The sequence below is a fragment of the Nocardia uniformis NBRC 13702 genome (assembly GCF_001613345.1).
GTDB classification, from domain to species: domain Bacteria; phylum Actinomycetota; class Actinomycetes; order Mycobacteriales; family Mycobacteriaceae; genus Nocardia; species Nocardia uniformis.
The window spans coordinates 56712-113407 of sequence record NZ_BDCE01000073.1 but is presented as its reverse complement, the minus strand read 5'-3'; the positions used below and the strand labels follow the sequence as shown (position 1 = coordinate 113407).

The following is a 56696-nucleotide window of genomic DNA, read 5'->3' as shown; positions in this document are numbered from 1 at the left end:
GATCCACGCGGCAGCGAGGTCGAATGCCGGATCGCCAGAGCACAAGTCGCCGAAGTCGATCACGCCGCAGAGCCTTCCTTCCGTGGTGAGGACGTTCGCGGGGTGCAGGTCGCCGTGCAGCCACAGCGCAGGACCGTCCCAATCCGGCGCGGAGGCGGCGTCTTCCCAGACTGCGCGGACAGCATCGGGATCGGGAATCAGCCCCAACTCGGTGGCCTCGGAAAGCAGCCGCGTGAACCCCTCCGAAGAGACGGCCAACGGCCCTCCCCGGTCTCGGCCGACGGGTGCATGTTCCGAGGCGGGCTGATGAAGCGCGCTCACGAACGCGGCCAGCGCGATGGCCGACTCCGGGCCACGGGTGACGGGTGACGGGAGCACGGTCGGCGGGCTCGCCGGGCACCCAGGTTGTGACGATCCAGGGACGAGGGAACCGCTCCGATGGTTCGCCGAGGCGCTGCGGAACAGGAACTGGCAGTGGGAGGCGCGGCGCAAGGGCTGGTACCCATGCGTACTCCTTGCGCAGCAATCCGTCGGCGGATTCCGTCGCCCATGGCAACCGAACCGCGAGATCGTCGCCGAGCCGCCAGATCTGGTTGTCCCAGCCCCGCGCACCGAGCCGCACAGGATAGTCAGCCAAGTCGGGGTGCTGGTCACGCAGCAAATCCCGGACCAACTCCGCAGTGACCTCAATCTCGGTGTGCGTCATGCTGCTCAACCCTAACCGGATCGCAGCAGCGCAGCTGATCTTCGCAACGGGCTGGGCTGGACCCCAACTGATCTCGAGTCAGCGACCCGACGTTCTAGGGCGCCACAAGCCTGCTTTGGTCGCGCGCCCCCTCCCCCTCGATGAGCCTGGTCCCGCACCGGAGGCGCTGGAGCGGTTCCCAGAATTCTCACTCCGGTGCCGCGGTCGATCTCGGTCGATGATCATCACGGGGGCTGGAGCTGTGCGGCAGTCCGCAGTAGTTTGCCGGCTATACGCTGTTGGTATGAAGCCCCCCGAGGTCACCCTCGAGAACTATGACGCCGTGTACGACTACTACCGCGATCATCGGCAGAATCTGGTGAAGGCGAAGGCGGCGTACTGGTTGCTCGGGCGTCGCTTCCAGCCGCGGGTGGGCTTCGCGACGGGGGCGCGGAAGGGGTTGCGGGACTTCATCTCCGCAGGTCGGCCGTTGCTCATCTCCATAAATCACCTGTCGGAGCAGGACCCCTATACGGTGAGCGCGGCGGCGCGGCGCAGTCCATTGCGGCCCGTGATCGGGCACACCAGAGTGCTGGCCAAGCATGAAGTGTTCGCCAACCCCAAGATGCGGAACACCCTCGACATGATGGGCGGCTTGCCGGTATTCCGCAGCAAGGATCATGAGAGCAACTCGGTCAACGCCGCGTCGGAGCGGTTGATCGATACCTGCGCGGTAGTGATGGCGCGTGGCGACAGCATCGCATTGTTCCCCGAGGGGACCTGCAACGTTGTCGACCACACGCGGGTGCTCGATCTCGGCGGCGGTATCGGGCACATCGTCAATCGCGCTCGCGAACTCGGTGCGGACCCGGTGCTGGTCAGTCTCGGACTCAGCTATGGCCCGCGGCCGGATCCCGCCGCCGAACTGAGCAAGGCGGATGTCCACTCGGCCAGCTTCTACTTCGGGATGCCGGTCGCCGAACTGCCGTCACAACCCGCCGACATCATGCGCGTGGTGCGCGACGAGCTGCAGGCCGCGCTCGACGGAGCGGTCGCGGGCTACTGAACGACGGTCGGGAGGCGGTGCTGTGCCGTTGACAGCCGAAGAATCAGAGACTCATCTTCTGATTCGCGGCGTCCCGGCAATGTAGCTGAATCGGTCGGCTCGGCTGCCGCGATTCGCCAACGGCCGCCGATCGGCGACAGGTGCATTGGTTGGCCAGAGTCTTGTCGTACCGGGCTTTCGCGCGGCGATCACGCGGGTGCGCCGCTTCCCGGCGACGACCACGTGCTGGCCCTCCGGAAGGTGCGCGCTGTTGGGAGCGACGATCATCTCCACGCAGGGTGCATCGTCGCCCGGGCTAGCGCCACTACCGCCTGCGCATCGCGTGAGGGCTGATGGTTCGTGCGCCGGTCAGGGCTGTCATTGGAAGTGGCGAACGGCGATACCGTCGAACAGCAGGGTGAGGCCGTGGTCGAGCAGGCGATCGAAGTCCAAGCCCGATTCTTCGGCCGTATCGGCGAAGCGGCGTGACAGCGTGGGGTGGGTGTGCGGGGCGATCAGCGCCAAGGCCTCGGTGCGGAAGGTCTCGGCGGCCGGGGCGGCGGTTCGGACCGCGGCGGGCTCGGAGTTCGGCAGGAGGGCGAGACCCTGCACCAGGCCGGATAGGGCGAGGTAGATGGCCAGCAGAGTTTCGGTGGGGATGTGCGGGCGGTCGAGAGCGGTGAAGGAGCGCTCCAAGATGTCGAGCAGCGCCGGACCCACAGGTGGGCGAGTGTCGGCGAGGACCTGCAACATCCACGGATGTTGTTGATAGAGCTGCCATTCCGCACGGGCTTGGTCACCGAGCCGGTCCCGCCAGCCGGTGAATCGCGTGGGTGGTGACGGAAATTCGGCCAATACCAGTTCGGCCATCTCGGTGAGCAGGCTGTCGCGGTCGTCGAAATAGCGGTACAGCTGGGCGGTGGCCACCCCCAGTTCGGTGGCGAGGCGGCGCATGGACAACGCCTCCAGGCCCTCGTGATCAGCCAATTCGACGGCGGCCCGGGTGATTCCGACGGTGGTGAGCCGATGCACGCGCGTGGTGCGGCGCGGACGCGGCGGCACGGCATCACGGCGAGCCCGGTAGGCGCGGGCCTGACACGAGCGTGAGCAGTAGCGGCGGCGTCGCCCGCGTAGGGGCTGGACCAGCGCCGCACGGCAGATCGCACAGCACGGCTCGGTTTTCATCACACAGCAAGTGTGACGAAATTGTCGAATCTTCGCTACTGAGTCCATAGCTTGAGTGCTGAGGACACTGTTCACGAAGGGATGAGTATGAACATCGAAATGACGGTTCGCCGGGCGGACGCAGCCGATGCCTCGCGGGTGACGGAAGTCTTCGCCGAAGCGACCGCCGACGAAGCGGTCTTGACATGGGTGATGAAGGACCACCCCGAAATCGCACAGCGCTGGCGCACCGAACACGTACCGGAGCTGATCCGACACGCACTGCACGAGGACGAGGTGTGGGTCGCGGCTGTCGGAGACGACATCCGGGCGGTTTCCCTGTGGCGGACCGTGACCGACAGCGAGCAGGGCGAGCAGGAAGTCTCGTGGGCGCGAAAGCTGTTCGAGCACACGCCGGTTCCACCGTTTCGACGCCTCGCCACGGTGACCGGGGCACTCGCGGCGCGCCACCCCGAGGAGTTCCCGCACCGTTATCTCCAGTCCATCGCGACAGTGCCACGGCATCGCGGTTCGGGGGCCGGCGGGGCGATTCTGATTCATCGCCTGGCGGCCGCCGAGCGAGCCGGGGTTCCGGTCTATCTCGAGGCGAGCACCGAGCGCTCGGCAGCGCTGTACGAACGGTGTGGATTCATCCGTGTGGGCGAACCGATTCCACTGCCCGAGGACGGTCCGACCATGTTGCCGATGTGGTTTCGCGGGTAAGGTTCGCTACCGTTGAACCGGACGAACGTCGCCGCCCGGAGCCGGGTCGTTTTCGGGGCCGCACTGTGGATCTCGTCGCTGCAATTCTTCGTGACCAACTGGGTCGTGGCCGCCCGATAGGCCGACCCGGCATACGATCCCATCGCCCAGGCGATCAGCAGTCTGGGATCGACCGAGTGCGCCCCCGCTATGCCACCTTCGTGTGCTCCCCGTGGCATGCCGCAGCCAACATCTCCTGGACGATCGCCGGCGCCTGCATACTCCTCGGTACCGTCCTGACCGTGCCCGCGCTCCCCCGCGACCGTGTCGGCCGCGGAGCGGCGTGGTTGCGGGGCGGGGCAGGTGTAGGGCTGATGATCGTCGGCCTGTTCCCCGACGATGTCGCACTCGGACCGCATGTCCTGGGTGCGCTGCTGCTGTTGGTGGGCGGCAACGTGGGCCTGATCCTGCTCGGAGTCGCCCTGCGGCGCAATAACCAGTGGCCGCGACTGGGTTCGATCGCGGTGATTGTCGGAATCGTGGGCGTCGTCACCGCCCCACTCATGCCCGCCACCGACCATCTGGAGGTATCGGGCCTGTTCGAGCGGATCTCGGGCTACCCGATGATCGCATCCTTCGCAGTACTGGGCTGCCTGATGATCCGTCGAGCACCGAGCCGGTAACCGGGCATGATCATCACGACTAGGACCAAGGACTAAGGACTACGACAATGCCCAACCGTTCGGCGCTAGGCTCGTCGCGTGGACCGGGCCGCGATCCTGCTCCAGACCTCGATCTTCCGTGACCTCTCGATCCCGGATGTCGAGGAGCTCCTGCCCGACCTTCGTGAGCGCACCTACGATCGCGGACAAGTGGTGTGGGTGGAGGGCGCGCAGGCCGAGGAGCTCGTGGTCGTTGCGGAGGGGCAGCTGAAGGCCTACCGGGTGAGCGCCGATGGCCGCGAAGTCATTCTCGCCGTCTATCCCGCGGTCGCGGTGACGGGCGAGGTCGGGCTCTTCCATCCGCGCGGCACCCGCTGGCTCGGCCTCGACGCGATGACCCCGACGACGTGCCTGTTGTTGCGGCGGGCGCCGTTGCTCAGCTTCCTGTCTCGCCACCCCGCCGCGATGCAGCGGATGCTGGAGGAAATCAGTATCACAGCCGTCGCGGCGGCAAGCTCGCTCAGCCGTATCGCGTTCGACCCCATCGGTCGCCGGGTCGCGGGCGCGCTGGTCGCCCTGGCTGACGCATACGGGGAAGCGACCCCGGACGGGATCTCGATCACGTTGCGGCTGTCGCAGGGCGAGCTCGCCTCGCATGTCGCGGCCTCCCGGGAGAACGTCAACCGGGCACTAGTGGCGCTCACCGCGGCGGGGGCGATCAGCCACCGGGGCGGTCACTTCCACATCCACGACCGAGCAGCACTCGAGCAAGCCGCAGGCACCTGAATTTGTGACGTACGTCACTGCTCGCCGTCCATCGTGCGAGCACTGTCTTTGCATGACTCATACAACGCCTTCCCGGAGTCCTGACCAGGTCACCGACCTCCAGCAGCTCCGCGCCGGTTTCGCCGGCGAGATACTGACACCCGCCGACGGCGAGCGGTACGACGCGACTCGAGCCGTCTACAACGCCATGTTCGACCGCCGTCCGGCGGTGATCGCTCGGGCAACCTGCGACGGCGACGTGGTCGCGGCACTGCTCTACGCGCAATCCGCTCGGCTACCGATCGCGGTCCGCGCCGGCGGTCACTCGGTCGCCGGCTACTCCGCCATCGATGACGGCTTCCTGCTCGACCTGCGACCCATGAAGAAAATCGCCGTCGATCCCCACACTCGACGTGTGCGCGTGGGACCAGGCGTGACGTGGGGTGAACTCGACGAGGCCACCCAGGCGCACGGCCTCGCCACCACCGGCGGCCGGATGACGACGACCGGAGTCGCCGGCTTCGTGCTCGGGAGCGGCAGCGGATGGCTCGAGCGGATGCATGGGTTCGCCTGCGACAACCTGGTCTCGGCCCGAGTCGTCACGGCCAACGGCAGGATCCTGACCACCAGCGCGGGCGAGAATCCCGAGCTCTTCTGGGGCCTCCGGGGCGGTGGCGGCAACTTCGGTGTCGTTACCGAGTTCGAGCTCCAGCTGCACCCGGTCGGGCCGACGATCTACGGGGGCATGCTGATCTACCCCCGGGAACGAGCCCCGCAGGTCTGTCGCCACTTCCGCGACTTCATCGCCGACGCACCGCGAGAGGTCGCTGGAGGGCTCATCATGTTGACGGCTCCTCCCGCCCCGTTCGTACCGGCCGAACTGCAGGGCCGTCCGGCCGTCAGCCTGCTCGCGGCGTACTTCGGAGACCTCGAAGCGGGCCCGGAAGTCCTCGCACCGCTGCGCTCCTATGGCGAGCCGGCCGTCGACCTGGTCGGACCAATGCCGTATCTCGACCTTCAGGCCATTACCGACCCCGGCAACCCACCAGGACGTCGCAACTACTGGACCTCCAGCCTTTTCACCGGCCTGCCCGATGCGGCGATCGACACGCTCGTCGAGCGCGCCGACGCGGCCACGTCCCCGGCCAGCGTCACGATCCTCGCGCCGTACGGCGGCGCGGTCGCGGAAGTGGCAGAGGACGCCGTCCCGATCGGGGGTAGATCGGCGCCCTGGTTCTACCACTGCTATGGGATCTGGACCGACCAGGATGACGCGCGGCATATCGAATGGGTGAAGGGGACCTCCGCGGCGCTGCGGCCGTGGACCAGGTCGGGCATGGCACTCAACTTCTTCACCAACGTCGATGAGGACCGAGTGCGGGCCGCCTTCGGCGACGAGAAGTATCGCCGCCTGGTCGCCCTCAAGGACGAGTACGACCCCGAGAATATCTTCCGGCTGAACCAGAACGTGCGACCGTCCTCACCGCCCCGCTGAGCCCATGGCCACGAACCCGATCGACCAAACCGTCCGCACGGCAGCGGGATTCGCGCAGCAAAGCGCGAGCCTTGCTGCGAGACCGGTTCCTCCGCCGTACCGGCGGATTCCCGGGCGGCGAAATACCCGGTCAATCAGTCGTCATTTGCTGCCCGGCGCCCAGTTCAACCCCCACCCGTAGGTGCGGTCCAGGTCGGCCTGGTTGCCGGTGATGTACTGGACTTCCCGCTGTACGTCCAGCCCCTGCCCGGTGTTGCTCAGCAAGGCGATCGCGCAGATCCGCGCACCGCTGACCGCGGAATCCAGGCGCACCTCGAGTTGCGGGCCCGCGGTCGGGAACATCGTGACGACACCGTCGACCGCAGCCCAGTTCGCCGCGCCTTCGTAGATCATCGCGAAAATCAGCACCCGCCGAAACATCTCGGGGCGTGCGAGATTGATATGGAGGTTCTCGCCACCGACCGCGGAGCCGGTGCGGTCATCGGCATCCAACACGATAAACGGCGGTTCGTTCAAAGCCCCGAAGCTATTGCCCAGCGCCTGGATCACGCCCTTGGAGCCATCGGCCAGTTCGTAGAGACATCCCAGATCCAGGTCGATGCCGCCGGTCGCGCCGGTCAGTTTCGCCAGGAATCCGGTTTTGCGGGGGGCTCCGCTGGTCCAGTTCAGGTTCACGCGCATCGCGCCTTGCCGCTCACCGGATTTGGTGAGCGTGACGCTGCGCGCGGATTTGGTGAGCGTGACCTTGCTGAGGTTCACCCCCGGCTCATTCGACGGCTCGGGGTCCGGTTTCTTGTTGTAGTCGATCGCCATAGATGTTCGTGTTCCGATCTCTGGATTCGCCGGACTCAGATATTGACGCCGTAGTCGCGGGCGATACCGGCCAGCCCGGAGGCGTAGCCCTGCCCGATCGCACGGAACTTCCACTCGGCACCATTGCGGTAGAGCTCGCCGAAGACCATGGCGGTCTCGGTCGAGGAATCCTCGGTCAGGTCGTACCGTGCGAGCTCCGCACCGGAGGTGCGGTCGACGACGCGAATGAAGGCGTTGCGAACCTGGCCGAACGATTGCTGACGCGACCCGGCCTCATGGATCGACACCGGGAAGAAGATATTCGTGATGGACGGCGGCACCGAGGACAGGTCGACGTTGATGGACTCGTCATCGCCTTCACCCTCACCGGTCAGGTTGTCACCGGTGTGCTCGATCGAGCCTTCCGGCGAGCGCAGGTTGTTGTAGAACACGAAATGCTGATCCGACACCACCTTGTGGTCCGCGCCGGTCGCGATCGCGCTGGCATCGAGATCGAAATCGGCGCCGGTGGTCGACCGCACATCCCAGCCCAAACCCACCGACACAGCGGTCAGATTCGGCGCCTGCTTCGACAACGAGACATTGCCGCCCTTGGCCAGACTCACACCCATAGTGAAACTCCTCCTCTGTTGGTTGACGCAACCCGTCCGGGCTGCTGATCCCGAATCGTCAGCGCCGAAGGCTGACAGTTCGGATCGGTGGCCCGAGTATTCGGTGGGATGGAAATGAGATATCGACTCGATCAACCCCGCCCGCGGCGGAATCCTGCCGCGCACGTAGTGCAGCGCCCGGCACTATCCAGGCGCACGGTCTGTCGCCACCGACCTCAGGCATGCCACACAGTAGCACGTAGCACTGTATGGTTGACGTCTGCGGAAGGAGAACGCTGATGACCGAAACATTGCTCAGGATCGGCGAACTCGCCGCCCGCGCCGAGGTCAGTGCGCGCACCATCGACTACTACACCACCATGGAACTGCTGGTCCCCGCGCAACGGACCGCGGGCAACTATCGTCTGTACAACCCCGCCGATGTCGACCGAATCCATCTCATCCAACGCCTCGAAGCCCAGGGCATACCGCTGGAAGAGATCGCCACCGCCCTCAACGCCGCACCCGGCGACGTCGGCGAACTCCTCGCGCGCATCGATGACGATCTGAAACACCTGCACAACGCTGCCGAGACCGCCCCCACCGAGATCCACGGCCTACTCAGCGTCATCGCCGCCCGCGTGCACTCTCTGATCACCGTCGCGGTCCAGATCCCACCCGATCTCCCCATACTCTGAGCGCCGAAACTACTCTGAGCGCTGAACAGGGCGTCGGCCGCACCGGATGGGAACCATGGTTGCTCGAGCCAACCAACCCGAACTCGAGAACTCATCGACTTCGCGCCAAGGTGCGGGCCGAGTGTGCGATTCAGCGCGACACCAGCGACGGACAGCGATATCGATACCCTCCGGCATTCCGGAATGCCGAGCGGGGCAAAGCGTTCCACGCAGCCGACCACGAACGGACAGCTGCCCGTCTCGGCTTACTCAGCGGGAACCGAGCCCGAGTGGATCCGCCCTGTCAGGAATTCAGCGTTTGACAACCTGAGTGCCGCCCGCGACGTTGTCGTGCCAGCCTTGTTTCGTCGAGCTCGCACTCACCGTGACCGCGATCGCGATGGCCGAGAAGAACCAGAGGATCCCGCCGAACCATGGGATCAGGTTGAACAGCATGTACGCGTTGCGAAGCGCCGACTCCTTGATACTCGGCTTCTCCGCTCCCCCTTGCCCGTTGACATGCAGGCCGAGAACCTTCTTACCCGGTGTCGACCCGGTGATTACCTCGAAGAACACGAAGTACAGGAAACCGAATCCGGCACCGGGCAGGATCGACACCCAGCCCGGCAGATCCGATGCCCTGTCCAGCACCCAGAACAGGATTCCGCCGATGATGCCGGCGATGATCCAATCGATGAACCTGGCTGCTGCTCGGCTGCCGATCCCACCCGGCGTCAAGCCGACTGAGCGCCCCGGAATCTGTTCGTACCCACCTGCGGTCATCGTTGCTCCTCAGATCGATCCCCCCGCGTCTTCGCCCGGTGTGTGTACCGCCCGACACCGTGACAGGCCGAGCATCTCACAGATCACGGCGACCGGGGATGCGGACCACGACATATCACCGACAATTCACATTGCGTCTGGTTGCTCTGGGGCGCAATGGTTTCCGATCAACCACCGGCCTACCCGAGGTGTGAGGCCCTTGAAAGCCTGCCGCACCGAACGCCTTCTACCGAGTGGTGTCGCGATGGTGCTACTCGAGAGGTCGTTCGGTGCGGACTTCACTTCCGAGCGAGCTTCGGCATACCTACCGCACCGACGACTACGGCAACGAGCCTCGCGATCATTACCGACCTGAGAACCGCCGATTACGTGATAAGTAGTGCGGATTATTTGCAGGCCATTAGTGTGTCGCAGGACACCAAGCGCTTGCTTGTGTAGAAGGAGAGCTCGGACATGCACCATGGTGGACTTCGTCGCCGTAGGCGAACTATTTCGGCAGTCAGCGCCCTTGTGCTGATCACAGCGCTCGGTGCGACAGCGTGCGCCGGCGATGAGGGATCGGACGCGAACAACCCCGTCGCGGGCGCGGCGACCACGTCGCTGGCGAGCAACCCGGCCAGCGGTGACCCGGTGAAGATCGGATTCGTCTCGACCGAGGGCGGCGCGGTGGTGTCGCTGCCCGAGATTCGCAGCGGTGCCGAAGCGGCCGTGGAGTACGTGAACAACAATGGCGGCGGATTCGCGGGTCGGCCGATCGAACTCGTGGTGTGCAAGCAGCAGGAGGAACCGACCTCGGCGACCAAGTGCGCGAACGAGATGGTGGAGAAGAAGGTGGCCGCGGTGCTGGCGGCGGGCACCTCGCAGGGTGGGACGGTGGTTCCCATCGTCGCGGGCGCGGGCATTCCCTACATCACGCTCAGCGGCGTTTCCGCCGCGGAGCTCACCTCGCCGGATTCCTCGGCGTTGTCGGCGGGCCTGCCCGGCATGCTGACCGCCATGACGGCGGCGGCGAAATCGCAGAACCTGAAGTCGTTCACCATCTTCGCCAGTGACGGCGGCGGTGCGGGCGCGATCATCAATGCGATGGGCGTGCCGATCTTCCAGGGCGCCGGGATCGAATTGAAGGTGGTACCGATCCCGCTGGGCGTGCCGGATCCGACGCCTCTGGTCACCGCCGGGCTGTCGAGTAAGCCCGAGGGTGTCAGCGTGGTCGCCGACGCCGCGACGTGCAGTTCGGTGTTCAAGGCAATCCAGACCACCGACCCCGCGGTGAAGAAGATCTTCATCCCTGTCTGTCTCGATCCGGCCGTCACCAAGGTCATCGGCATGGATGCGGTGATCGGCAGCATCGGCGTCACCGGCACCGATTATCTGTCCGATCGCCCGGATTCGGTCCTGTACCGAACGGTCTTGCAGCAGTACGCACCCGACACTCACGTGACCGGAATGGCGGCCTCGGGCTACCAGGTCGTCATGGCGGTGGTCGCGGCCGGCGCCGGAATCCAGGGCGAGATCACCCCGGCCGCCATCAAGGACGCGCTCAAGACCGCGCGTGACGTCGAAATGCCCGCGGGCGGCGGCATCACCTTCACCTGCGACGGCACCGCGTCGCCGATGATGGCCTCCATCTGCTCGCGCCAAATGATGTACGGCGAAATCAATGACAAGGGTGTGGCGGTCGATCTCCAGCTCGCCGGATAGCTAGCGCACAGCGGTAGGCAGCCGGTTTCAGCCAGAGAGATTCGCCATGACAGACCATATTTCCTTCCTATTCCTGGGCCTCGGCAACGGGGCGGTGTACGCGGCGCTCGGACTCGCGCTCGTCATGACGTTCAAGAGTTCGGGTGTCGTGAACTTCGCGACCGGCACCGTCGCGCTCTACACCGCATACACCTACGCGTTGCTGCGGACCGGTGAATTCATGGTCCCGATACCGGGTCTGCCCAAGACGGTCGACCTCGGTCAGCCGCTCGGTGTCGGCCCGGCCATGGCGATCTCTCTGGTTGTCGCCGCTGTACTCGGCGTGCTGTGCTACGCCCTGATCTTCCGTCCGATGCGCACCGCCCCGGTCGTCGCGAAAGCCGTTGCGTCCATTGGGCTGATGATTGTCATTCAGGCGCTCATCGCTCAGCGTGTGGGCACCGGACTGATCTCGGTGGAGCCGATCTTCCGGCTCGACAGCTTCGCGATCGGGGACCGCAATGTGCCCACCGATCGGGTGTGGCTGGCCGTGGCGGTCGTCGCGATCGCGATCGCCGCCCTCGCGATCTTCCGCCTCACCCGATTCGGTGTCGCGACCGAGGCGGCCGCGGAATCGGAGAAGGGCGCCTATCTCACCGGGCTCTCCCCCGACCGGATCGCGTTCAGCAACTGGGCACTGTCGTCGGTGGTCGCCGGTCTCAGCGGCATCCTGATCGCACCGCTGGTCGCGCTCAACCCGGTCGCGTACTCGCTGTTCATCGTGCCGGCGCTCGCGGCCACCCTGGTCGGCAATTTCAGTTCGATCGCACTCACGGTGGCGGCGGGTATCACGATCGGAGCGCTGCAGGCCGAAACCACCAACCTACAGTCCCTCTACGAGTGGATGCCGAAATCCGGTACCGCCGAGGCAGTTTCGCTGCTGCTCATCCTCGGCTTCCTGGTGCTGAGGGGACGGCCGCTCCCCGATCGCGGCAGTGTGGTGCGCAAGACACTCGGTCGCGCGCCCCGGCCGAACAACATCGCGATCCCGGTGCTGCTGTCGCTGGGCATCGTGGTGGTAGCGCTGCTGGCGACCGCCGGCAGCTACCGCGCCGCCATCATCAGCAGCATCATCTTCGCCGTTCTCGGTTTGTCGCAGGTCGTCATCACCGGCTACGCCGGACAGATCTCACTCGCCCAGCTCACCCTCGCGGGCGTCGCAGCGTACTCGGTGAGCGTGCTGAATCAGCATCTCGGAGTTCCGTTCCCGTTCGCGCCGATACTCGCGGCCCTGTTCGCCACCATGGTGGGCGTCGTTGTCGGACTACCGGCCTTGCGGGTGCGCGGGCTACCGCTCACCGTGGTCACCCTCGCCCTGGCGGTCTTCGTGGAGGCCTTCTGGTTCCGCAACTCCGACCTGAACGGCGGTGTCGACGGCTCCCCCGTCGACACCCCCCGGCTGTTCGGGATCGACCTCGGCATCGGTGCGGGTGAATCGTATCCGCGCATACCTTTCGCGCTGCTGTGCCTGGCCGTGCTCACCGCCGTCGGCCTCGGCGTCGCGTGGCTGCGCCGCAGCAGGCTCGGCACCGACATGCTCGCGGTGCGCGCCAATGAGCGCTCCGCGGCAGCCGCCGGGATCGACGTATCCCGCACCAAGCTGTTCGCCTTCGCCATCAGCGCGTTCATCGCCGGTCTGTGCGGTGCGCTGCTGGGCTATCAGCACAGCATGGCCACTCCGGAACCCTTCACGGTCTTCCTCGGGATCTCGGTATTCGCGATCATCTACGTCGCGGGCATCACCTCCATCACCGGAGCGATACTGGCCGGCATCATGGCCCCCGGCGGTGTGCTGTATCTGCTGGTCGATCGATTCCTCGGTGCCGGTGACTACTACGCGGTGACCAGTGGCGTGCTGCTCATCGTGACGGTCATGACCAATCCCGACGGCATTGCCAGCAAGCTCCCCCGCCTGCCCTGGCCTGCGTGGAATTGGAAGGGCCGCACCGAGATACCAGTCACCGCCGCGATTGCCGCACCCGTTCCGGTGTCGGCGGATCCGGCCGCACCGGCCTTCGCGGTATCCGGGATCAGCGTCGATTACGGGGCGGTCAAAGCCGCGACCGATATCGGCTTCGAGGTCTATCCGGGCGAAATCGTCGGCCTCATCGGCCCCAACGGGGCGGGTAAGACGACGGTCATCGACGCCGTCACCGGATTCGCCGTCGCGACCGGTTCGGTGCGGCTGGCGGGCGAGTCGCTCGATGGACAGGCCCCGCACCGGCGCAGCCGATCCGGGCTCGGTCGCAGCTTCCAGGACGTGGAGCTCTACGACGACCTCACCGTGGCGGAGAACGTGCGCGTCGGCGCGGCCCGCTCGCACTCGGAACTGCCTATCGCGCAGCGTGTCTCGCGCACACTGTCGGTCCTGGGCCTGGAGGATCTGGCCGAACGCGAAGCCGCGTCCCTCTCGCAGGGACAGCGTCAGCTGGTGTCGATGGCGCGGGTACTCGCCGCCGAACCGAAGGTCGCTCTACTCGATGAGCCCGCCGCCGGTCTGGACAACACCGAAAGCCGTTGGCTGGGACAGAAATTGCGGTCGGTACGCGACAGCGGTACCGCCATTCTGCTGGTGGATCACGATATGGAACTGGTGCTGACCATCTGCGACCGCGTCATCGTGCTGGATCTGGGCCGGGTCATCGCCAGCGGCACTCCCGAGGAGATTCGTGCGCACCCGGATGTGCGCCGGGCCTATTTGGGTATGCCCACCGACGCCGTCGAATCCACACCCGAATCACGGGCTGCCGCAACGGCCGAGCAGGAGGCATCGCTGTGACCACCATGGAATGCCGGGGTCTCACTGCCGGGTACATCAGGGAGCGTCCCTGTGTACGCGATGTCGACCTGAGCCTGGCGGCCGGGGAGATCACCTGCCTACTGGGACCGAACGGCGCCGGTAAGACCACGCTGCTCATGGCATTGTCCGGCCTGGTCCCCCGCGACGGCGGCGAGATCCGGGTGGCGGGCCACGCGATCGGCAGCGGCCGACCTCGTGAAACAGTACGTGCCGGAATGGTACTGGTGCCCGACGACCGTGCCCTGTTTCGGCAGCTGAGCACCAAGCAGAACCTGCAACTCGCGGTCGCACAACGCGCACGCCGTCGAGCAGGAGTCGAGCAGATTCTCGAATACTTTCCGGCACTGGAGAAACGGCTGGGAGTGCCGGCCGGTCGGCTCTCGGGCGGCGAACAGCAGATGCTGGCCATCGGCCGAGCCATTCTGCAACGGCCGAAAGTGCTACTCATCGACGAATTGAGTACGGGTCTGGCCCCGGTGATCGTCACCGAGATCCTCGATGTACTACGTGCACTCACGATCGATGAGAACCTGAGCGTGCTGCTGGTCGAACAACACGTGCACCTGGCGCTCGGCATCGCCGACCGGGCGGCGATCCTGGTCCACGGCCATATCGTGGATCAGGACACCGCGAGCGCTTTCCGTGAGGATCCCGCACGCGTCGAATGCGCCTACCTCGGTGTAGCGCAGCCCTGATCGGCAACCATCACGTTCGGTGCCCTGCCGCTCCGAGCGATGGTCCGACCATACGTATGGGTGGGGACACTGCGGGATGGACGCTGGAATCGGGAGTGCGCGGTTGAGAGTAATCGCACACCGTCACCTTCTGTTTGCCACACCTAAACTTGCTGCGAGTCGGATCGCAGGGGTTCGTGGCTGGTCCGGACTCTATCGAGCACGAGCACTTTCGAGGAGTCGATCTAGTTGAGCAGCAGCGTTTTTCGTCGCCGCATCTCGCCCACCGAGCAGTTGTATCTGTCGGCGCGGGAGGTACACCCGCCCTTCCTGATCCAGGTGGTGGTCGAAGGTGCGGGCGCGCTCGATGCGGCTCGACTGCAGCAGGCCGTCGACCTCGCCTCGCGGGTGCATCCGGGTGCGCGGCTGGTGCGGTCGGGCAAGGACTGGGTCGCGGGTGCGGTGACACCGCGCGTCCGGGTGGCGAATGCCGCTATCGACTACGACCATTTGACCGACGACAGCATTCTGAACACCCCTATCGCGCGACCGGATTACGTATCCGAGGCGCCCAACTGTGAGGTCGTGCTGCTCACCGCCGATCCGGTCACCGTGATCTTCCGAGCCTTCCACGGCGTCATGGATGCCAAGGGGCTGCAGATGTGGGCTACGGACGTCTTTCGGGCGCTGCGCGGTGCCGAGCCCGAAGGCGCGTCACACGCCACCACCGATCTCGATCTGGCTGTGCGCCTGGGCATTCCCGGAAGTCCGGTGCCGATGCGCCTGCGATTCCGCGCACCGGTCGGACACGGGGCCGATATCGCGGAGCGCCCCTTCCTGCTGCGGCATCGAACCGTGCGGGGGACGGCTTCCTCCGCTGTGGCGCGAATCAGCGAAATCGTCACCACCGTGAACGGTTCACGGTCGCGGATCATGGTTCCGGTCGATCTGCGCAGACACGATGGCGCGTTGCGCTCCACCGCGAACCTCACGCTGCCGTTGTTCCTGGACATCACGCCGGGAGAGAGCTGGCAGGAGATCAACGCCCGGATGCTGGCGGGGCTGATGCGGCGCGATGAGCTCAATCAGATGAAACAACCCGGGCTGGAACTGATTCCTGTTCCCATTGCGAAGAGAATCATTCGAGGCATAGAGACGCTCGGACGGCGGACGGGCCGAAACCTGTGCTCGGCCATCATTTCCCATGCGGGCAAGGTAGCGATCGCGGACTTCGCCGCACCGGATTTCACCCCGACAGCCGTCGTCGCCCTCCCCGCGCACACCGGGCTCGCGCCGATCAGTTTCGCGATCGTGGAATCGGAGCAGACGATCGGAATCACGGTGTCCTGCCGGAACGGTCGGGGTGTCGCGGAACGGCTCGAAAGCCTGCTGGACGCGATCGTCGTCGCGCTCGGAGAACCGGAGCCGGGCGCGTCGACGATGGTTGCCGCGACTGCGGAGGTAGACCAACTCGAGTCCGAGCGACCGGCGGGGACGCCGCTTACGACAACAGCGGAGCAGAGCCACAGTGTTCCCGCACGGCAGGCCGCGACACTGGTTCAGGTGCTTCGCGAGCAGGCCGCGATCCGCCCCGAGGGGCTCGCGGTCACCGGACCCGACGGAGCGCTCACCTATGCGCAATTGGGGGCGCGCTCCGCCGCAATCGCAGCACGGCTTCGCGAATACGGGGTGCGGCGTGGCGATATCGTCGCCATTCTCTCCGGTCGGACCCTGGCGGGTATGGCGGGGCAATGGGGAATCCTCGAGGCCGGGGCCGCCTTCCTGCCACTGGATCCCAAACACCCGAGGGAACGGATCGCTCAGACGTTGAGCGACTCCGGGACGCGCATCTGCCTGGTCGCGCGTCGGCACGCCGATCTGGTCGGCGACACCGTGCCGGTCCTGACGCTCGAGGATCTGCCCGAGAGCGGCGCGGAAGCCGTCGATGTCGCGGTCCTGCCCACCGACGTCGCCTATGTGACCTACACGTCCGGCTCGACCGGGCGACCGAAGGGCGTCAAGGTCACTCACGACGGCGTCGTGCACTATCTGCGCGCCGCACTGGACTGGTACCAACTCACCCCCGAGACCAGGTTCGCGCACTATCACACCCCCGCCGCCGATATGGCCTGTATGGCCATGGTGTCACCTGCCGTCGCGGGTGGCGCGGTACTGCTGGCACCCGGCGAGATCAACCATCTGACCCTGGCGGACATGCTGGGCGAGAACGGCGCCGACACTCTCTTCTTCACGCCGAGCCTCGCGGAAGTCGCACTGCGCCAGGGCATTGCACCGTCAGGTGTGCGTACCGTCGTGCTCGGTGGTGAGCAGCTCAGCCTCGACCTGGCCCGCCGAGTTCGCGAATTCTTCGGTCCCACTGTGCGATTGGTCAACAGCTACGGCCCCACCGAGGTCTCGCTGGTATGCACCTCGCATATCCTCAGCGACCATACGTCGCCGGGTGCGGCATCGACGCCCATCGGTGTGCCGTCACCGGGTACTACCGTGCACCTGCTGAATTCCGCAGGGCAGTCGGTGTCCGATGGCGAAGTAGGAGAACTGTATTTGGGTGGCCCGCAAGTCGCCGCGGGATACATCGATCGGCCTGAACTGACCGCGGCACGGTTTGTCACAGTGCGGGGTGAACGCACGTATCGGACGGGGGATCTGGTACGCCGTCTGCCCGACGGAACGCTCGAATTCATCGGCCGAATCGATCATCAGGTCAAAATTCGCGGCAATCGTGTAGAACCCGACGAGATCCGCTGTGTTTTGGAATCCCATCCCGACATCGCTGCCGCGTGCGTAGTCAGCCGACGCCGGGCCGAGCACAGCGATCATGTGCTCGACGCCTTCGTGGTGCCCGCCCCGACCACACCCGCAGGGCACTTGGACGACAGCGCACTACGCGACTTTCTGGCCGCCCGGCTACCGGTGTACATGATCCCCAGCAGCTTTCACCGACTCGCCGAACTTCCGTTGACCAGCAACGGCAAGACCGATCGTGCCGCACTCGTCGAACTGCGCGCCGCGGAGGTCGTGGACGAGTCCGACGTGAACTCGAGTTCGCCGCTCGCGAACGACACCGGCGCCGAGGTACGAGAGCAGGTCGCCGCGATCTGGGCGCGCGTCCTGCGTTGCGACTCGACGGATCTCGCGGCGGATTCGGACTTCTTCGCCCTCGGCGGTGACTCGCTCGCGACGGTGGAGATGCTTGCCCAGGTCTCACGGCAGATTGTCGGCACCGCGTCCGAACAGGCATTTGTCGCCCAGGTGGAGGGCCTCATCCATCATCTGACCCTGAATCGAGTATGCGAAGCCGTGGCCGTCGCGGCCGGTGCGGGAGAAGAGCGATGATCTTTATCGGAAGCGGTTCCCTGCTGTGGCGTGCAGTCGATTTCGCCGCGGGGGCCGGACACCTCGTCGATCTCGTCGTCGTACCTGTCGGCCAAGAATTGTCGGCAGGTAACCGGCGGCATCCGCTGCTGGCCTGCGCCGATGTGAACAACGACGCGGACCGACTGGCGAACGCCGCCACCGACGGCATCGTATTCTCCATCAACAACGCCACCATTCTGCGAGACCCCATCCTGAACAAGGGGTTCCGCGTCTACAACATCCACAACGGGCTTCTGCCCCGTCATCGCGGGCTCCCCGAAGCCGCCATCGCCTACGCGATCCTCAACGGCGACAATGCCTACGGCGCAACCCTGCACGAAATCGATGCCGACGTGGATACCGGTGCCATCATCGACGCCGAACGGTTCCCGATCACCCGTGCCGACGGATTCCAGGACATCATGCTCGAGGGCCTGAGAGCCTGCACGCTCCTCTTCGAGCGCAACCTGGAACCCATCGTCGCTAACCGCACCACCCCCATCCCCCAGCCTGCCGAAGGCAGCGGGTACTACGGCCGCGAATCTCTGCACGCCCTCCGCGACCTCGCCGATCACCCGGACTACTCTCGAGCCACCGACCTCGGCATCTTCTCGGCGTACTATCCCGACCTCGGTGAAAGACTGGCTGGGACGCGCACGAAGCGATAGGTCCGGCGCGTGGGGTTCTTGGCATTGGTCGCTGAGGCCAGCTTGACCGAGAACGGTATGACGACCTGGCTGCCCGGTGATTCGCGGGCCACCACCTCATCGAACGCGGCACGTATGGCACGTTGGACCGAGGGTGGCTGGTTGCGGACCAGGGCCGCGGTGCGGACGGTTCCACCGACGATCCCGGTCCATACCAGGTCGGTCGAGGCGACGGTATGGGTGAAGGCGATGGTGTGAATCGTGGTCTTCTCGAAGCCATTGCCTTCGAGGAGTCTATGCATCTCTTCGTCGTCGGCGAACCGGAAGAAGGGTGGTCCCGGCGGGATGTCGTCGGGTGGTTCGGCACCAGCGAGAGCGAGCGCCTCGGTGACCCACCCGAACAGGCGGGCCCGTGCGGGAACATCCCATACGGTGAGCGCCACCTTCCCGCCCGGCGCCAGCACGCGCGCGAGTTCGGCAACGCCGCGTTCGGGTTCGCCGAGGTGCAAGATAGCGAAGTTGGACACGGCGACATCGAATGTCTCGCTGGCACAAGGCAATTCACAGGCGTCGGCGCGGCTGAACTCGATACCGGGGTGCGCCTGACGAGCACTCGCCACCATGGCTTCGGCCACGTCCACGCCCCAGGGGTGAGCACCCCGAGCTGCGGCACGTCCGCTGAGGTTGCCGTGCCCGCAGGCCACATCGAGCAGTGTCGTACCACGGCTGACGCCGGTGACGTCGAGAAGCGGGTCGATCAGTCGATCGGTAATGGGATCGAAGAACCACTGATAGGTGGCGGCGGCATTCTCCCACCCGTGAGCCTCGAACGCATCGAAGTCGGCATGCGGTTCGGGTCCGCTGCCCCCGGGGGCAGCGGGGCGGGGACGGTCACTGTCGTGAATCATTCGGCTGGCCGCTCGCCGGGACCGGCCTGGTCGTGGAAGGCGGTCAGGCGGGCCACCCACTCGTGTGGGTGGGTGGTGTGCGGCAGGTGCCCAGCGCCCGTGTAGGTGTCGGTCTGCGCGGTGGGAACCAGCAGCGACAACTCGGCGATGACGGCGGGGAACAACGCGGGGCTCTCCGTGCCGTGGGTCAACAGGAGCGGCACGGTGGTCGCGGCCAGCGCCGCGGCGTCGATCGACAGCGCCGTGGGATCGCGAACCTCGTCGAGGTAGGTGGGTGCGTTGGCTTCCAGCACGGCTCGGAAAGCCGCGGGGAGTCGTTCCCAACCACCTGGACCGAGCGCCACGTTCTCGATGAAATGCTCGGCCGCACCACGATGGTCGCCCGTCTCGATCAGCCTCGCCACCGTTGACACATTCCGGTGGACCGCTGCCAGCGCTCGAGTGATGGCGGGGTCGTCAGCATCTTCGAGCAGGGCGAACAAGGGTGGTTCGTGGACCGCGGCGGTGACGATGAGGTCCGGCCGGGCGGCCACCAGAGTCAGGGTGACAATGGCACCGTAGGAGTTGCCGACGACGTGGACCGGCCCGCCGAGATACTCGATCAGGGCGGCCAGGTCGGCGGCGTCCTCAGTGCGGCTGCCGGGACTGTCACCGGCTCGGCTCCGGGAGTGGCCGCGCCGGTCCCAGGTCACCACCTCGTACCGTTCGGCCAGATCAGCCACCACGGGTGCCCACCCGGTGGCATCGGTCCACGACCCGTGGGTCAGGACGACCCGATCCCCCGTGCCGACGATCTCGTAGTACAGCGCGACACCGTTCACCGTGGCGGTTGGCATGTCTCCTCCTTCTTGTCGAAGAAGGCAACCATGACAAACGCCGCGCCTTTCCACATCGGGTGTTCACCCGATCTTGTCGCTTCGGCCCGGCTCCCGCTCCCCCGTTCAGCCCACCAGGTGGTGCCGCATGGCGAACAGGGTCGCCGCGGCGCGGGAGCGCACGCCGGCTTTGGTGTAGATGTGCTCGACGTGGGCGCCAACGGTTTTGGCCGAGATGCCCAATGTCTCAGCAATCTGTCGGTTGGTGGCTCCGAGAGCCAATCGGCTCAGCACCTCGACCTCCCGTTCGGTCAACCCGACTGGTCGCTCCACTTCCACCGGGGGCGCGGCGATGCCTACCGCGCCGAGTACCGCGTTGACATCGCCACGATCCATGGCGCCGCTGCGCGCCAGGCGCACCATCTGGGCAGCCACATCGGCTGGGCTGGGCCGCTCACCGCCAGGCGACGATGCCGCCGACATCTCATCGAACAGCACCGCACACGCCAGCAGACTCGACGCCTGATCCAGATCACCTGTGAGCCCCACCGGATAGCCGCTGCCATCCCGGCGCTCGTGGTGCCGCCTTGCCACCGTCGCCACCCGCTCCAGGCCGGGACACCGCGACAGCACCCGCGCGGTCCAGAGTGGATGGAGCCGGATCTGTTCCCACCCGGCGCTGCCAGGTCGATGCCGCGAACGCCACACATCGGTCGGCACCGCCACCACCCCGAGGTCGTGCACGAGTGCCGCCCGCGCCAAGGTGTCCGTGTCCGCCGCATCGAGGTTGGCCACTTCCCCCGCGCGCGAGGCGATCCGGGCGACGCGACGGGAGTACCCGGAACGTTCGGGCAGTTTCAAGTCCGCGAAGTCACCCAGCGCCGCCAACGCCTGGAGCAGGTCGGTGCCCGACACCCGCAGCCGAGGCGACGGCTCCAGGTCCAGAGTCGCATCCCACAGGTCGTCCTCGTAGTGGCACAGTGTCTCCAGCCCGATTCCGAGCGCGGCATCGACCACATCGGGGTCATAGGCGCGACCACGGCGCTCCCGCAATACCCGTCGGGCGGTGTCCACCCCGGCCTCGCGCACCCACAGCTCCGCGTCGCGGGCAACGATCGACACCCGCACCGACACCGGGATGTCCTGCCCGCCGATACCTGTTGGCACGCCCCGTCCGTCCCATCGGGCGTAGGCGACCTCCAGCGCATCGGCCACCCCGGCCGGAAGACCCATCTCGGTAGACAAACGAGCCGCCACCTCGCAGTGCGCGTCGAGCAGTTGTTCCTTGCCCCGGGGGTCGGTCAACGCTCGCGCCAACGCCAGCAGTCGTTGCGGGATGGGGTGGCCGGCCGCGACCAGGCTGACCATTCGAAGGACTTCCGCACGCGGCGAACCCATGGTCATCGGTGCCATACCCGCCAAGAACCGGATCTCGTCGCCACCGGCCAATGCCGCGACCTGATGCGCATCGGCTGTGCAACCCAAGAACCGCACCAGCGAGACATAGAAGACCTCGGGACGGGCCCGGGCCTCGAGGCCCAACCCATCGGCCAGTCGCATGGCGGTCAGGCATGTGCGCAACCCGTGTTCGGTCGGCTGACCAGTTCCCAGATCGGTGAACAGCGATGTCGCTGTACACAACTCGGCCAGCCGGACATGGTCCATCGCATCGACTGTACCGACATCCCGAACAGACAATGGGCGGATACGCCCGCTGAAATTGTCTCCCCCGGCAGCGGCACCACCTGCGACGACACAGGTGTCACAGCAAGCGTTCCGCTACGGCAGTGGCGTGAGGAGCTTGCCGAGGTCGGCCACGATCAGTTCCGCACCGATGGGACCGAGGCCGAGGAACCAGACGTCGTCATTGACGCGGAACGACTTTCCGGCCGCGACGGCGGGCAGGGCCTTCCAGCCGGCACCGTTGACAACGGTGGTCTCGCCGGTGGCGTCGGGTGCGCCGTAGGAGGTGTAGAAGATGACCGAACCGTCGGCGTCGGCGATGTTCTCGGCGGAGATCTCGACGGCGAGGTCGTCGATGTCCTGTTTCGCGGGGCGGGCGAGCCCGGCGTCGCGGAGGATCACGCCGAGCAGTGATTTGTTTCCGTACAGGCGCAGCCGGTCGGGCAGGAAACGCACCAGCGAGATGGTCGGTTCGCCCTCGACCTCGGATTTCAGCCGATCGATCGCGTCGGCATAGGAGGTCAGCGCCGCGGTCACCTCGTTCTCCATACCGAGCGCCGCACCCACCAGCAGGTGGTTCTCCTTCCACGGGAAGCCCGGTCGGATCGACAGCACGGTCGGGGCGATCTCGGCGAGCTGTGCGTACAGCTTCTCGACCCTGAGCTGACTGCCCAGGATCAGATCGGGTCGCAGTTCGGCAATCGCCTCGAGGTTGATCTCCTGGATGGAACCGACGGATGCGACGCCCTCGAGCCGGTCGGCCAGATAGGTCGGGACGGGCGACGCTCCCAGCGTGGTGGCCATCCCGACCGGCGTGATCCCCAGGGACAGAACGGAATCGAGCTCACCGGTATCCAGAACTACGACTCGTTGGGGCTTGGCTGGGATCTCGACGGTACCCATGGCGTGGGTGACGGTTCGCGGGAATTCGCCCGGCGCGGCAGCGGAACCGAGTTTCGCTGTCGCCTCATCGGCGGTGCCGAAACCCGGCTGGCCCGCGGCGACGTTGCTCCGCGCGTCCTCGGTGGTCGAGCAACCGGCCATAATGACGGCGGCGACGAGGGCCAGCGTCAATGCTCCGGTGGAGCGCGCGGCGCGTTGTCGGCTGGATCGGCGGAGTCGAATCATGGAGGTTAGATTAGCCTAAACTAACTTGACTGCATTACCGTGCCTCGCATGCTCGTCCGAAACAGGGCCACCGGTCTGCGCGCGATCTGGCTCATGGTCTTCGCCATCGCCGTGGTGGGTGTCGCGGTGTTGTCACTCATGGTCGGCGCGCGCCCGCTGGCCCCCGCGGCGGTACTGGACGCGCTGCTGACCACCGATCTGACCAATCCCGATCACGCCGTGGTGTGGGACGGCCGGGTCCCACGCACTGCGCTGGGACTGATCGCCGGGGTGGCCATGGGTGTGGCGGGTGCGCTGATCCAGGGGCTCACCCGAAATCCGTTGGCCGATCCGGGGATTCTGGGAATCAATGCCGGCGCTGCCTTCGGTGTTGTTCTCGCCGTGGGGATTCTGGGGATCGAGACGGTGCTGGGGTACATCTGGTTCGCTTTCGCCGGTGGCCTGGTCGCTGCCGTGGGCGTGTTCCTCATCGGTCGGGGTCGCAATGTCGATCCGGTGCGGCTGGTACTGGCCGGTGTCGCACTGTCCGCGGTACTGGAGGGCATGGGCCAAGCGCTCGCCCTGGTGAACCCTCAGGCGTTCGACCGCCTGCGTACCTGGAACGTCGGATCCATCGACATCGGGTCCACCCGGCCGATCATCGCGATCAGCGCGTTCGTGCTGGCGGGCGTGGTCCTGGCCCTGTTCACCGGTCGACGTCTCAATGCTCTCGCGATGGGTGATGAGGTGGCCGCGTCATTGGGTGCCGGGGTGCGCGGTACCCGTGTCATGGCCCTCGCCGCGACGACACTGCTGGCCGGTTCGGTGGCCGCGACGGCGGGTGTGATCGTCTTCCTGGGTCTCATGGTCCCGCATCTGGCTCGCTGGATATGCGGCCCCGACTACCGGTGGGTTCTCCTGTATTCGGCACTGCTCGGCGCGGTGATCCTCTTGCTGGCCGATATCGTCGGCCGGGTCGTGGTCCGCGGCGAGCTCGCCGCCGGAATCGTCGTCGCGGTCGTGGGTGCGCCCTTCCTCATCGCACTGGCCCGGCGGCGGAAGGTGATCGAACTGTGAGCGCGCAACGACTTTCGGTCGACCAGCGCACCACCACGCCGGAACCGATACCGGCGGGCGTGCGCCGCCGACGCTCGTACACGGTGCTGCGGAGCGACTCGCTGAGTCTGCGTATCCACCGCCGGACCGTCCTGGTGACCGCGACTCTGGTCGCGGCGACACTGATCCTCGCGGTGATATCGCTGGTGCTGCGGGGAGCGGGTGTGTCGCCGTCCGAGGCGTTCGCGGTGCTCATCGGAGACCACGGCGGTTTCGCCGCGACCGTGGTGTTGAAGTGGCGGCTGCCGCGGGTTGTCGCGGCCCTGGTGATCGGTGCGGCGCTCGCTGTCGCGGGTGCGATATTCCAATCGTTGACCCGAAATCCGTTGGGGTCGCCCGATGTTATCGGCTTCAACACCGGTGCCTACACCGGAGCGCTCGTCGTGATGCTTGCCGGATTCGGCAGCTTCGTCGCCACCGCGACCGGCGCGATGACAGGTGGCATGGTCGCCGCGGCGGCGGTCTATCTGCTCTCGCTGCGGTCCGGTTCTACCGGTCTGCGCATGGTGGTGGTGGGGCTCGGAATCAGCGCGATGCTGGCGGCGGTGAACCGCTGGCTGATCCGCGCCGCCGAACTCGACGCCTCGATGGCCATAGCGACCTGGGGTGCGGGCACATTGAACGGATTACGGTGGCCGCACGTCGTTCCCGGGGTGATCGCGTTGTTGGCACTGATCGTGGTGGCCGGGTGTCTGGCCCGGCGGCTGGATCTGTTCGATATGGGCGATGAGGCCGCGCATGGGCTCGGGTTGCCGTTGCGCTCGACTCAGCTGTCGCTGCTGGTGGTCGGCGTCGGTCTGACCGCGTGTTCCACCGCGCTCGTCGGACCGATTTCATTCGTGGCGTTGGCGGCACCCCATATCGCCCGTGCTCTCACTCGCGGTTCGCGGGTGTCGTTGGCGCCGGTCGCGGCCACCGGAGCGCTGATTCTCGTGGCGGCCGATCTCGCGGCTCAACGGCTGTTCGCCCCGACGCAGCTTCCGGTCGGAGTCGTCACCGTGACGATCGGCGGCATCTATCTCGTCACGCTACTGGCCAGGGAGGCTCGCCGATGACCGAAACATTCTCACCGCTCACCGCCACCGGTCTGCGCGTGGAGTTGGACCGGCAGACGGTGATACCCGGACTGGATTTCCAGGTGCGGCAAGGTCTTTTCACGGCGATCGTCGGCCCGAACGGGTGCGGCAAATCCACCCTGCTGCGTACCTTGATCAGATTGCTCACCCCCGTCGCCGGCCGGGTCGAACTGGATGGTCGCGATATGCGCGGTCGATCAGCAAGGGATGTGGCCCGGCGAGTGGCGCTGCTGCCGCAGAGCGCGTCCGCGCCCAGCGGAATCTCGGTGCGCGATCTCGTCGCCCGCGGCCGCTACCCGCATCAGGGTCTGCTGCGGCAGTGGAGCCGCGACGACGAGCGCGCCGTCGACGGCGCGCTCACCGCCACCGGACTGATCGAACTCGCCGACCGGCTCGTCGAGGATCTGTCCGGTGGGCAACGTCAACGCGCCTGGGTGGCAATGGTTCTCGCGCAACAGACCACCATCGCACTGCTCGACGAACCCACCACCTTCCTCGATATCGCGCACCAGTACGCGCTGCTCGAACTGGTCCGGGAACTGGTGGCGACCCAGGGTCGCACGATCGTCGCCGTACTGCACGACCTGCAACAGGCCGCCAGATACGCCGACCACCTGGTCGTCATGAAGGACGGGAACATCATCGTCGAAGGTCCACCCCGAGCAGTGCTCACGCCCGACCTGGTGACCGACGTCTTCGGAATCACCTGTCGCCTGATCACCGATGAACGCACCGGTGCCGTCATCGTGGTACCCGATGCGCTGCCGCGCCCCGATGTCTCGATGATCCCGCCGCTGAATCTCCCCGTCGAGGTCGGATAGTGCCCCACCTTCGGCAACTGCTCGGTCAGGCGGTCCGATTCCAGCCACACCGGCAGACCCGTCGCTTGGCAAGGGGCCTGGATGCCCTCGGCAGGTCCGGGCAGCACCCTCACCCGCGTATCCGCGCACTGACGAGGGTGACTGTACCCGTGCAATGACCCACATCGGAGCTCTGTTCGAACTCCCGGTCTTGTAAGTTAGGCCAACCGAACTTTATATTCAGGTGATGAAGGTTTGGTTCCGCCGCTCTCGACGTGCGCCGCTGCGCGCGTTCTTACCGATTGCTACGACGTGCGCCGCGCTCATCGCCCTGACCGCGTGCGGCGACACCGCGGCCCGCGGTGATAAGCCGGTGGTGCTGACCACGTTCACCGTGCTCGCCGATATTGCCCGCAATGTCGCGGGCGACCACTTGACTGTCGAGTCGATTACCAAGGTGGGGGCGGAGATTCACGGCTATGAGCCGACGCCCGGCGATATCCGCAAGGCATCCAAGGCCGACGTGATTCTCGACAACGGCCTCAATCTCGAAGCCTGGTTCGCGCAGTTCGTCGCCGACGTGAAGGTGAAGCATGTCGTTGTCACCGACGGACTTGTTCCGATCCCGATCGGCGCGGACGCCTACCAGGGCACACCGAATCCACATGCCTGGATGTCCCCACTGAATGTGCAGACCTACGTGGACAATATGGTGCGCGCGTTCAGTGAACTCGATCCCGAGCACGCCGACGATTTCCGCGCCAACGGCGACAAATACAAGGCACAACTGCAGCAGGTGCACACCGATCTGGTCAGTACGCTGTCGACCTTGCCGTCCAATGAGCGCGCCCTCGTGACGTGTGAGGGAGCCTTCTCCTACCTGGCTCGCGACGCCGGGTTGACCGAGCGGTACATCTGGGCGGTCAATGCCGAACAGCAGGCGACACCGCAGCAGATCGCCTCGACTATCGACTTCGTGCGGGCGAACAGGGTGCCCGCCGTGTTCTGCGAATCCACCGTCTCCGACGATCCGATGCAGCGCGTGGTGGAAGCGACGGGGGCCGCGTTCGGCGGAACCCTGTATGTCGACTCACTGTCCGAGAGCGACGGGCCGGTACCCACCTACCTGGACCTTATCCGGCACGATGCCGCGCTGATCAGCACCGCGCTGACGGGACGATCGTCATGACCGCGGCGATCGATGTCGACGGCGTCACCGTTCACTACGGTGATGTGCTCGCCCTCGACGGTGTCACGGTCACCGTTGGCACCGGGCGCATATGTGGCCTCGTCGGAATGAACGGATCCGGTAAGTCGACGCTGTTCAAGACGATCATGGGCCTGACCCGTCCGGACCGCGGCAGCGTTCGGATCAACGGCGGCACTTCGTCGAAGGCCCGGACCTCGGGGACGCTCGGTTACGTGCCCCAGAGCGAGGCCGTCGACTGGAGTTTCCCGCTCTCGGTGCGGGATGTGGTGATGACCGGACGCTACGGGCATATGGGTTTCACACGCCGCCCCCGTCGCGCCGACCGAGAGGCGGTCGCGCACGCGCTGGATCGAGTCGAGCTGACCGACCTGGCGGATCGACAGATCGGGCAACTGTCCGGCGGGCAACGCAAACGCGCCTTTGTGGCGCGCGGAATCGCCCAGGGCGCGACGGTTCTGCTTCTCGACGAACCCTTTGCCGGTGTCGACAAGCGTTCGGAGGCCACCATTACGGCGCTGCTGCGCGAACTGGCCACCGATGCCGTCACCGTGCTGATCTCCACCCACGATTTGCACGCGCTACCCGGACTCGCCGACGAGGCCATCCTGCTCAATCGACGTGTGCTGGCACACGGCGATCCCCGAGAGGTGTTGCGGCCGGAGCGTCTGGCACTGGCATTCGGAATGGACGTCCTCGACCGCGACGTGCTGCCGAAGGCGGGATGACATGAGCCTCACCGAACTTCTCGTGGACCCGCTGGGCTACGAGTTCATGACCCGCGCGCTCCTCACCAGCGTGATCACCGCCGTGGTGTGCGGAATGCTGTCGTGCTGGCTGGTACTGATCGGGTGGTCACTGATGGGCGACGCGGTATCGCACGCCGTGCTCCCCGGTGTGGTGCTGGCCTATATCGTCGGCGCGCCCTTCGCGGTGGGCGCGGTCATCTTCGGCTTCCTCGCCGTCGCACTGATCGGCGTGGTCCGCAGCACCAGCCGGGTGAAGGAGGACGCCGCCATCGGCATCGTCTTCACCACGCTGTTCGCCTCCGGCCTGGTGCTGATCTCGGTGACGCCCAGCAATACCGATCTCAACCACATTATTTTCGGCAATCTGCTGGGCGTGAGCCGTGCGGAACTGATCCAGGTTGCGGTGCTGGCCGCGATCGTGCTCGCTGCCCTCTTCCTCAAGCGCCGCGACTTCACCCTGTACGCCTTCGATCCCACCCACGCGCACGCGATCGGATTGCGGCCGAAGCTATTGGGCACCGCGCTACTCGGACTGCTCGCTCTCACCGCGGTATTGGCCTTACAGGCGGTCGGCGTGATTCTGGTGGTCGCCATGTTGATCATCCCCGGCGCGACCGCCTACCTGCTCACCGACCGATTCGGCTACATGCTGATACTCGCGCCGACGATATCGGCCGCGTGCGCGGTGACCGGCCTCTATCTGAGCTACCACCTCGACACCGCCTCCGGCGCCATGATCGTGGTCGTACAGGGCGCGGTCTTCACACTCGTCTACCTGTTCGCGCCACGCCAAGGCGTCATCGGCAAACGGATCGGTGTGGCGCGGCGCAGGAGGAACGCGGCGCGAATCCCGACTGCCGCGGTGAAGTCGTCGGCGCGGTGAGATGGCAGTCAGACTTCGCGGATCCGCTCGGCAGCGCGGGTGCGGTAGACGATTCGGCAGCCGGTGGGCCAGCGGGATCCGGAGTATGTGGCCGTCCACTCGGGGGTACCGCGCAGCTCCATCTCGAAGTTTCTTACCAAATGTGCCATCAGGACCTGCATTTCGAGCCGAGCGAAGCGCTCCCCCAAGCATCGGTGCGCACCGCCACCGAAGTCGATCAGCGCACTGCGGGCCTGTTCGGCGTCCGTGCCGAGGAAGCGCTCGGGCCGGAACAGATCGGGTTCGCGATGTTCACCGGGCAGTCGATGGGTGACCGAGGGGGCGACGAGTACCAGGGACCCGACCGGTATGCGCATGCCGTTGTCGAGGTCGATATCGGCAAGAGCGTTGCGCAGCAGTATCGGTGCGACCGGGTGCAGTCGGCCGGACTCTCGTAGAACCGCGTCAACGGCCGTGAGCCGCCGCGCGACCGGGAGGTCGACAGTGCCGTCGGACAGCACCGCATCACATTCGGCGCGGACGCGATCGAGATCGCCGGTGTGGCGCAATAATTCGATCATCGCGCTGGCCAGCTGGCCGGTCGCGGTCTCATGACCGGCCCAGAGCAGTAACAAGGTCAGATTCACAATGACGTCATCGGGCACCGGCGCGCCGTCGGCGTAGGTCGATGTCGCGAGACCGGTCAGAAAATCCGGTATCGCGGGCGGGTTCGTTCGTCTACGCGCGATCATTGCCGCGAGTTCGGACTTCAGTCGCGCCGCGGCCACCCGGCTCCGCCGACTTTGCGGCATCCACCGCGGTTTGAACGACATCCCCGCCGAGAACGCCCGCGACTCACCGTAGTAATCGAAGTCGGCCATCTCCGCAGGGGCGGTCTCGCCCAGGAAGGCTCGCTGGGCCACGCGCATGACGACCGGCCCGAACTCGACAGTGGGGTCGAACTCCCCTGCCGCGCCGAGTTTCTCGACGAGTCCTTCGGCTTCCTCATTCATGATTCGGAGGTAATCCGCGAGATGCCTACCTTGAAAACTCGGCGTGATCAGACACTTCTGCGCGTCGTAATCGTCTCCGAGGCTGTAGAAATCAGGTGAGAACATCGTCGCGAAGAATGGATACGCGGCGCGGGTCGACAAGGCTCGAGTTCTGTTCTTGAAGAACAGATTCGAATACTCCCGGCCCAGTAGGGCAACGACCGACCTACGTCCCATCCGAAGCCGAAATACGTTGCCGTGCTCGTGATATCCGCGCCAAATCAACGTATCGGCGGCCGTCGCGAACTCGAGCAGGTGACCGATCAGTGGCAGGTGACCGGAGACCAATGGCGGCAGCGACCGTGTCGATGTAATACCCATACTTTCGACCGTCGGGCAGTCCCACCGCGCGAGCCACCGGCCATCCGCTTCGGACGCACATCGACGCTGGTCATAGACCCTCCGCCAGTTTTCCGGACCGGAGGTAATCCCAGCGCACTACCTCGCGGAAATGCTGCCCGGCGCCGCACCTGGCGCTCTGCGCGCAGGGTGGATCTACGAGAAGGCGGGCATGGGGCGTGCGGGAGGCATCGGCACGAGTGCGAGCGTGCCACGGACGGCCGCGGAGGAAGGTCTCACCGGAAATGATCAGGTTCCGTGCTCGTCTGTCGACCCGTGGATGATCTCGATCAGACTGGCGAAACTCTCGAGGCCGAAACCCGCCGATATGCCCGCGCGAGTCAGCGAGCTGATCAGTTCCGGAAGTCGGGTGTCGATACCGCGTTGACCAGCGGTCTGTGTCAGGTGGTCCATGAGTGGAGCGTCGAGCTCGAGCCATTCCTCATCGCCCGGATAGCGACGCTTGTCGATCTGCTGTGCGTAGTCGGTGATCACAGGGGCGATCGTTCGTCAACATCCAGTGGGTCAGCAGCGGTGCCGTCGTCGTCGCGGGGAATGTCAGCTGTGCGAAGCAGTGCGGCGCTGTGGAGATAACCGGCCAAGGTGCGGCCCGCCGCACGCGATCTGACCGCTACCGAGATCCACATCGCCGAATCACGGATCGGGCAGGCTCGGACAGATGCGGTGTGGCGCGAACTGTCTCGGACGGTTCATCGCCGTCGTCGAGGCGATAGGCGAGCAGGCCGAGCCCCTGGACGAAGGCCTGCTCGGCGGCCTCGGCCTCGAACACCAACGGTGGCTGGGTATTCGCCCCAGCTCATGTAACGGGGCCGGGTGTCGCACCCGGACACGACCGGCTTCCAGCCGGTGGGGCCCGCTGGCCGGTCCCGGGTCAGCCGAGGTCCGGCATATCCCTGAGCTGTCTGCGGGAGGTGATGCTGAGTTTGCGAAAGATGTTGCGCAGGTGGGCATCTACCGTGCGCGGGCTCACGAACAGGCGGGTGGCCACTTCCTTCGACGTCGCACCGGCCGCGACCTGACGGGCGATGTGGATCTCCTGCATGGTCAGCTGATCGTAGGTGTGCACGGAGCGGCTGCGGGCCACTTCGCCGGTGGCGCGCAGCTCGTCGGCGGCCCGCCGGGCGAACGCCTCCAGCCCGATTTCCGACAGCTGCCGGTGCGCGGTGCGCAGGTGTTCGCGGGCGTCGCGGCGGCGGTCCTTGCGGCGCAGCCACTCCCCGTACCGCAGGTGCGTACGTGCGAGGTGCGGCGCCGATGAGTCACCGGTCAGCTGCTCGAGTGCCTCCACGTGATCGTCTTCCGCGTCGCTGACCAGTGCCCGCGCCCCTGCCGCCACGCCGGAGGCGAATCGGGTGCCCGCGGGCTCGGTGCGTTCGAGCAGGTTCTCCAGCGCTGATCGCGCGGCCGCGTGCTCGCCGCATCGGGCCGCGGCCTCGACAAGTTCGGGCAGTGCGATGCCGGTGAGGAAGAGGTCTCCGCCCGCCACGGCCCGGGTCGCCGCGTCCAGCGCGGCCGGGTACTCGGCCAGGCCGTTGTACAGTACGGCCGTCGCCCAGTGCGCGTTCGCGGTCAGCTGGCCGGTGCCGCGGCCCGTCACCTCGGCGAACAGGTCTACCGCCTCATCGCGGCGGCCACGCATCGCCGCCAGGTGCACCCTCGGGTAGAGCTGCGGCAGATCGCCGACAGCGTCGGCGACCGCCGCCTCCTCGGCGATCGCGGCCATCGCCCGCCCGAAGTCACCGGTGAACACCGCGGACAGGGCTGTCTGCGACAGGCCGAGCCGAATGGTCATGGGCGACCCGGTATCTCGTCCGGTCCGCACGAGCCAGTCGACGATCGTCGCGTGCAGATCGAGGTCCCACAGCTCGCCCGCGAGCACCGTGGCCAATGCGGGCACCCGGGTCCACCCGGCGTCTTCGCCGGTGAGCACCCGCCGAATCGCCGGTACCCCGGACCGGTGTCCGTCGGTGTTCAACAGCACCAGAGCGTCGAGCAGATCCGGTGGTCCCGATGCCGGTGGCGCCGAGCGGGACGCGTCGAGCACCCGGTCCATCACCCCGGCGGCGCGCCCGACGACGAGCCCCATTTCCAGTGCGGCCACGAAGTATTCGCGTGATAGCTCCGGATACTCGGCGGCGAGCCGCTGTGCCGCCCGCAGGATGAGTTCCGGCCCCCGGACGGCCCCGTCCGCACCGTGCACGAACGCGATCTGCCCACGCAGCAGGTCGACGGAGGCGTGTCGGCGATCATCCAATGTCTCGGTGTCGATGCTGGCCAGCAGGTCCGTGGCCGCTTCGGTCCCACCCGCCGCGAGCGCTGCCCGTGCGGCGGCGAGGGTCCGCTCGATCTGTTTGCCGGGGTCGAGCGACAGCGCCGCCGCGCGTTCGAGGAACGCCGCGGCCGCCGCGACTCCCCCGCGTGCCTGCGCGCGCGACGCCGACGACTCCAGTTCCGCCGCAACCTGTTCGTCCGGTCCCGTGGTGGCCTGCGCGCGATGCCAGGCCCGCCGATCGGGAGCGGTCACCGGGTCGGTGGCGTCGGCCAGCGCCAGATGCGCTGCGCGCCGCGGCTCCGGTTCGGCGGCACGGTAGGCGGCCGAACGTGCCAGCGGGTGGCAGAACCGCACCCGCGTGCCGAACCGCACCAGCTCGGACGCCTCGGCGGCGGCACTCGCGACCGGCACGTCGATGGCCAGCCGCTGCGCCGCCGCCCAGAGCAGCGCCGGCTCGCCCGTGGGGTCGGCGCTGGCGAGGATCAGCAGGTACCGAGCGTCCGGTGGCAGTTCCGCGATCCTGGTCCGGAAGCTGCGCTCGATGCGGCTCGCGATCGGCGACGGCGCGGGCGGCGCGAACCCACCTGCCTTCGGTAATTCGATCAGTGCCAACGGATTTCCGCGCGCCTCGGCGAGTACGCGATCACGTACCCGCTCGTCGAGCGTCACGGTTTTCTCCATGGACAGCAGGGCACGCGAATGCTCGTCGCTCAAGCCACCGATGGTCAGCCCCGGCAGCTCGTCCAGCCCGCGGCTGGCGTCTTGGTTGCGGGTCGCGAAGACCAGCGCGACCGGCTCGGCCACGACGCGACGCGCCACGAATGTCAACGCCCGCGTCGAGGCGGCGTCCATCCAGTGCGCGTCGTCGACGACGCACAGCAGTGGATGTTCCGCCGCGGCGGCGTCCAGCAGTTCGAGCGCGGCGAGGCCGACCCGGAATGGGTGCGGTGTGCCGTCGGCCAATCCAAATGCCACCAGCAGCGAATCGCGGTAGGGGGCGGCCAGCGCGTCGAGGTGCGCGAGGACCGGAACGCACAGCTGGTGCAGCGCCGCGAACGGCAGCTCGGCCTCGAACTCCGAACCGGATGCGCGGATGACCTGGAACTTCTCCGCTGCCGCGTGTTCGGCGTGGTCCAGCAACGCGCTCTTGCCGATGCCTGGCTCGCCGCGCAGGACGAGCACACCACCTTCGCCCCGCTCCGCCGCGCCGAGTAGGGCGAGCAGGCGATCGATCTCGTCGTGCCGGCCAACGAGCGGGCGGGCGGGCGTTGTGGGCATGGTCCGAACCATAGGAGGTGCTGCCGATTTCGGCACAACTAGGTGATTGTCACCGACGCGAACGGGGCCCGGTTCGCGAGATCGTCGGGTAGCCGCGCCGCGGAACCCGAATACCGAATCGAAGAAGGACGACATGATGCTGGACGAGCCCGCACTCACGGCGGTCCCCGCCGAGCCGCGGATATCACGCGGTGTGGCCATGACCGGCCTGGCGAGCGCCATGTTCCTGGTCATCCTCGACAGCGCCATGGCCAACCTCGCCGGACCGACGATCCGCACCAGCCTGGGGCTCACGGCCGCCGAACTGACCGTCGTCGTGGACGCCTACCTGGTCGCGTTCGCCGGCCTGCTGCTGCTCGGGGGTCGGCTCGCCGATGTACTCGGGGGTCGGCGGGTATTCCTCACCGGCATGGTGGTCTACCTCGCGGCGTCGGTTCTCTGTGCGGCGGCGACCACCGGCCCGATGTTGATTGCGGGACGGATCGGACAGGGCATCGGGGCCGCGGTCGTGCTACCGGCCGCGCTCTCACTGATGCTCAACATCTACAGTTCGGCTGCGGAACGCACTCGCGCGCTGGGTATTTGGGGTGCGGTGGCGGGCTTCGGCAGTCTCGTCGGAGTCTTGCTCGGCGGGACATTGACCGAGTGGCTGGGTTGGCAGTCGGTGTTCCTGACACCGGTGCCGTTCGGAGTAATCGGGGCACTGGTCGTCTGGCGTTCGGTACCGTCCGTACCCGGCAGGCCTGGCACATTCGACGCGCTCGGCGCCCTCACCATCACCGTGGGAATCACCGCCCTCACGCTCGGGACGGTTTTCGCCGCCGATGCCGGCTGGGCAGCGCCCGGAACGATTATCGGCCTCGCGGTCGGTGTCGTGTCGCTCGGCGCGTTCGTGATCGTCGAACGGTCGTCCGCACATCCCCTGGTCCCGCTCCGCGTATTCCGCAGGCGTCCGGTGGTCACGGCGAACCTGGTGGTGATGGTGATCGGCGGCACTCTGACGAGCCTGTTCTTCTTCCTGCCCCAGTATCAGCAGGACATGCTCGGGATGAGCCCGCTGGCGACCGGGATGGCGCAGCTCCCGCTGGCCGGCATGATCATTGTGGGCAGCGCCGCCGCGCCTGTGCTGACGCAGCGTCTCGGCCTCGCTCGCGCGCTGCCGGTCGCCCTCGCCGTGCTGCTCGCCGGGTTTCTGTGGCTGGTGCTGGACCCGACGACCACCGGCTTCTCCGCCGGTCTGCTCGGCGCGTTCCTGCTGATCGGCACCGGGCTCGGGCTCAGCCTCGTCACCGCCACCGCGATGGGGGTGCGCGACAGCGCCGACGGTGAGTCGGGCCTGCTCAGCGGCCTGATCAATGCGGCGCAGCAGGTGGGTGGCGCGGTCGGGCTCGCCGCCCTCGCCGGGCTCGCCATCGGCGCCGCCGGACCGCACGGAGATATCGCGTTCACTACCGCGTTCCTCGGAGCGGCCGTGCTCATACTCATCGCCCTCGCGCTGTCACTCGTTCTCTCCATCAGAACCCGGTCGACTCCGGTCACCGCGAACGTCCACTGAACCTTCCACTGCTCCAGATAGGACATAGACCAATGAACTCCCCCACCGTGCTCGTAACCGGCGCGACCGGAACCGTCGGCACCGACCTGATCCTCGCGCTGCGGGCACAGGGCGTCGCCGTCCGCGCCATGACCCGCAATCCGGACCGTCCCGTCCCCGGCGTCGAAACCGTTGTCGCCGACCTCCGGGACCCGGTGTCGGTCGCCGCCGCGCTGAAGGGCGTCGACGCCGCCTTCCTCAACAGCCCGTCAGCTGAGGAGGCCGCCGCGAATCAGATCCGCTTCGCCGACCTCGCCCGCGACGCCGGCGTGCCCCGGCTCGTGCTGCTGTCGCAGTACGCGGCCCGCACCGACTCCCCCGTACGGTTCCTGCGCTGGCACGCCGAAGTCGAAGCCCACGTCCAACAGCTCGGGCTCGACCACACCGTGCTGCGCCCCAACCTCTACCTGCAGGCACTGCTCAGCTTCGCGAGCACCATCGCGCAGGGCTGGTTCGCCGCGCCCATCGGCGACGCCGCGGTCAGCGCCATCGACACCAGAGATATCGCCGACGCCGCCGCGGCCGTGCTGACCGGCACCGGACACACCGGCCGCACCTACACGCTGACCGGACCCCGTGCGGTAACCCACCGACAGATCGCCGAAGCACTCACTACCGCCACCGGACGCGACATCACCTTCCACGACGCCACCGCCGACCAGTTCGCGGCCGCGCTGACCGGAATCCTGCCGCCCTGGCAGGTCGACGGCCTCGTCGAGGACTACGCCCACTACGCCAGGGGCGAAGCCGCCGCGGTGCACACGTCCGTCTCCGACCTCACCGGGCACCCCGCGCGTGACGTCACCGACTTCGCCCGCGATTACAGCGCCGCATTCGCGTGATCAACCGCCGCATCCGAGTCGCCTTCGCGCCGTACTTCGCGGCGCTGGGCGAGTTCGGTTGACCTCGTTAGACTCTGGGCATGTTCTATGGCTGGCGCAATGCCTGGGAGATCGTTTCGGCGCTTCTCCTGGCATGGGCGGCGGCCACGGTGGGTTCGGCGTTCGCGCAGCCCGAGGCCATCTCGCTGGTGTTGATCGGGTTCGCGGTCGCCTGCGCGGTTGCCGCCCATCTGCTGGCCTGCGAAACCCAGGGCCTTGTGTCCGGGCAAGGCCGTGCCATTCGTGGACCTACCACCGATGAGCAGCGGCTACGCGGTTCTTTCCGACGCCATAGTCACCCCGACGCGCCAGGCCGGTCACGGCCTCGCGCTCCCGGTGCCCGCGCGGGGGCCGAACTGCCTGTCGGGTAGCGACCGCCCCCGCTTCCTCGCGTACCCCATCCCTGACACGAGGAACCCGGGAGATACCCCATGCCCAACCGCGCCCACGACGAACCGATATTGAAAGTCCGAGACGCTGTACGGCGTTTCGGTGATCGGACTGTATTCCGGGGAGTGACGTTCAGCGTCCGATCCGGGAGCTGCTGTGCGATCGTCGGCTCCAACGGTGCCGGGAAGTCCACGCTGCTGCGCTGCATCGTGGGCCGCGACCGGCTCGACGATGGACGGATCACGATCGGCGGCAAAGACATCGACGAATCCTCCGCGCGGTTCCGGTCGGAGGTCGCCGCGGTCATCGGAAACGCCGCCACCTTCGCTCATCTGACCGTGCACGAACACCTGCAGCTCGTCGCGACCGCCCACGGGGCCACCCAGCCCGCGGCGCTCGCGACCACCGTATTGGAAGCGGTCGGATTGACCCACGCCGCTGACCATCTACCCGCGGTCCTGTCGAGTGGGCAATGGCGACGACTGATGCTCGCATCGGCGTTCGTCCGGCCGCGCCGGTTGCTGGTTCTCGATGAACCGGAGCAGCATCTCGATCATGCCGGGCGCGAATGGCTTTCCGCGGCACTGCGACAGGAGAAGCAGTCCGGAACCGCGGTCGTGTTGGTCTCGCACGACGCCGCGCTCGTCTCCGCGGTGGCCGACACGACCGTGGACGGTGACGCATGGCGATAACCACCGCACCCGATGCCATTCCGACGGCCCGTCAAATTCGTTTGATGCGAAGAGAATTCGCTCGTCGCAATACCGCGTCCGCTGACCGGTCGGGCAGGGTTTCGCTCGGCCTGTTGGCCGTCTACGTCTGCGGCGGATCACTGTGTTGGATGTCGACGCGCCCCGCCACCATCCTCGCCGACTCACCGGTACTGGCAGCGGGACAGGAAACCTCCGCCACGTGGGCCTGGGCACTGCTGGCCACCGGTGTTACCGGTGGATATGCCGTAGCCCGGGCGTTCGGACCGATCGCCGCCAGCGCACCGGACCATACGTGGTTGCTGCCGACTCCGGTGGACAGAACTGCGGCCCTGCGCCCTCGCGCGTTCGCGGTGCTCGCCCTGGGCAGCATCCTGGGTCTGTTCGTAGGGCGCGTCGCCGCATTTGTAGCGTTGGCCCCGGCGTGGGGTCCGATGACGATCCTCGGGGGCGTCCTCGGTGCCGGGGTTGCCGCCGCGGCGATCCTGATCCAGGCCCGCCTGCTGCCTACGCCCGCGGGATTGTGGCTCCAGCGGGTTCTGGCCGGGGTCGCGGCGGCCCTCGTGGGGGCGGCAGCGGCGCATCGAGAATCTTCTATAGTTATGAACTGGCCCATGGTGATCGGCGTCGCCGTGCTGGTGGCGGGGATCGCGATAATGGCGGTGCGGAGTTGCGGTCGGATCAGCGGTGCCGAGATCGCGTCCGGTGCGGATGTCACGACCGGTGCGGGTGCGTCGCTGACCGCACTGGATGCGTCGCTGCTCGCAGGCGTTCTCCGCCAGCGGGCTTGGCGACGAATCGGCACCGCGCCCACCCGTCGGCTGCCTGCCGATCGAACTCGTGCGATCATCCGGATCGATCTGTTGCAGCACCGACGCCGTCCATCCACGTTCGTGTTCGCCGTCGCCGTGGTTGCGGCAGTCTGGCTCGTCACCGATATCGGCACACCGATCCTGATCGCCTTCGCGCAACTGGGTGCTTTGCTCGCGGTGACCCTGGCATTCAGCGCCGGCCTGCGCGATCTGTGCGCCGATGCCGACCTCCGCGTCCTATTGGGCGCACCCGATTACGTGCTGCGCCTTCCATTTCTCGTGATTCCCATGGGGGCCGCTCTACTCGCCACAGCGGCCATCGCAGCGGTCCCCGAATCGGAACCGGCGGCGCTGGTGATCAGTCTCGTGGGGGCGGTGTCCGCCGCCTACCGACTGCGAACGCGCCCCTCGCTGTCCTACGACGGACTACTCCTCGAAACCGGCTACGGGCACGTGCCCATCGATCTGATCAGGCAGTTGATGCGGGGACCCGACGCACTGCTCGTCGCTGCCGTGGCCCTGCTCGCGGTGGTTTGATGCGATCACGACAACCTTGCCGCGGGCGTGTGCCGACATCCCATTCGTACAAGACAGCTCGCTCGGCCGACGACGACCATGCTCTCTATGACAGAGCGAACAGCATCCCCGGATCTCGAGACCTTCACCCAGATCTTCCAGGACTGGGATAAGGCGCTCGTCGCCAACGATCCCGAGCGGATCGCCTACTTCACCACTCCCAGTTGGACATTCGTCGGACAGGACGGACCGAGTTCGGGGAGTAACTTCCTGGACGCGGTCCGCAGCGGCGCGGTGTCGCACGACACCATGAGCAGCGAGGTCAGGTCGGTGCGCGTGGTCGGCGACACCGCGGTCGTGATCGCCCGGGTGGTCAACACCGGCAGCTATCAGGGCCGCCGCTTCGAGAACGACGAATGGACCTCCGATGTCTTCCTCCGCCGGGATGGCCGCTGGCTGTGCGAACTCACACACCTGACACCGGCACGAACCTAGCGAGGTTTGTCGAGTGGCTGCTTTCGCCGCATGTCAGCCGAGCCCCGTGCTGGTCACGACCGCGCCTACCCGCCTCATCCGATTCGGGTGAGGCGGGTAGGCAGCTCCGGCACCGATGATCACTGCACGGACAGCCGTCTGCGCATATAAGGAGCACACGATGAGCACACCAGTGGAAAGTCAACCGATTCGACAGCCGTTTGCCGCGGGAACCTCGTTCGGTGCGGCAATTTTACTGCTCACCTTGGGGGTGCTGTCGATCCTGCAGGGGATCTCGGCGGTAATCAATGACGAATTGTTCGTGGTCGGAGTCGCCTACGTCTACGAGTTCGATATCACCGCCTGGGGTTGGGTACATATCGTGCTGGGAGCGATCCTGGTGATCTGTTCGCTGGGCCTCATGACGGGAACCGCGTGGGGGCGCGGCGCGGCGATCGGGATCGCGGCCCTGTCGATCATCGCGAACTTCCTGTGGCTGCCCTATTACCCGTGGTGGTCGGTCCTCGTCATCGCACTCGACATCATTGTCATCTGGGCCATCGCGACCTGGCGGCCACAGTTCTGACTCCGCGAATCTCCCGGCCCCGATCCCCAGATGCGTTCGGGTGGAACAGCTTTCACGTCGGCTGCGAGCCCTACTGCCTCGCGAACGGTTGGCCCGAGCCGACGTGACCGCCGGGCCGCCGACCGCGATCGGGAGTGTCCCCTGCCGGGATGCCCGGGTGACAGCCGCGGTCGGTATCGGACCGACGACCTCCGTGTGAAGTTCACCCGAATTGTGCGAGGTGCGGCTCCGGACCCCGGCTCTAGCGTCAGCGCATGGGCCCTGTTCTGGGAGATCTACTGCCGCTCGCCGTGGGTGTTGCGGTCTCGCCGATTCCGATCGTCGCTGCCATTCTGATGATCCTGTCGCGCAACGGCTCCGGTTCCGGCACCGGTTTCGCGGTCGGGTGGGTGGCCGGTATCGCGGTCGCCACCACCGTGATCACGCTGCTCGCCGGGGCAATCGGCGGTTCTGAACCTCGAGAGCCCTCGGCGGCGGCTTCCTGGATCAAGATCGTGCTGGGTGCGCTGCTATTGGGCTTGGCGCTCGCACAATGGCGGCAGCGCACCGATGCCGACCCACCGCAGTGGATGCGGGCCATCGACGAATTCACGCCCGTCAAAGCATTGGCGATGGGGGCCGCGCTGGCGGCCGTGAACCCCAAGAATCTGCTGCTGTGTCTCTCGGCGGGCGTCACGATCGGGGCGAGCGACCTGGGTGCGGGCGGAAAGGTCGCCGCCGTCATTGTTTTCACCCTCCTCGCCGCCACGAGCGTGCTGATCGTGGTATTCGGCTACCTCACGGCCGCCGACCGGTTGCGCGGCACGCTCGACAGTGCGCGGGTGTGGTTGCAGGCCAATAATCACGCCGTTATGGCCATCGTGCTGCTGGTTATGGGAGCCGTGGTGCTCGGCAAGGGCGTCGGCGGTCTCTAGCGGATCCGTTCCACTCGGTTGGGAGAGCAGGTGGCGAACGCCGGGCATACGACCTGGCCGGTCTTCGAGTCCCTACAGGGATACCGGCCCGCATGGCTGCGCGCCGATCTGATCGCCGGTCTCACCGTCTGGGCGGTCCTGGTTCCGGAGGCGCTGGCGTATGCGTCGATTGCCGGTGTGCCGCCGGTCGCGGGCTTGTACGCGGCGTTACCGGCACTGGTGCTGTACGCGCTGGCGGGCAGTTCCCGACACCTGGTGGTGGGGCCGATGTCGGCGACGGCGGCGCTGTCGGCCGCGATTATCGCCCCGCTCGCGGCGGCGGATGGCGACCGCTATGTGGCGCTGACCGCCGCGCTGGCCCTCGCGACCGGCCTGGTCGGCCTGCTGGCCGGACTGATTCGCCTCGGGTTCGTAGCGTCGTTCATCTCCGAACCGGTACTCAAGGGATTCATTGTCGGACTGGCGTTGACGATCATCATCGGTCAGGTGCCGAAACTGCTGGGGATCAGCAAACACGGCGATAACTTCTTCGAACAGGCCTGGGGCGTCCTCAACCATCTCGGTGAAACCAACTGGCGCACAGTGCTTGTCGGCGGTATCGGCTTGGCTGCCGTAGTCGGATTGAAACACTGGCTGCCGCTGGTGCCGGGTTCGCTGCTGGCGGTACTGCTCGGCATCGTCGCGGTGTCGGTCTTCCATCTGGACGACCACGGCGTCGCTATCGTCGGCCATATCGATGCGGGCCTGCCCACAGTCGGCCTCCCCGGCGGCGTGACCTTCTACGAGTACCTCGACCTACTCGGACCGGCGGTCGGTGTCGTGCTGATCGGCTTCGCCGAAGGGCTGGGCGCGGCGAAAACCTATGCGGCCAAGGCGGGTTATGAGGTGGACCCGAACCGGGAGCTGCTCGGTCTGGGCGCGGCGAATCTGGGTGCGGGGATGGTGTCGGGCATGGTCGTCAACGGCAGCCTGTCCAAAACCGCCGTGAACGGTTCCGCCGGAGCCAAGACCCAGCTGAGCGGGCTCGTCGTCGCCGCACTGACCGTCGTGACCCTGCTGTTCCTCACCGGACTGTTCGAAAAGCTGCCCGAGGCCACCCTCGCAGGTGTGGTCATCGCCGCGGTGATCGAGCTGGTCGATATCGCGGCCCTGCGCCGGTTGTACCAGGTGTGGACCGAGCGGCTCGGCAGTATCTACGGCCGGGCGGCCCGCGCCGACTTCACGGCGGCGCTGGCGGCCATGCTGGGCGTACTGCTGTTCGACACGCTGCCCGGATTGCTCATCGGTATCGGAATCTCCATGCTGCTCCTGATCTATCGAGCCTCGGAGCCACACGTAGCACCGTTGGTCGCGCAGGATTCGCTGTGGCTCGACGCAGACCGGCATCCCGATCTCCCCCGCCGCCCGGATCTGCTGGTGGTGCGCGTGGAATCGGGTCTGTTCTTCGCCAACGCCGATTACGTGCGTCAGCGGATCGAGGGGCTGTGCACCGACCGCACCCGGCTGGTGGTGCTCGACGCGGAAACCTCCCCGACCATCGACGTGAGCGCGGCGGCCATGTTCGCTGATTTGCGCGACACACTCGCCCGGCGGCGCATCGACTTCCGTATCGCCCGTTCCGTCGGCCAATTCGGTGACGAGCTCGGCGCCGCGCAAAGCGACCGGCCTATCCCGGTGTACGCGACCGTCCGGGCCGCGGTGGCCGACCTTCCCGAGCCGGGGGTTGAGCATGGATGAGCTACTGGCACAGCCGATTCCGGCGGGCGAACAACCGTGCCTCAGCTCTTGGCGCGCTTGCGTGTGGTGAGCACGCCGGTCAGCCAGCCGATCGCGAACATCACCAGGAGGATCAGCCACATGGGCGAGCGGATGGTGATCAGCAGGAACTCGATGTCCACCCGGTCTCGGTTCGCGAGGATGAAGAGGACGGCCAAGACGGTCAGTGCGACCGCCAGCCATTGGTTCAGCGACAGCCGCGAGAGCACTGATGGGTTCTTCGCTGTCTCATCCATCGCGATCCTCCTGAGTGCCATTGGGCCGATTCCCGACGAGGTCTCGAGTCTCCACCGTGGTGGCGGCCGAGTGATTCACCCGATTCGGGTGAATCCCATTACCGAGCATCGCCGTTAGCGTGGCGGCGGCCGGTCGATCAACAAGGTCTCGATCCCGAGGTGAGGTGGACATGAGTACGCAGCTGGACTTCGATGACAAGACCGATTTCGACAATGCGACACGTGGATTGGTGGGCGAACTCGATCCCCCCGTCGTGACCGCCGCCGATGGACGGGTGGTGTGGGATATCGGCGCGTACCGCTTCCTTAACGGCGAATGCCCGCCCACCGCCAACCCCAGCCTGTGGCGGCAGGGGCAGCTGGCCAATATCCAGGGCCTGTTCGAAGTCACCGAGGGCATCTACCAGGTGCGCAATCTCGACCTGTCGAATATGACGATTATCGAAGCTAAGACCGGTGTCATTGTCATCGACCCGCTGATCTCCGCCGAAACCGCGGCCGCTGCCCTCGCGCTGTACCGCAAACACCGCGGCGAACGTCCACTCACCGGGCTGATCTACACCCACTCGCACGCCGATCACTTCGGTGGCGCGCGCGGTGTGCTGCCCGAGGGGCACGCCCCGGTTCCCATCGTGGCCCCGATCGGCTTCCTCGAGCACGCGGTGAGTGAAAACGTCTACGCCGGTAATGCCATGACCCGGCGGGCGGTGTTCATGTACGGCACCGGCCTGGCGAAGGCCCCCGATGGGCAGATCGGCTGCGGCCTCGGCATGACGACCTCCACCGGCACCATCACGCTGATTCCACCGAACCTCGACATCACCCACACCGGGCAGGAAGAGGAAATCGACGGCGTCCGAATCATTTTCCAGCTCACGCCCGGCACCGAAGCGCCTGCGGAGATGAACTTCCTGTTCCCCGATCACCGGGCGCTGTGCATGGCGGAGAATGCCACCCACAATATGCACAATGTGCTCACGCTGCGCGGTGCGGTGGTGCGCGACAGCCGGGTGTGGGCGCGCTATCAGGACGAGGCCATCGCCCTGTTCGGTGCGGATGCCGATGTCGCCTTCGCCTCCCACCACTGGCCGACCTGGGGCGCCGACAAGTGGACCGCATGGCTGGCCGGGCAGCGAGATATGTATGCCTACATGCACGATCAGACATTGCGAATGCTCAATCAGGGACTCACCGGCCCGGAAATCGCCGAGCAGTTGGCCTTCCCGCCCGCTCTGGACAAGCTGTGGGCCAACCGTGGCTACTACGGGTCGTTCAGCCACAATGTCAAAGCCATCTATCAGCGGTATCTGGGCTGGTTCGACGGCAATCCGGCACATCTGTGGGAGCACCCACCGGTCGCGATGGCGCGTCGGTACGTCGCCGACTACGGCGGGGTGGACGCCGTGGTGGCCAAGGCGCGCGAGTACGTCGCGCAGGGCGACCACCGTTTCGCCTCGACCCTGCTCAATCACGCGGTCTTCGCCGAGCCGGACCATACGGGCGCGAAGCAGGCGCTGGCGGAGGTCTACGACCATCTCGGTCACGGCGCGGAGAACGGCACCTGGCGCAACTTCTATCTGGTGGGTGCGCGCGAATTGCGGGAGGGCGTGACCAAGGTCGATCTGGATACCACCAGCCCGGAGATGTTGTCCGCGTTGACCATCGACATGATTATCGACTCGCTCGCGGTGCGGCTCGATGGGCCGCGCGCGGCGGCGAGCGACTTCACCATGGACTGGAAACTGTCCGACGAGAAACAGCACATTCGGCTGACCCTGTCCAACGGCGCGCTGACCCACCGCACCGAAACACCCGAGGCTCCGCTGCGCGGCAACGCGGATCTGACCCTCACCCTGACCAAGGAGCAGTTGCTGAATGCCTTGGCGGGCAAGGGAATCGACGGCGTCGATAGCGACGGTGATCCGACCCTGCTGGCTACCCTCACCGGATTGCTGGATACCCCCGATCCCCGGTTCCCCATAGTCACGCCCTGAAAGATCCACTGCGACAGTCGGCCCGCCATCGAGCGCGATGGCGGGCCGGTTGCTGTAGACGATTGTCAGGCCAGAGCTTTAGCCTTCAATTGTTCGAATTCCTGTTGCGTGATCGTACCTTCGGCGAACAGGCGTTTGGCATCGGCGATTTGGGCAGCCGGATTTGTTCCGGCCGTGCTGCGGATGTATTCGGCTTCAGCCGACTGAATCTTCTCCACCTCGGCAGTCGACCGCTGTTGCATACCACTGCCGCGTGCGATCAGGTACACCAGTGAGGTTATCAACGGCAGGAAGATGAGAAATACAACCCAGACCGCCTTCACCCAACCGGAGGTCTCCCGATCGCGGAACAGATCGCCGATGATGTAGAAAAGTAGTAGCAGGTAGGCGATGAATGCGAAACTCACCAATATGAGCCAGAGCGCTTCCCAGAACGACATAGTGCACCTCGTTTGCGTCGGACGGAACGTCGCCTCGGGGCGGCGACCCTCGTCAAGGTATGCCGCCGTACCGCAATCGAGGATCACCTCATTCGGGTGAAGCTGCAACAAGATCATCTCGGATCCCAAAACGCGAAGTTTTGTCCGGTAAACTCCTCCGCCAGAGCACGGTGACACGCTGTCGGCACGCCTCGGGAGGCACGATTGACTGGTTCACACGGCCTCGAAAGCTCCGGCAGCATTGATGGTGCGGCAGTATGCACATCGGATATTCCTGATCTGGCGTTCACGCCGATTTCACGACCGAGTCTTCTCACCGGATTGGATGTGATCACCGAATCCTCCAATGGCCATGTGCTGCTTGTTTGCTCGCCGGTGGGAACCGGAAAGACCGTCCTCTTGACACAGTGGGCCGCGCGCCACCGCTCCCCCATTCGTGGTGGCGCGAAAGTCGTTTGGTTGACCGTGGAGGAGCAGCCGCACGCCCCAGGTCAGCTGTGGCAGAGTCTGCGTGCACGCCTGGGTATCACGTCGTCCCCGCGCAACTCGCTGAATACTCCCTTGGCCGAAGCCAACGAACTCGCGGACGGACTCGCGCGCGGCGGCGAACGTATCTTCTTGATCCTCGACGACGCGCATCTGATCACCGATCCGCTGACCCTGGCCGGAGTGGAACATTTTCTGCTCCATATGCCCCCGAACGTCACCGCCATTCTCAGTGCGCGCTTCGAGCTGCCCATCCGATGGCATCTGCTCGATATGAGTGCGCGGCTGCATCGGTGGGGTCCCGCCGACCTCGCCTTCTCGGCGGTCGAGACCACCCAGGTCTGCCGCGAGCAGGGCTGCGCGCTCGAGGATGCCGAAGTCGGGCTGCTGATGGACCTGACCCGAGGATGGGCGGCGCTGGTCCGTATCGCCGCGATCTCCTTCACCGCCCGCGCCGCGGATCCCGCGGCCGTGCTCACGAGTCTGTCCCGGCTGCCGAGCTCGGTATCGGATCTGCTGGCCGGTGAGCTGATCGATACCTTGCCACCCGCGCTGCGGCTGTTCCTCACCTACACCAGCGTCCCGATCGAGTTCACCGAGCGGCTGGCCGACGATCTGGTCGGTGGCGGAGCCGGGCACTGGTTGTACGAACTCGAGCGCCTCAACTATCCGATCACCTCCGTGGTGCGCGACAACGAGATCTGGTTCTCCTACCATCCGATGCTGCGCGCCTATTTTCTCGCCGAACTCAATCGGCTCGGCGCGGAGTCCGCCGAGGAACTGCACCTTCGGGTGTCACTACATCTACAGGCGGTTGGTGAACCGGCGGCAGCCCTGCCGCATCTGCTCACTCTGCCGCATCGACGACCGCTGCTGGACTTCCTCACCGAACACGGACTGGCGCTGACCCTCGGCGGTCATGGTGCGATGCTGGTCGACAGCCTGGCAGCCACCGATGCCGACCTGCTCGAGGACCCGTACCTCGTACTGCTTCGGGTGGTCGACGCGCTGTACCGCATCGATATAGACGGAGCGCGAGCGCATTTCGATGCTATGCGCTGGTCCGACCACAGCGAATCGTTCACGACACCGGATATTCTCCATGCGCTCGGCGCTGCCGTCGCGTGCGAGATGGCCGTCGCCACCGGACTCGCATTGGAGGACGCGCACCTTTCGGATGCCCCGCCGACCACCGAGCTGCCCGACCTCGACTGCTATGCCGCGATCGCCACGGCCACGGCGCTGCTCGTCCGCGGTGACGTCGCCGGAGGTGAGGAACGATTGCGGATGGGATTGGCCATTGCCGAGATCGCCGGCGACCGACCGTTACGACTGCGAGCTCTCACCCGGCTCGGTATCGCGGCGGGAATGGCCGGTGCCCTCACCATCATGCGGCAGCGCGCCGATCACGCGCTCGGGTTCGCCCACGATCACCGATTGCTCGAAACTCCGGACGCCGCGCACGCGACCGCCCTGTCCGCACTCGGTGCGTATATGCAGGGCGAGGAGCCCGATACCGCGCTCGTCGCACGGACTCTCACCGAACGCACGCTGCCCGACGGCGCGACCGGGCCGCACGGCGGCTGGCATCCCACGGTGATCGGGACACTGGTGACCTTCGAATCCGCAACGGACAAGACCGCGACCGCCGAACGGTTGCGGCACGGATTTGCACGGCTGCTCGAAACCCACCCGGTCCAGACCACCGGTGGCGGTTTGGTCCCCTTCGTCGTGTGGGCACTGCTGCGGGTCAACGAGACCTACAGTGCGCAGCTACTGGTCGAACAGACACGCACGGCGCTCGGTGAGATCCCGGAAATCATTATCGCCCGGGCGGCGCTCGCGACGAACGCACACAAGCCCCGCGCAGTGCTCGATCTCGTCGGGCCCCTCCTCGACACACCCGTGCCTTCGCACCCCGTGCATACGGTCACCTCGTGGTTGCTCTACGCCCAGGCCCACCAGGAACTCGGCAGCACCACAAAGGCCCGGGAGGGAATGGAGAACGGGCTGCGCCGCGCCGTTACGGAGCGGATCGTGCGGCCGTTCCTCGAGGTGCCCGGTGCGGTGGAACTGCTGGACAGGTTCGCTGGCAGCTTCGGGCCCTGCAACGATTTCGCGGAGTCGGTGCGACGGCATCCATTGGTGCGCAGGCAAATCAAGCATCCGAACCTGACCGGTACCGAGCTGAAGGTGCTGCGGCAGCTACCGTCCGGACGGACCACCCAGCAGATCGCCGACGACCTGGGGATCTCGATCAATACCGTGAAGACACACCTGCGAGGCATCTACACAAAGCTCGGTAGCAGTTCCCGTGTCGGCGTGTTGAGCGTCGCGCGCGACGGCGGCCTGCTCTGACATCGCTGCCGAGTTCACCCGCCACGGATGAGGCCGGTTCCGCCGGTGCCGATCACACTCGATTCACCGGGTGCGGTGTCAGAAGGGCAGTGAGAGGAGCCGACGATCGATGACGACCCGCTACCAGTTCGTCCTCGACGGCGAGCTGTCCGATCGCGCGCTGGCCGCGTTTCCCGACCTCGACGCGCTGCCGCGCCGACACGGCAGGACGGTGCTGTTCGGCGCGGTAACCGATCCCACGGCCATGCGCGGGGTCCTCGCCCGCATCGACAATCTCGGGCTCACCCTGCTGGAGATGCGTCAACTACCCGACTGAGGAGCGACCATGGGTGTGCTGGCACCGGAGAGTCAACGAAGGACGCTCGACGAGCTGACGGACCGGCTCGATCTGAGTATCGGTGATGTCGGTGCGAAGCGCTCGGCGTTCTGGATCATGTTGGCGATGTCCAGCGTGATCGCCGTTTCCGGTGTGGTCGGCGATTCCACCGCGACGGTCATCGGCGCGATGATCGTGGCCCCGCTGTCGCTGCCGATTCTGGGTGTGGGGCTCGGTATCGCCACCGGTCGAGGGGCGCTCATCGGCCGCAGTCTGCTCCTGGTGGTCGCGGGGATCGCACTCGTGATCGCCATCGGCTTCCTGTTCGCGCAGATACTGCCGAATCCGACGAATGTGCTGTCCAATTCGCAAGTGCTGGGCCGTACTTCACCGAAACTGATGGATCTCACAGCGGCCCTGGCCACCGGTCTGGTGGGTGTTATCGCGATCATCCGGCGCGATGTCGGCGATGTGCTGCCGGGCGTCGCGATCGCCATCTCACTCGTCCCGCCGCTGGCGGTCGTCGGGGTGTGCCTCGGCTCCAGCGCGCCGGAGCTGGCACTGGGCGCGTTCGTACTCTTCGCCTCCAATATGGTCGCGATGATCATTACCGCCACCGTGGTGCTGGTCGCGACCGGTTATGCCCACGCCGCCGGAGTGGGGGCCGCCCGGCGCGGGCGCGCCTATGCGGTGCTGGCCGCCGCGCTGGTGCTGGTCGCGGTGCCGATGGTGGTGAATTCACTGTCGTCGCTGTGGGCCGGTCAAATCGCCACCGCGACGCGCACCTGGTTGGCGGATATTCCTGGCGCGCAGGTCACGCGGGTGACGTTGCAGAGCGATACGGCGACGGTCGAGGTACTCGCACCCGACGAGCTGCCCCCGGTCAGCGAATTGCAGCAGCGGGTCGACGATTTGGTGCCGTGGAATCCGCAGGTCGTGATCGTCCACACCGTCGGCAGCCGCGTCCACTAGATCAGCGTGTCCGCCGACCGGCGCGCGGTCGGCAGACAGCACGAAACCGTCAGTAGCCCTGCGGATTCCAGGTCGACGCCGCCCAGATCACCACGGCATTCAAGGCGATGATCAGAACCGCCCACCACGGGTTGTACGGCAGCGACAGGAAATTGAGCACCATCGACAGCGCCGCCAGACAGATCGCCGTCATCCGAGCCCACGTCGCGCCCATCATCAACCCGAGCGCCGTCAACCCGAGCAGCGCACCGACCACGATGTGAATCCATCCCCACGTGGTGAGGTCGAGCCGGTAGCTGTACTCGATCCCGACCGCGAACAGCCTGTCCCCTGCCACCGCCGAGATCCCCTGCAGCACCGACATCGCCGCCGCGGTGAACAGCAATATGCCCACGGCGAACGAGATCCCGAACGCGAAGCCCTGCCGCACCGGATGTCGTGTCCCAGGTGCCACCATCACGACCCCTTTCGAAGAGAATCAAGTACCTCGACTCTCCCCCACCTCACCTCGCCCACGCTTCACCCGTAACGGGTGATCACGAACCGGCTGTCGAGTCTGAAACCGCCGTGACAGCGCCATCCGCGTCGCGGCGAACGAAGAAGACGACGACGAGTACTTGACTCCCGGTCAGCTCGCACCGGGCTAGGAGAATGCGGGTACGCGCCGCGGAATGAACACCGGTGCGAGTGCGAGCATTCTGCGGTGGACTCCGCGCGCGGTGACGAAAAGGCGGCCGCTGGCCGGGATCGTTGCCGCTGCCGGTCGCCGTTGTGCGGGAACCAGGACGAACGCCCGCAGGACCAGGAACCGGCCGATGCCCGCCAGGCCGGAAGCGCTCAGGTAAACGGCTTGCTGGGTCAGGGCGTTGGGGTTCGCGTCGAGGCCGGCCAGGGTCAGCATGGCGCCGGTGGTGAAGAGGTAGGCCACCAGGACGGTCAGCCCGGCCTGTAGATGGGTGTTCCCGCCGGTGGGGCCGGAGCGGAACGCGAACCTGGCATGCAATTCGGTGGTGACAGCCGTACCGGCCACCGTCAGTAGGGCATTGGCCAGTGCCAGTGGCATGACGTTGTCGAGCATGATCAGGGCCGCGCCCGACAGCATGGTGACGCTGCCACCACACGCTACGAACCGCATGAACGATGCGCCCGCCCCTGGTCCGGTCTGCCCCGCTGTCTTCCTCATGTCCCGAGAGTGCTGGCCACCGCTGTCATTTCGCTTACAGCACGCTTATACCGGTATGTCAGCGCCGGTTATCGGCCACTTCCGCAACTCATTTCGGCGGGCGCACCTGTCGCAACCCGACCCCCGCTTTCGCCGATGCGCTCGTACGCGAGGCGACCTGGGGGCTGCACAACCGCTACCTCGTACGCGCGCCCGACCTGCCGGTGGTCGAATTCGATGTCGAACACCGCTCGAAACCTTGCCGCTGCCGGGTGTGCGCCGATGACAGCCGTTTGAAGGCGATATGACAGGGCGGCTCGACATGCTCGTGGCTGGAGGTGATGACGATGATGTTCATCGAATTATTCGTAACCGCGGGAGCACTCGATCCGGCGCAGCGTCGCCGGGTGGCGCAGCGGCTGGGCACCATCCAGGAGCTGGGCAATGGCGAACCCGACCAGGAGCAGATGGCGCCCCGGTCGGCCGCGGTCTACGCCGATATGTTCCAGGTGGTGGTGCACGAACCGGAGGTGTGGGTCGTCGGCGAGAAGGTCCTCACAGCGCAAGATCCGCCGCACTGCCTTGTGCGAGTGCATGTTCCGGGGCCGTGGCGCAAGGATCTGAGCGAAACCCTGATCTCCTACGCCACCCGGATCATTGCCGACGAGTTCGAGGACGGGGATCTGCCCTACCGCCGACCGACCGTGCAGGTGCATGTCATGGGGGTGACCGAGGGCAGCATCGGAATGCTCGGCAAGGCGGCGACATCGGACGACATTGTCGAGATGCTGAGCAAGCCCTATCAGGAGGACGCGACCGCGGGAAAGGCACTGCGGGACCCGATGTGTGGGGTACTCGTTCCGCTCGATGAATCGACCGCCACGGTGGAGCTGGACGGCGAGCTGTTCGCGTTCTGCTGCGGGGGCTGCCGTACGGAATTCCTGGCGAAGCGGGAGAAGGCTGCCACTCCTTCCGACCTGGACCGAGCGCGACCACGGCCCCTTTCTGGCGTATTCGGTTCACGCCCCTGCTAGCGGACTTCGCGATCGGTGCTGCTGGTCGGGGCGCTGGAGGTGGATCCGCCACCGCGTGATCATGCCGTGTTTGTGTGGGACACAACTGAATTGGCGGTGGCCGCGCTCGGCAGTGTCGCCGAGCGCGCTTCGTCGACGGTGAGGATCGCGACCGTGCGCGTGTCCGAGACGTGTCGGCGCGGTCGGATACGTTGACGGCATGACCGACTTCGGCGCAGTGGCGCTCCCGCACCTTTCACCACGCCACCCAGCGGATCGAGGCGGCGTGGCGGGTCGAGGCGTACCGGCGGACCAAGAGCGGCGAGCAGCCGCCTGATAGCGGTGTCGCAGGTGACGCCGCCACCATCGCGGCAGCGGTCCAGCGCTGTTTCGACGCCGGAGCGTACACCGTCGTCCTCGAACCCACCGTCGACGATCCAGATCCGGTGGGATTCATTCGTTTCGCGGGCAACGAGGTCCGCCCGCTGCTGGGCTGACGGCCGATACCTGCGAAATCGAGGCGACAGTTGGCGTCAACGCCGCGGCCAGACCCCGTTGTCCTATCTGACCCGGAAGTGTCGGCGAAACCGGCACTCCCTTCAGCTTTTGTCGGGGCGCCACCTTCCGATTCGGCGAAGTAGGACCCCGACCAGAGTCGTTGCGCTCGCCGATAGTGACGCACCAGCTCGGGGACTTTTGGCGCATCCGACGCGACGACACTCCTTTGAGGGGAGTTCACCAGCCGCAGCGATCCGACATCGCGGCGTCGGCAACGGTGGACTGGTTGACCACCGTCCTGGCCGAAGGGGCCCTCGGTGGTCCGGCCGCCCCGCGCGCTTCGACCGCATCGGCCAGCATGCCTGAGCAGGCATCAAGAGCGGGGCCGCAGGCCTGAATCCACCACCGCCATAACGGTTTCGGCCACAGTCGCGGCCTGGCCGGATGTGACTTGTCCGTTGGCGATCATCAGCGTCAGACCCTGCATGACACAGCGCATGGTCAAGACGACATCGTCGACCGACGATGCCTCGATCGCACCCGCGTCGATCGCGGCCGCTACCGCTTCCCGGAATATCTCGTAGAGGTCACGCTCAGCCTCGGCCAGTTCCGGATGTCCGGAGCGGTCGGCGACCGCGGTACCCAGCATGAGCCGATACAGTTCCGGCTCCTTCGCCGCGAACTCAGCATGTCGTCGTCCGATCGCACGCAGATGATCCAGCGGATCCGCGACGGCGACGGTCACCTCCGCCGCCAGTGCGCGGAAGCCCGCCGCCATGACAGCACCGAGTAGGGACTCCTTATCGGGGAAGTGCCGATAAGGCGCCGCCGACGAGACGCTCGCTTTGGCGGCTGCCGCCCGAAGGGTCAGTGCCGCAACGCCGTTCTCGCGAATCAACTCATGACCTGCCGCCACCAAGGCGTGTCGCAGGTCGCCGTGATGGTAGTCCGATCGACCGTGCGCGCCCTTGCGTCGCGATGTTGGCATCGTTAACATCCTTTCATGTGAGCATTGTTCACATTACTTCGGATATGAGCAGGACGATCCCATGAGCCATGTAATCAAGAATGTGCACGAGCGCACGCTGCCGACGACCACCGAGCGGGTCTGGTCGGAACTGTGCCGCCTCGGTGCCGCGACCAACCCGATCTATCCGCTGGAATGGGGCTGGGTGCGGTTTCCCGAGGGCATCGCAGCGGGAAAACCCATGGTGCACAACAACGGCATCATGGTCATGAACCTGGCGATCGCCGAAGCGGTACCCGGCGAGAAGCTGTGGTTCGGCGATCCCACCGAGGTCGGCCCGAATCGGTCCGGACACGGATTTCTACTCGAGCCACTGGCCGATCGCACTCGCATCAGCCACGTCATGCGAATCGAGTTCCCCGTCTTCGTCGTGGTGCTGTGGACGCTGTTCGGCCGCACCGTACACGACGAAACGAGCGAAGCGATCCTCGACAACCTCGAGCGCGCCATTACCGGCCGGGTCGCCAACGAACGGCAACTCTCGGTCCGGGCCCGGATCATCCGGCGGCTCATCCGAAACAATGCCGGTCAAGACGTGCGCTCACCGTCCCGGGGATGAGCTCCCAGCGAGGTCGTGAACTCGCCCGGCCGGGCGCTATTCCTCGCCTGTGGTGTCCTCGCCCGTGGCAACCAGTCCGAGCATTTGGAGCAAGTACTCACAATCCGCAGCATCGATGGCGTGACTCGCGACCGTGATCGCGGCCTGGGCGTTCTGCTTCGCGCAGGCGGCCTTTTCGGCAGCGCGGGCCGCACCGAATTCGCTCTGCTCGTGGTGGAGTGTGGTCTGTCGTGCCGAGGTCATATGAACGCTTCCCGGGGTGGCGTCGGGGTTGCCGTATCCGAATGATTCGGGCTAACACCGTCTACCGGGCACCCTACGGGGTACCGCATTGTTGCCGAAATGAAATGGAAGGATGCGCCCGCTGGTCGCGTCGCGGCGACACTTCACCGTTGAAGCCGTGAGCCGGTGGCGAGGCCCATTTCGGGAATACCGCTAACAGTTTGCGGGTGAATGGTGGGCCAGCCGCTCTGCGAGTTGCGAATTGGAGGTTTCGCAGAGAGCGGCGAAAGGAACCCTCTGAACTATCGCATCACTTCCCGCGGGGCGGATCGTTCGATGTCGCAGGTCGTCGTCCCGCGATGATGCGTGCGTCAAGGGCATCCGGAGAAGGAGGAGACGTGCTGAGGAACGTCGTGCAGGGGCCAGGGCCCAATGGGCAGGCCAATGATAACTGGAATGAAGCTGTCAATGCTGACGATGATGGTCAGGAGACCACCGCGCGGATCAATCGCCTATAGGTAGGCCGCTAATGCGGAACATAGCAGGGACTCCCCCGGATCACTCCGGGGGAGTTTTGATTGCGGCATCGGAGAGCGAGATCGGATCGAGGCGCGGTGGCATTCGACGCACCACTGGCATTTGATGCACCACCGCACGGGGTGCATCACCCGTGTAGGTAGTTGACCAGGTGTTCTCGTTCGTCTTCGAGTTCGGCGATCTGGCTTTTCACCACGTCGCCGATGCTGACTATGCCGATCATGCGCCCGTCGACCACCACGGGGAGGTGGCGGATACGGTGCTCGGTCATGCGCTCGTTGAGGGTTTCGATGCGGTCGTCGGGGGAACAGGTGTGCACGACCTCGGTCATGATTTCCGAGACGGGCTTGTCGAGGACGTCGGGGCCGCGGGCGTGCAGGCAGCGGACGACGTCGCGTTCGGACGCGATGCCGACCATGTAGCTGCCGTCGGGGGAAACCACGACCGCGCCGACATTATTGGTGGCCAGGGTTTCCAGCAGGGCGTGCACCGTGGCATCGGGTGCGATCGTGACTACGTGGGCACCCTTCCTACGCAGGATTTCGGATATTCGCATGGTGGTCCACCGCTCATAGGATTCGATCGTCGATGCCTTCTAGGATCGCGCGATTGTCCCGCCGTGACCAGCAACGATTGCAAATCGACAATCAATGCGGGATTTGAGACACCGCCGTGACGCCCCACGTGGCCGTATTGGGATCGGCGACGCGCTCACCGAATGCGCCAAGCTGCCACGCGATGCCGACCCGGCCACGTAGCATGCGGAACGTGGCCGATGCGAAACGTCCCGCTGCGGTGCGGGTGCTCGTGTACAGCAACGATTCCGATACCCGGAGCCAGATAATGCTGGCTCTCGGCCGGAAACCGCACCCAGAACTGGAGCAGTTCGACTACCTAGAGGTGGCGACCGGTCCGGTCGTGATCGAGCGCCTCGACGCGGGTGAGGTCGATCTGGCCATCCTCGACGGTGAGTCTCAGCCCACCGGCGGTCTCGGGCTGGCGAAGCAGCTCCGCGACGAAATCGACGACTGCCCACCGATTGTGGTGATCATCGGTCGTCCCGATGATGTATGGCTGGCGAATTGGTCGCGCGCCGATGCGGCGGTATCGCACCCGCTGGATCCGATTCGGTTGACCGCCGCGGTCGTCGGCGCGCTCCGAAACCGGTCGGCCGCCTGACTTCTCGCCTGCCAGCAGCAGGCGCTCGAAACGTCAAGTGACGTTCGGGCACTTCGTCCGATCGGTCATAAATGACCGGTCCGAATTCGATCAAAGTCCCTGCCCAAAATTCATGCATCCCGACGTGTGAGTTGTAGGCTGTGCCTCAGCTCACACGGGTGCGAGCTGAGGTATCAGTCGAATTCGGCATGAATCCGCCGTAGCAGACCGTCCTCGGTCCGCGCTCACAGCGAGCGCCTTGGGGCGAGACTGGCCCGGTGTGACGACGACGTCAGCCCGCCTCGGCAGCTGCTGTCCGAATGCGTCCAGCTCGCGCGCGACGACTGCGATCAGGCACGTAGGCGCCAGCCTGCGCAGGCCCGTGGTCGTCGCCAAGGTAGGAGGAGGGATTTTGCTTCAACTCTGCACAAGTGCCTGTCGTCAATGCCGGATACAGGAACCGCCGTTGTGAATATCGAGGTTCCGACTCTTGTTCTCGGGGCGGTCGCCGCGGCGTTCGCGGTGTTCTCCATTGCCCTCGCGGCCTTCATCGGGCCCAAGCGCTACAACCGCGCCAAGCTCGAACCGTACGAATGCGGTATCGAGCCGACCCCGCACGCGGTGGGTGGCGGCCCTGGAAATGCTGGGGGACAACGCTTTCCGGTGAAGTACTACCTCACCGCCATGCTGTTCATCATCTTCGACATCGAGATCGTGTTCCTCTACCCGTGGGCCGTGCACTTCGATTCGCTCGGCGTCTTCGGTCTGGTGGCGATGGCCCTGTTCATCTTCAACGTGTCGGTGGCCTACGCGTACGAGTGGAGCCGCGGCGGTCTCAGTTGGGATTGAGACGGGGCCGCTGAACCAGGTGGGGCGACAAGGGGAATTCCGAACAGTGCACCTCGCAGCCGCGGGGTTTTAGCCGGGAGATGTGTTCGAAATGGGTCTCGAAGAAAAGCTGCCCAGCGGGTTTCTGCTGAGCACGGTCGAAAATATGGCGGGCTATATGCGTAAGGGCTCACTGTGGCCCGCCACCTTCGGTCTCGCGTGCTGTGCGATCGAGATGATGGCCACCGGCGGTGGGCGATTCGATATCGCGCGCTTCGGCATGGAGGCGTTCCGCGCCTCGCCGCGCCAGGCCGATCTGATGATTGTCGCGG

The 56696-nt window shown here is 66.1% G+C and carries 54 protein-coding genes and 4 pseudogenes (2 of these 58 cut by a window edge); 37 read left to right on the top strand and 21 right to left on the bottom strand.

Annotated elements, in window-relative coordinates; genetic code table 11:
* On the bottom strand, positions 1-321 hold the 5' portion of the coding sequence (locus tag NU1_RS43500; protein ID WP_245720357.1) for a phosphotransferase. It extends 222 nt beyond the left edge of the window; the window shows 321 of its 543 coding nt (coding positions 1-321); its start codon is at positions 319-321; the stop codon falls past the left edge of the window.
* A 106-nt stretch (positions 322-427) separates the two neighbouring features.
* Positions 428-706, bottom strand: a pseudogene (locus NU1_RS44375) (aminoglycoside phosphotransferase); the annotation flags it as partial.
* 283 nt (positions 707-989) lie between these two features.
* On the opposite strand from NU1_RS44375, the gene NU1_RS27950 reads away from it, so the two are divergent.
* The gene (locus tag NU1_RS27950; protein ID WP_067526003.1) at positions 990-1751 is read left to right on the top strand and encodes a lysophospholipid acyltransferase family protein; all 762 of its coding nucleotides are present in this window, start codon (positions 990-992) and stop codon (positions 1749-1751) included.
* A 357-nt stretch (positions 1752-2108) separates the two neighbouring features.
* Here the strand turns inward: NU1_RS27950 and NU1_RS27945 are convergent, their stop codons facing one another.
* A complete protein-coding gene (locus tag NU1_RS27945; protein WP_067526001.1) occupies positions 2109-2915 on the bottom strand; it encodes a TetR/AcrR family transcriptional regulator in 807 nt (268 codons plus the stop codon).
* 87 nt (positions 2916-3002) lie between these two features.
* Between NU1_RS27945 and NU1_RS27940 the strand changes: the two genes are divergently transcribed.
* From NU1_RS27940 to NU1_RS27925, 4 genes are all read left to right on the top strand, one after another.
* Positions 3003-3617, top strand: coding sequence for a GNAT family N-acetyltransferase (locus NU1_RS27940; RefSeq protein ID WP_212761198.1), 615 nt, complete (start codon positions 3003-3005; stop codon positions 3615-3617).
* Between the two features lie 176 nt (positions 3618-3793).
* The gene (locus tag NU1_RS27935; protein ID WP_067525998.1) at positions 3794-4279 is read left to right on the top strand and encodes a DUF998 domain-containing protein; all 486 of its coding nucleotides are present in this window, start codon (positions 3794-3796) and stop codon (positions 4277-4279) included.
* A 78-nt stretch (positions 4280-4357) separates the two neighbouring features.
* Entirely contained in the window at positions 4358-5044 is a 687-nt protein-coding gene (locus NU1_RS27930; protein WP_067525996.1) for a Crp/Fnr family transcriptional regulator, read from the top strand.
* Positions 5045-5096: 52 nt separating this feature from the next.
* Positions 5097-6518: an FAD-binding oxidoreductase gene (locus NU1_RS27925; RefSeq protein WP_084521860.1), complete on the top strand. Its 1422-nt coding sequence runs from the start codon at positions 5097-5099 to the stop codon at positions 6516-6518.
* A 141-nt stretch (positions 6519-6659) separates the two neighbouring features.
* Here the strand turns inward: NU1_RS27925 and NU1_RS27920 are convergent, their stop codons facing one another.
* Together NU1_RS27920 and NU1_RS27915 are read right to left on the bottom strand one after the other, a co-directional pair.
* Positions 6660-7331, bottom strand: coding sequence for a TerD family protein (locus tag NU1_RS27920; protein ID WP_067525993.1), 672 nt, complete (start codon positions 7329-7331; stop codon positions 6660-6662).
* A 35-nt stretch (positions 7332-7366) separates the two neighbouring features.
* Complete coding sequence (locus tag NU1_RS27915) at positions 7367-7942, bottom strand: TerD family protein (protein ID WP_067525991.1); 576 nt, start codon at positions 7940-7942, stop codon at positions 7367-7369.
* A 278-nt stretch (positions 7943-8220) separates the two neighbouring features.
* Here NU1_RS27915 and NU1_RS27910 point away from each other — a divergent pair, with 278 nt between their 5' ends.
* A complete protein-coding gene (locus NU1_RS27910) occupies positions 8221-8619 on the top strand; it encodes a MerR family transcriptional regulator (protein WP_067525989.1) in 399 nt (132 codons plus the stop codon).
* A gap of 291 nt (positions 8620-8910) precedes the next feature.
* Here the strand turns inward: NU1_RS27910 and NU1_RS27905 are convergent, their stop codons facing one another.
* A complete protein-coding gene (locus NU1_RS27905; RefSeq protein ID WP_067525987.1) occupies positions 8911-9381 on the bottom strand; it encodes an RDD family protein in 471 nt (156 codons plus the stop codon).
* Positions 9382-9891: 510 nt separating this feature from the next.
* On the opposite strand from NU1_RS27905, the gene NU1_RS27900 reads away from it, so the two are divergent.
* The 5 genes from NU1_RS27900 (at position 9892) to NU1_RS27880 (ending at position 18641) form a co-directional block, all read left to right on the top strand.
* Positions 9892-11082, top strand: coding sequence for an ABC transporter substrate-binding protein (locus NU1_RS27900; protein WP_371859842.1), 1191 nt, complete (start codon positions 9892-9894; stop codon positions 11080-11082).
* A gap of 46 nt (positions 11083-11128) precedes the next feature.
* The gene (locus tag NU1_RS27895) at positions 11129-13900 is read left to right on the top strand and encodes a branched-chain amino acid ABC transporter permease/ATP-binding protein (protein WP_067525983.1); all 2772 of its coding nucleotides are present in this window, start codon (positions 11129-11131) and stop codon (positions 13898-13900) included.
* On the top strand, positions 13897-14616 hold the full coding sequence (locus NU1_RS27890; RefSeq protein WP_067525981.1) for an ABC transporter ATP-binding protein: 720 nt from the start codon (positions 13897-13899) through the stop codon (positions 14614-14616). Before NU1_RS27895 ends, NU1_RS27890 begins: the two co-directional genes overlap by 4 nt.
* 228 nt (positions 14617-14844) lie before the next feature.
* Positions 14845-17952: a non-ribosomal peptide synthetase gene (locus NU1_RS27885; RefSeq protein WP_067525975.1), complete on the top strand. Its 3108-nt coding sequence runs from the start codon at positions 14845-14847 to the stop codon at positions 17950-17952.
* A complete protein-coding gene (locus NU1_RS27880) occupies positions 17949-18641 on the top strand; it encodes a formyltransferase family protein (protein WP_067525973.1) in 693 nt (230 codons plus the stop codon). The genes NU1_RS27885 and NU1_RS27880 overlap by 4 nt, the downstream gene beginning before the upstream one ends.
* Here the strand turns inward: NU1_RS27880 and NU1_RS27875 are convergent.
* The 4 genes from NU1_RS27875 to NU1_RS27860 all read right to left on the bottom strand — a co-directional run bounded on the left by NU1_RS27875 (position 18593) and on the right by NU1_RS27860 (position 23154).
* On the bottom strand, positions 18593-19528 hold the full coding sequence (locus NU1_RS27875; RefSeq protein ID WP_067525971.1) for a class I SAM-dependent methyltransferase: 936 nt from the start codon (positions 19526-19528) through the stop codon (positions 18593-18595). The two genes, NU1_RS27880 and NU1_RS27875, sit on opposite strands and share 49 nt — an antisense overlap.
* Positions 19525-20364, bottom strand: a complete 840-nt coding sequence (locus tag NU1_RS27870; RefSeq protein ID WP_067525968.1) for an alpha/beta fold hydrolase — start codon at positions 20362-20364, stop codon at positions 19525-19527. Before NU1_RS27870 ends, NU1_RS27875 begins: the two co-directional genes overlap by 4 nt.
* Positions 20365-20469: 105 nt before the next feature.
* Positions 20470-22008: an HD domain-containing phosphohydrolase gene (locus NU1_RS27865; protein ID WP_067525966.1), complete on the bottom strand. Its 1539-nt coding sequence runs from the start codon at positions 22006-22008 to the stop codon at positions 20470-20472.
* Positions 22009-22122: 114 nt separating this feature from the next.
* A complete protein-coding gene (locus NU1_RS27860; protein ID WP_067525964.1) occupies positions 22123-23154 on the bottom strand; it encodes an ABC transporter substrate-binding protein in 1032 nt (343 codons plus the stop codon).
* Between the two features lie 48 nt (positions 23155-23202).
* Here NU1_RS27860 and NU1_RS27855 point away from each other — a divergent pair, with 48 nt between their 5' ends.
* The 6 genes from NU1_RS27855 (at position 23203) to NU1_RS27830 (ending at position 28964) form a co-directional block, all read left to right on the top strand.
* Positions 23203-24210, top strand: a complete 1008-nt coding sequence (locus NU1_RS27855; RefSeq protein ID WP_245720344.1) for an iron chelate uptake ABC transporter family permease subunit — start codon at positions 23203-23205, stop codon at positions 24208-24210.
* A 59-nt stretch (positions 24211-24269) separates the two neighbouring features.
* Complete coding sequence (locus NU1_RS27850) at positions 24270-25304, top strand: FecCD family ABC transporter permease (protein ID WP_067526137.1); 1035 nt, start codon at positions 24270-24272, stop codon at positions 25302-25304.
* A complete protein-coding gene (locus tag NU1_RS27845; protein WP_067525960.1) occupies positions 25301-26146 on the top strand; it encodes an ABC transporter ATP-binding protein in 846 nt (281 codons plus the stop codon). The genes NU1_RS27850 and NU1_RS27845 overlap by 4 nt, the downstream gene beginning before the upstream one ends.
* 226 nt (positions 26147-26372) lie before the next feature.
* Positions 26373-27314 (top strand): metal ABC transporter substrate-binding protein, encoded by a 942-nt coding sequence (locus NU1_RS27840; protein WP_170264174.1) that lies wholly within the window; start codon positions 26373-26375, stop codon positions 27312-27314.
* Entirely contained in the window at positions 27311-28060 is a 750-nt protein-coding gene (locus NU1_RS27835; RefSeq protein WP_067525957.1) for a metal ABC transporter ATP-binding protein, read from the top strand. Before NU1_RS27840 ends, NU1_RS27835 begins: the two co-directional genes overlap by 4 nt.
* Before the next feature lies 1 nt (position 28061).
* On the top strand, positions 28062-28964 hold the full coding sequence (locus tag NU1_RS27830; RefSeq protein ID WP_067525954.1) for a metal ABC transporter permease: 903 nt from the start codon (positions 28062-28064) through the stop codon (positions 28962-28964).
* 8 nt (positions 28965-28972) lie between these two features.
* Here the strand turns inward: NU1_RS27830 and NU1_RS27825 are convergent, their stop codons facing one another.
* Together NU1_RS27825 and NU1_RS27820 are read right to left on the bottom strand one after the other, a co-directional pair.
* Positions 28973-30316, bottom strand: a complete 1344-nt coding sequence (locus NU1_RS27825; protein WP_067525952.1) for a cytochrome P450 — start codon at positions 30314-30316, stop codon at positions 28973-28975.
* Between the two features lie 267 nt (positions 30317-30583).
* Positions 30584-30829: an imine reductase family protein gene (locus NU1_RS27820; RefSeq protein WP_067525951.1), complete on the bottom strand. Its 246-nt coding sequence runs from the start codon at positions 30827-30829 to the stop codon at positions 30584-30586.
* Positions 30830-30937: 108 nt separating this feature from the next.
* On the opposite strand from NU1_RS27820, the pseudogene NU1_RS43495 reads away from it, so the two are divergent.
* Positions 30938-31127, top strand: a pseudogene (locus NU1_RS43495) (ferritin-like domain-containing protein); the annotation flags it as partial.
* Positions 31128-31226: 99 nt separating this feature from the next.
* Here the strand turns inward: NU1_RS43495 and NU1_RS43860 are convergent.
* Positions 31227-33905, bottom strand: coding sequence for an AAA family ATPase (locus NU1_RS43860; protein ID WP_067526133.1), 2679 nt, complete (start codon positions 33903-33905; stop codon positions 31227-31229).
* A 133-nt stretch (positions 33906-34038) separates the two neighbouring features.
* Between NU1_RS43860 and NU1_RS27810 the strand changes: the two genes are divergently transcribed.
* The 9 genes from NU1_RS27810 (at position 34039) to NU1_RS27770 (ending at position 42519) form a co-directional block, all read left to right on the top strand.
* Positions 34039-35460 (top strand): MFS transporter, encoded by a 1422-nt coding sequence (locus NU1_RS27810; protein WP_245720342.1) that lies wholly within the window; start codon positions 34039-34041, stop codon positions 35458-35460.
* Positions 35461-35492: 32 nt separating this feature from the next.
* Entirely contained in the window at positions 35493-36341 is an 849-nt protein-coding gene (locus NU1_RS27805) for an SDR family oxidoreductase (RefSeq protein ID WP_067525947.1), read from the top strand.
* A gap of 80 nt (positions 36342-36421) precedes the next feature.
* Positions 36422-36751 (top strand): DUF6412 domain-containing protein, encoded by a 330-nt coding sequence (locus NU1_RS27800; protein WP_067525945.1) that lies wholly within the window; start codon positions 36422-36424, stop codon positions 36749-36751.
* Positions 36752-36895: 144 nt separating this feature from the next.
* The gene (locus NU1_RS27795; protein ID WP_245720341.1) at positions 36896-37462 is read left to right on the top strand and encodes an ABC transporter ATP-binding protein; all 567 of its coding nucleotides are present in this window, start codon (positions 36896-36898) and stop codon (positions 37460-37462) included.
* A 44-nt stretch (positions 37463-37506) separates the two neighbouring features.
* Positions 37507-38829 (top strand): DUF6297 family protein, encoded by a 1323-nt coding sequence (locus NU1_RS27790; RefSeq protein WP_157553154.1) that lies wholly within the window; start codon positions 37507-37509, stop codon positions 38827-38829.
* Positions 38830-38916: 87 nt separating this feature from the next.
* Positions 38917-39303 (top strand): nuclear transport factor 2 family protein, encoded by a 387-nt coding sequence (locus tag NU1_RS27785; RefSeq protein ID WP_169815151.1) that lies wholly within the window; start codon positions 38917-38919, stop codon positions 39301-39303.
* A 160-nt stretch (positions 39304-39463) separates the two neighbouring features.
* Positions 39464-39868: a DUF7144 family membrane protein gene (locus tag NU1_RS27780; protein ID WP_067526131.1), complete on the top strand. Its 405-nt coding sequence runs from the start codon at positions 39464-39466 to the stop codon at positions 39866-39868.
* A gap of 254 nt (positions 39869-40122) precedes the next feature.
* Positions 40123-40782, top strand: a complete 660-nt coding sequence (locus NU1_RS27775) for a GAP family protein (protein ID WP_067525928.1) — start codon at positions 40123-40125, stop codon at positions 40780-40782.
* Positions 40783-40812: 30 nt separating this feature from the next.
* Positions 40813-42519, top strand: coding sequence for a SulP family inorganic anion transporter (locus NU1_RS27770; RefSeq protein WP_067525926.1), 1707 nt, complete (start codon positions 40813-40815; stop codon positions 42517-42519).
* Between the two features lie 41 nt (positions 42520-42560).
* Here NU1_RS27770 and NU1_RS27765 read toward each other — a convergent pair whose 3' ends face one another.
* The gene (locus tag NU1_RS27765) at positions 42561-42794 is read right to left on the bottom strand and encodes a DUF1049 domain-containing protein (protein WP_084521858.1); all 234 of its coding nucleotides are present in this window, start codon (positions 42792-42794) and stop codon (positions 42561-42563) included.
* Positions 42795-42964: 170 nt separating this feature from the next.
* On the opposite strand from NU1_RS27765, the gene NU1_RS27760 reads away from it, so the two are divergent.
* Entirely contained in the window at positions 42965-44788 is a 1824-nt protein-coding gene (locus NU1_RS27760) for an alkyl/aryl-sulfatase (protein ID WP_067525923.1), read from the top strand.
* Between the two features lie 65 nt (positions 44789-44853).
* On the opposite strand, the gene NU1_RS27755 is transcribed toward NU1_RS27760, so the two are convergent.
* Positions 44854-45228, bottom strand: coding sequence for an SHOCT domain-containing protein (locus tag NU1_RS27755; protein ID WP_067525921.1), 375 nt, complete (start codon positions 45226-45228; stop codon positions 44854-44856).
* 327 nt (positions 45229-45555) lie between these two features.
* Here NU1_RS27755 and NU1_RS27750 point away from each other — a divergent pair, with 327 nt between their 5' ends.
* From NU1_RS27750 to NU1_RS27740, 3 genes are all read left to right on the top strand, one after another.
* The gene (locus NU1_RS27750) at positions 45556-48072 is read left to right on the top strand and encodes a helix-turn-helix transcriptional regulator (protein ID WP_169815150.1); all 2517 of its coding nucleotides are present in this window, start codon (positions 45556-45558) and stop codon (positions 48070-48072) included.
* Between the two features lie 109 nt (positions 48073-48181).
* Positions 48182-48388, top strand: a complete 207-nt coding sequence (locus tag NU1_RS27745) for a DUF8691 family protein (RefSeq protein WP_067525916.1) — start codon at positions 48182-48184, stop codon at positions 48386-48388.
* Between the two features lie 9 nt (positions 48389-48397).
* Entirely contained in the window at positions 48398-49360 is a 963-nt protein-coding gene (locus tag NU1_RS27740; RefSeq protein ID WP_067525914.1) for a TIGR00341 family protein, read from the top strand.
* A gap of 49 nt (positions 49361-49409) precedes the next feature.
* Here NU1_RS27740 and NU1_RS27735 read toward each other — a convergent pair whose 3' ends face one another.
* Both NU1_RS27735 and NU1_RS27730 read right to left on the bottom strand, forming a co-directional pair.
* The gene (locus NU1_RS27735; protein ID WP_067525912.1) at positions 49410-49817 is read right to left on the bottom strand and encodes a DUF7144 family membrane protein; all 408 of its coding nucleotides are present in this window, start codon (positions 49815-49817) and stop codon (positions 49410-49412) included.
* Between the two features lie 186 nt (positions 49818-50003).
* Positions 50004-50543 (bottom strand): hypothetical protein, encoded by a 540-nt coding sequence (locus tag NU1_RS27730; RefSeq protein WP_174565946.1) that lies wholly within the window; start codon positions 50541-50543, stop codon positions 50004-50006.
* A gap of 326 nt (positions 50544-50869) precedes the next feature.
* On the opposite strand from NU1_RS27730, the gene NU1_RS27725 reads away from it, so the two are divergent.
* Entirely contained in the window at positions 50870-51556 is a 687-nt protein-coding gene (locus tag NU1_RS27725; protein WP_067526129.1) for a YHS domain protein, read from the top strand.
* Between the two features lie 589 nt (positions 51557-52145).
* Here NU1_RS27725 and NU1_RS44480 read toward each other — a convergent pair.
* A pseudogene (locus NU1_RS44480) lies at positions 52146-52264 on the bottom strand (transposase); the annotation flags it as partial.
* A 31-nt stretch (positions 52265-52295) separates the two neighbouring features.
* On the opposite strand from NU1_RS44480, the pseudogene NU1_RS44370 reads away from it, so the two are divergent.
* Positions 52296-52391 (top strand): annotated as a pseudogene (locus tag NU1_RS44370) (ferritin-like domain-containing protein); the annotation flags it as partial.
* Positions 52392-52406: 15 nt separating this feature from the next.
* Here NU1_RS44370 and NU1_RS42360 read toward each other — a convergent pair.
* On the bottom strand, positions 52407-53021 hold the full coding sequence (locus tag NU1_RS42360) for a TetR/AcrR family transcriptional regulator (protein WP_212761196.1): 615 nt from the start codon (positions 53019-53021) through the stop codon (positions 52407-52409).
* Positions 53022-53082: 61 nt separating this feature from the next.
* Between NU1_RS42360 and NU1_RS27710 the strand changes: the two genes are divergently transcribed.
* Positions 53083-53619 carry an SRPBCC family protein gene (locus tag NU1_RS27710; RefSeq protein WP_067525904.1) on the top strand — a complete coding sequence of 179 codons (537 nt, stop codon included), beginning with the start codon at positions 53083-53085 and terminating at the stop codon, positions 53617-53619.
* A gap of 36 nt (positions 53620-53655) precedes the next feature.
* Here the strand turns inward: NU1_RS27710 and NU1_RS27705 are convergent, their stop codons facing one another.
* On the bottom strand, positions 53656-53862 hold the full coding sequence (locus tag NU1_RS27705) for a hypothetical protein (protein WP_067525902.1): 207 nt from the start codon (positions 53860-53862) through the stop codon (positions 53656-53658).
* A gap of 643 nt (positions 53863-54505) precedes the next feature.
* Positions 54506-54934 carry a CBS domain-containing protein gene (locus tag NU1_RS27700; RefSeq protein WP_067525900.1) on the bottom strand — a complete coding sequence of 143 codons (429 nt, stop codon included), beginning with the start codon at positions 54932-54934 and terminating at the stop codon, positions 54506-54508.
* A 203-nt stretch (positions 54935-55137) separates the two neighbouring features.
* On the opposite strand from NU1_RS27700, the gene NU1_RS27695 reads away from it, so the two are divergent.
* The 3 genes from NU1_RS27695 to NU1_RS27685 form a co-directional block, all read left to right on the top strand.
* On the top strand, positions 55138-55557 hold the full coding sequence (locus tag NU1_RS27695) for an Rv3143 family two-component system response regulator (RefSeq protein WP_157553148.1): 420 nt from the start codon (positions 55138-55140) through the stop codon (positions 55555-55557).
* A 447-nt stretch (positions 55558-56004) separates the two neighbouring features.
* On the top strand, positions 56005-56385 hold the full coding sequence (locus NU1_RS27690; protein ID WP_067526128.1) for an NADH-quinone oxidoreductase subunit A: 381 nt from the start codon (positions 56005-56007) through the stop codon (positions 56383-56385).
* Between the two features lie 91 nt (positions 56386-56476).
* Positions 56477-56696, top strand: the beginning of a protein-coding gene (locus NU1_RS27685; protein ID WP_067525896.1) for a NuoB/complex I 20 kDa subunit family protein. 335 nt of this gene lie beyond the right edge of the window; the window shows 220 of its 555 coding nt (coding positions 1-220); it begins with the start codon at positions 56477-56479; its stop codon lies off the right edge, out of view.

Bases quoted from the DNA above. Each gene is read 5' to 3' on its own strand.
- NU1_RS27910 (WP_067525989.1), top strand. From the start codon at position 8,221: ATGACCGAAACATTGCTCAGGATCGGCGAACTCGCCGCCCGCGCCGAG.
- NU1_RS27945 (WP_067526001.1), bottom strand. From the start codon at position 2,915: ATGAAAACCGAGCCGTGCTGTGCGATCTGCCGTGCGGCGCTGGTCCAG.
- NU1_RS27755 (WP_067525921.1), bottom strand. From the start codon at position 45,228: ATGTCGTTCTGGGAAGCGCTCTGGCTCATATTGGTGAGTTTCGCATTC.
- NU1_RS42360 (WP_212761196.1), bottom strand. From the start codon at position 53,021: ATGCCAACATCGCGACGCAAGGGCGCGCACGGTCGATCGGACTACCAT.
- NU1_RS27780 (WP_067526131.1), top strand. From the start codon at position 39,464: ATGAGCACACCAGTGGAAAGTCAACCGATTCGACAGCCGTTTGCCGCG.
- NU1_RS27700 (WP_067525900.1), bottom strand. From the start codon at position 54,934: ATGCGAATATCCGAAATCCTGCGTAGGAAGGGTGCCCACGTAGTCACG.
- NU1_RS27905 (WP_067525987.1), bottom strand. From the start codon at position 9,381: ATGACCGCAGGTGGGTACGAACAGATTCCGGGGCGCTCAGTCGGCTTG.
- NU1_RS27825 (WP_067525952.1), bottom strand. From the start codon at position 30,316: ATGGGTATTACATCGACACGGTCGCTGCCGCCATTGGTCTCCGGTCAC.
- NU1_RS27950 (WP_067526003.1), top strand. From the start codon at position 990: ATGAAGCCCCCCGAGGTCACCCTCGAGAACTATGACGCCGTGTACGAC.
- NU1_RS27800 (WP_067525945.1), top strand. From the start codon at position 36,422: ATGTTCTATGGCTGGCGCAATGCCTGGGAGATCGTTTCGGCGCTTCTC.
- NU1_RS27915 (WP_067525991.1), bottom strand. From the start codon at position 7,942: ATGGGTGTGAGTCTGGCCAAGGGCGGCAATGTCTCGTTGTCGAAGCAG.
- NU1_RS27845 (WP_067525960.1), top strand. From the start codon at position 25,301: ATGACCGAAACATTCTCACCGCTCACCGCCACCGGTCTGCGCGTGGAG.
- NU1_RS27925 (WP_084521860.1), top strand. From the start codon at position 5,097: ATGACTCATACAACGCCTTCCCGGAGTCCTGACCAGGTCACCGACCTC.
- NU1_RS27840 (WP_170264174.1), top strand. From the start codon at position 26,373: ATGAAGGTTTGGTTCCGCCGCTCTCGACGTGCGCCGCTGCGCGCGTTC.
- NU1_RS27870 (WP_067525968.1), bottom strand. From the start codon at position 20,364: ATGCCAACCGCCACGGTGAACGGTGTCGCGCTGTACTACGAGATCGTC.
- NU1_RS27790 (WP_157553154.1), top strand. From the start codon at position 37,507: ATGCGAAGAGAATTCGCTCGTCGCAATACCGCGTCCGCTGACCGGTCG.
- NU1_RS27765 (WP_084521858.1), bottom strand. From the start codon at position 42,794: ATGGATGAGACAGCGAAGAACCCATCAGTGCTCTCGCGGCTGTCGCTG.
- NU1_RS27920 (WP_067525993.1), bottom strand. From the start codon at position 7,331: ATGGCGATCGACTACAACAAGAAACCGGACCCCGAGCCGTCGAATGAG.
- NU1_RS27695 (WP_157553148.1), top strand. From the start codon at position 55,138: ATGCGGAACGTGGCCGATGCGAAACGTCCCGCTGCGGTGCGGGTGCTC.
- NU1_RS27830 (WP_067525954.1), top strand. From the start codon at position 28,062: ATGAGCCTCACCGAACTTCTCGTGGACCCGCTGGGCTACGAGTTCATG.
- NU1_RS27835 (WP_067525957.1), top strand. From the start codon at position 27,311: ATGACCGCGGCGATCGATGTCGACGGCGTCACCGTTCACTACGGTGAT.
- NU1_RS27875 (WP_067525971.1), bottom strand. From the start codon at position 19,528: ATGATTCACGACAGTGACCGTCCCCGCCCCGCTGCCCCCGGGGGCAGC.
- NU1_RS27725 (WP_067526129.1), top strand. From the start codon at position 50,870: ATGATGTTCATCGAATTATTCGTAACCGCGGGAGCACTCGATCCGGCG.
- NU1_RS27810 (WP_245720342.1), top strand. From the start codon at position 34,039: ATGATGCTGGACGAGCCCGCACTCACGGCGGTCCCCGCCGAGCCGCGG.
- NU1_RS27760 (WP_067525923.1), top strand. From the start codon at position 42,965: ATGAGTACGCAGCTGGACTTCGATGACAAGACCGATTTCGACAATGCG.
- NU1_RS27745 (WP_067525916.1), top strand. From the start codon at position 48,182: ATGACGACCCGCTACCAGTTCGTCCTCGACGGCGAGCTGTCCGATCGC.
- NU1_RS27785 (WP_169815151.1), top strand. From the start codon at position 38,917: ATGACAGAGCGAACAGCATCCCCGGATCTCGAGACCTTCACCCAGATC.
- NU1_RS27880 (WP_067525973.1), top strand. From the start codon at position 17,949: ATGATCTTTATCGGAAGCGGTTCCCTGCTGTGGCGTGCAGTCGATTTC.
- NU1_RS27710 (WP_067525904.1), top strand. From the start codon at position 53,083: ATGAGCCATGTAATCAAGAATGTGCACGAGCGCACGCTGCCGACGACC.
- NU1_RS27805 (WP_067525947.1), top strand. From the start codon at position 35,493: ATGAACTCCCCCACCGTGCTCGTAACCGGCGCGACCGGAACCGTCGGC.
- NU1_RS27860 (WP_067525964.1), bottom strand. From the start codon at position 23,154: ATGATTCGACTCCGCCGATCCAGCCGACAACGCGCCGCGCGCTCCACC.
- NU1_RS43860 (WP_067526133.1), bottom strand. From the start codon at position 33,905: ATGCCCACAACGCCCGCCCGCCCGCTCGTTGGCCGGCACGACGAGATC.
- NU1_RS27775 (WP_067525928.1), top strand. From the start codon at position 40,123: ATGGGCCCTGTTCTGGGAGATCTACTGCCGCTCGCCGTGGGTGTTGCG.
- NU1_RS27895 (WP_067525983.1), top strand. From the start codon at position 11,129: ATGACAGACCATATTTCCTTCCTATTCCTGGGCCTCGGCAACGGGGCG.
- NU1_RS27730 (WP_174565946.1), bottom strand. From the start codon at position 50,543: ATGAGGAAGACAGCGGGGCAGACCGGACCAGGGGCGGGCGCATCGTTC.
- NU1_RS27940 (WP_212761198.1), top strand. From the start codon at position 3,003: ATGAACATCGAAATGACGGTTCGCCGGGCGGACGCAGCCGATGCCTCG.
- NU1_RS27740 (WP_067525914.1), top strand. From the start codon at position 48,398: ATGGGTGTGCTGGCACCGGAGAGTCAACGAAGGACGCTCGACGAGCTG.
- NU1_RS27705 (WP_067525902.1), bottom strand. From the start codon at position 53,862: ATGACCTCGGCACGACAGACCACACTCCACCACGAGCAGAGCGAATTC.
- NU1_RS27865 (WP_067525966.1), bottom strand. From the start codon at position 22,008: ATGGACCATGTCCGGCTGGCCGAGTTGTGTACAGCGACATCGCTGTTC.
- NU1_RS27855 (WP_245720344.1), top strand. From the start codon at position 23,203: ATGCTCGTCCGAAACAGGGCCACCGGTCTGCGCGCGATCTGGCTCATG.
- NU1_RS27735 (WP_067525912.1), bottom strand. From the start codon at position 49,817: ATGGTGGCACCTGGGACACGACATCCGGTGCGGCAGGGCTTCGCGTTC.